This window comes from Sphingobacterium siyangense, assembly GCF_007830445.1.
Taxonomy (GTDB): domain Bacteria; phylum Bacteroidota; class Bacteroidia; order Sphingobacteriales; family Sphingobacteriaceae; genus Sphingobacterium; species Sphingobacterium siyangense.
This window is the reverse complement of record NZ_VLKR01000006.1, coordinates 1-57,671: the sequence shown is the minus strand read 5'-3', so window position 1 is coordinate 57,671 and position 57,671 is coordinate 1. Positions and strand designations below refer to the sequence as shown.

Here is a 57,671-nt window from a genome sequence, read left to right as displayed (position 1 = left end):
TTAATTATACATTTTAGTAGTAATATAAACTTAATATTACTTTAAATGTAAAGACATACTTAAAGTGTTTTTTTGTATCAAGATTTTAAAGCTTAAAAAATGAAAAAAAGATTTTTATTCTTCTCACTAGCAGCGTTATTATTTGCTGGAGCATGTAAGGAAACAACAATTACGGATGAAGGTGGCGGTACTGAAACTCCAACAAATCCTGAAAATCAAAATGTCGTAGAAATCTCTGGAGAGATTACAAGTAATACAACTTGGACATCAGATAAAATCTATGTTTTAAAAGGATTCGTATACGTAAGTAATGGTGCCACTTTAACAATCGAACCTGGAACCATTATTAAAGGTGATAAAGCTTCAAAAGCTACATTAACAATTACAAGAGGCGCTAAAATTAATGCAACAGGAACAGCAGACAAACCAATTGTATTTACATCAAATTTGGCGGCTGGAGCTCGTTCCCAGGGTGACTGGGGTGGAGTAATCCTTTTGGGTAAGGCTCCTGTTAACCAAGGTACAGATGTTAAGATCGAAGGTGGTCTTGCTGGACCAACAGGTAAGGATGAAAAAAATTATATTTATTATGGAGGAACTGATGCTGCAGACAACTCAGGAACTTTAAAATATGTTCGTATTGAGTTTGCTGGAATTGCATATTCAGTTGATAATGAAATTAACGGTTTAACATTGGGAGGTGTAGGAAACGGTACAACATTAGAATATATCCAAGTCTACCGTTCAGGTGATGATGCATTTGAATGGTTCGGTGGTACAGTAAATGCGAAACATCTTCTAGCTGTAGGAACTTGGGATGATGATTTTGATACAGATTTTGGGTATTCTGGCAATGTCCAATTTGCATTAGCACAACGTGTACCTACAGTTGCAGATCAGTCGGGTTCGAATGGATATGAATCTGATAATAATGCTACAGGAACAGTTCAAACGCCAAAAACGTCAGCAGTATTTTCTAATGTAACTGTTCTTGGTCCTATTCAAAAAGCAGGTGGATCTTTTAATGCAAATTATCAACATGGTGCACAAATTCGTAGAAATTCCTCTATTAGCATCTTAAATTCTGTTATTTCAGGTTTCCCGTTAGCAGGTCTGTATATCGATGATACGAAGGTTGCTGTAGCTAATTCAACTTCAAATAATTTCCTAACTGGTTCTGCTGTGTTTGAAAATAACTTGGTATACGGTTCTAAAGATGCAGATTTGAAAGTTAGTTCAACGGATAACGCTGCCGCTATATCAACACTTATAAGGGCGAAGAATGTTTTCGATAATAGTAAATATGCTTCTGAGCTGTTTGTCGCACCATATAATTTCGGTTCTGATTTTTCAAATACAGGTGCTACTCCAGATTTTAAAGTTTTATCAGGATCTGCAGCTGCTAGTGGTGCGATTTTTACCAACGCTAAGGTTTCGGGAAGTTTCTTCGAGAAAGTGGCTTATAAAGGTGCTTTTGGTACGACAGATTGGACAAGTGGTTGGGCTCATTATGATCCACAGAACTTGGCATATACAACTCCTGGACAAGTAAAATAATTATAGTTTAGTTAAATAAATAGAAAATCCTGCCTCGTGCAGGATTTTTTTTGTAGCATATATGTTAAATAATTCGTTATTGAAAATAATAAACTAAACTTTAAAATATGAAAAGAACGATCTATCTAGTGGTACTAAGTGTTACCTTACTATTTGTTGCCTGTAAGAAATCAGATGATAAAACTGATTCAGAAACTAAAGGTCTTCATGTAGAAATAAAAGGAATTTCTGGCTGGTGGGGTGAATTTGTAAATATCAGTGTAGATCAAAATAAGACAGAAGTAAAATATGCTCCGGGAACTACTGGTGATACTCAAACTGTAAAAGATAAAAGTTATAAGACAAGTGAAGACACGTTTAGAAAGTTGTCCTCTTATGTCGAAACCTATAACTTAATGGAGGCTAAAATTCAGGAATGCGCACGTTGTGCAGATGGAACAGATTATGTGATCACAATAAAATCTAGTGGGAAGGCAAATACGGTAACCATTGCAGCATACCGAACCGATGGTAAATACGCCGATGTGCTTGATTTTATAAACAAGCTTTAGATCAAACAAAAGCTCTGTGGAGGATTAATTCTTCTTCTGCAAAATGACGATTTTCACCTAGATTCTGTGATATAAAGCGAATGTGAAACCTCGATATAATGTGATACTATCTCGGCTCGTAGTGATAAACAATCTGGTAGGACTGATTTTTAAGCTCCTCAGACAATTGACCTATATCTAGCGTTTGCGCTTGTGGTGTAGGTTCACAGACAGAATAATATTTTCCATTGTACAAAATAGCATCACCGATAGGATGTTCAAATTGGACGGCCATCGTTACATGAGTGGGATAGAGCAGGGTGATCATAGGAAGATTGTAGATTTCCTTTACCAGATAAAAAAACAGGGCAACACGGTCATCACAGTCACTGTATTTATTCAATAGCGTTTGTTCTGCAGAAAGGCGCTTTTCGGATCCGAAATTCTCTTCGTCATTTTCGTATAAGAATGCATATCGCGTAAACCGCATTAAATAATCGACACCTTCCTGCTGATTTTTTCCTTTTAAATTTTCCTTGAGCGCAGGAATCAGTGATTGATAAGTCTCTTTGCTAAGTGGAATATTGAAATAAGTTTCAAAATCTACGCCAGGATAGTTTTTAAAAAGATCACTGATATCTTCATTCAACTTGACATTAAAATGGTAGGCTTTATGTCCATAATTGAACTCAATTTGCTTCTCCTTATAATTTGCGGGTACAAAATCAGGTAATTTTGTGATTTTGTAACTGAAATCTTCGATAGCTTCTGGTACTTTAATTTTAACAGGAATATAGGTGTCTGCGCGTTGAAAGAGCTTTCCATAGTCATGGAAGTTTAAACAGGTGTATTTCTTGCCATCAATTTCAAAAAAAGGAATATCAGAGATATCTTCTTTGTTCTGAATGAAAAATATGATCTGATTATTACCCACAGCCAAGCGGGCATCATAACCAGATTTACACATTAAAAACCATTTATATAAAGTATAGCGTGTATAATTTTCAGCTTTCGGGGCAATCTGCTGTGCGGTGCGGCGAATCAGCTGATAATAGACCCAATCATTCAAATGATGTTCATCTTTGTATTCGAGCAAACTGTTTACAAGTTGTATGTAATCGGTTTGATCAGCTATTTGATAGAATTTTTGTACATGAGCTATCGTTAAGCTGTCTTTGAATGGAATATTAAAGGAGGGGGGGACATCAATAGACACTTTCCCATCATAAAAATCGAAATCATGATGTTGCGCCCAGAGCTGCTGTGAAGCACAGGTTAACCAAATGAGTATGGTCAAAAACATTCGATATATTTCCCTTAATTTCAATTCTTAACAATTTGATAACATTGTAGTAATATAAAATTAATGATAAAATTTGCTTTTTTTGTGCATTGAAGGAATTATTATTAAAAAATTACAATCTATTTTTAGGTTTTAGATTCTCCTTTTTCATTTTTAAAATCCGTATCTTCGTGCAATGGATAATTTTATTGTTTCTGCACGTAAATACCGCCCGATTACCTTTGATTCGGTTGTAGGTCAGCAACACATTACTGGTACCTTAAAGAATGCGATACACAACAATCAGTTGGCGCAGGCATTTTTGTTTTGTGGTCCCCGCGGTGTGGGGAAAACTACCTGTGCACGTATTTTAGCTAAAACAATAAATTGTGAAAATATCTTAGCAGGCACCGAACCTTGTGGCACATGTGATAGCTGTAAGTCTTTCCAAAATGGAAATTCTTTCAGTATTCATGAACTGGATGCTGCATCCAATAATTCCGTAGATGATATCCGCAACCTGATTGATCAAGTACGCATACCACCACAGGCTGGAAAATATAAAATCTATATCATAGATGAGGTGCATATGCTTTCTCAAGCGGCTTTCAATGCTTTTTTGAAGACATTGGAGGAACCTCCTTCCTATGCTATCTTTATCCTGGCGACCACTGAAAAACATAAGATTTTACCAACGATTCTTTCGCGCTGTCAGATTTTTGATTTTAACCGGATCAAAGTGGAAGATATGGCCAGTCATTTGGCCCGTATCGCTGACAGGGAAGGTATTGCTTATGATCAGGACGGATTACATATCATTGCCCAAAAGGCCGATGGTGGCCTTCGGGATGCCTTGTCGATGTTCGATCAGATCGTCAGTTTTTCCAATAAAAATGTCACCTATCAAGCTGTAATCGATAATTTGAATATCTTGGATTACGATTATTATTTTAAGCTAACGGATGCTATTTTAACGGAGGATGCAGCACAAACTTTATTGATTTTCAATGAGATTTTAAATCACGGGTTTGATGGCAGTCATTTCATAGCCGGTCTGTCTGCGCATTTTAGAAATTTGCTGGTTGCTAAAGAGCCAACTACGCTAAAATTATTGGAAGTCAGTGATAGTATTCGTCAAAAGTATCTGCAGCAGTCCCAAAAAGCTTCTCCAGGATTTTTGTTATCTGCATTGAATATTTCCAATCAATGTGAGATCAACTATAAAACAAGTAAAAATCAACGCCTGCAAGTTGAACTTTCACTCCTCAAGACATGTCATATCGCAAGTGCGATTAAATTGAGCCAGCTTGGATCCGTACAGATTCCTTCGGCAACCGAGGGCGTAAAAAAAAAACTTCCTGAGCCAGTAGTTGGACAAGCGCAACAAACCTCGGTAGTCCCTACTCCGCAAGCGACTTCTCCAGCGAATGCTCCTGTCGTTGAAAATCCTGTGACACCGCGTTCGCAAGCTAACCCCGTAAATTATCAGGCTTCCGAGACTAAGGAAGAGGTGAAAAAAGATCCTATTTCCAACGTGCCTCCTAAAGTAAAAAAAGGCGGATGGGGAGCATCTACTGCAGCAATTATTCCGTCTTTGCCGGATTTGAATACCATATACGATAACAATGCGGTTGCCAAAGAAGGTGATGAGCCAGAATTAATACGTGGAAGCGAACAACGTGATGTTTCATTCGGTCAATTTATTGCTGTTTGGAACAGTTATGCTGAACAGCTGAAAGCGGAAAACAAGATTAACTTGTATACCATGATGACGGCTATGCAACCGCGGTTAAATGGGGTATTGATTGAAATTGATGTCGAAAATGGTGTTCAGATGGATGTATTGCAAAGTGCAAAGGTTGATGTGCTGAACTACTTACGTGTGAAACTCCAGAATTTTTCGCTGGATCTGCAGGGGGTGATGATGGAACATACGATTTCACGCAAACCCTATACTTCCCAGGAGAAGTATCAAGCAATGGTCAACAAAAACCCGCTTTTAGATACTTTGCGGAAGGAGTTTAACTTGGGGCTAAGCTAATTCAAACACGCTAGTTGTTTTTTATTTTTGTACATTTGCAAACTCTTCCATGAAGAGGGAAATATTTAGTATTTATTATGCAAGGAAATTTTCAGAGACGTGATCGCGACCACGGGGAAAGACGTGAAGTGAATCAGATGGTATTTGGTATTCGTGCTGTCATCGAAGCAATCGATAGTGGTAAAGAGATCGAGTCATTATTTATACAACGCGGTTTGAGCGGCAGTTTGATTCTAGAATTGAAAGCCTTGTTAAAGGAACATAATATCGCTTCTCAACAGGTGCCAATTGAAAAATTAAACCGCATAACACGTAAAAATCATCAAGGTGTAATTGCGGTTATTTCTCCAATTACCTATCATGATATAGAAGAACTTCTCCCTCAGATTTATGAAAAAGGTGAAACTCCTTTACTTCTGATGTTGGATGGAGTGACCGATGTGCGCAATTTGGGTGCTATTGCACGTACAGCGGAATGTTCTGGAGTACATGCCATCATTGTCCCTAAAAAGGGCTCAGCTGAGGTTAACCCTGATGCCATTAAAACATCTGCTGGAGCACTTTATAAAATCCCTGTCTGTCGCCATGATAGCTTGTCCAAAGTTGGTAAATTTTTGATTGATTCAGGTGTGCAGTTAGTTGCCAGTACAGAAAAAACAACCTCGAGCATTTACGATGTGGATTATACAGCTCCAACCTGTGTAATTATGGGTGCAGAGGACGTTGGTGTTTCCAATGACCTAATTCGTATTGCCGACCACCTGGCCAAGATACCAATGTACGGTGAAATAGGTTCGTTAAATGTATCTGTGTCGGCCGCAGTAGTGATCTATGAAGCGATTCGTCAACGGATTGTTAAAAAATAAAGAATATAATTTAGTTGATTACAAAAAGCCTTTGTTTTTGACAAAGGCTTTTTTGTAGACTAGTTTTGATAAATATCTTCAATCTCTTGTTCGTATTTTTGCAAGATAACTTTTCTTTTCATTTTTAACGTCGGTGTCAATTCACCGGTTTCAACGGTCATTTCGTCGGGAACTATGATGAACTTCTTGATCTGTTCCCAGCTGCCAAAATTTTGATTAATACGGTTGAGTTCCGATCCCATTTTCTGTTTCAGTTCTGGGCTATTTAGAAAATCTAGTCTAGAAAGATTGGCAAGGGCGGGAAAAGCACTTCTTGACCATTCTAGAAGATTATTATAGTTGGGAACAATCAACGCCGCAGGAAATTTGCGGCCTTCTCCAAGTACCATAGCCTGTTCGATAAATGAAGATTCGACCAGTTTAGATTCGATCTGCTGCGGAACGATATATTTTCCTCCAGAAGTCTTGAACATCTCTTTCTTTCGGTCTATAATTTTAAGAAATTTACCGTCTACCCATTGGCCAATGTCCCCAGTATAAAGCCAGCCATCCTTGATCGCTTCTGCTGTTGCCTCTGGATTTTTATAATAGCCAATCATATTATTCTCGCCTTTAGTCAATATTTCTCCATCGTTAGCAAGCTTTATTTCGATATTAATTAACGGTAAGCCTACAGTACCAATTTTCATACCTCGTTTATAGCAGTTTACAGCGATACATGGTCCCGCCTCAGTGAGGCCATAACCTTCATATATTGGAATCCCTGCTGCCATATACAGACGGATTAATCTTTCCTGTAAAGCAGCACTCCCGGAGGCAATCCCTTTGATGTCACCACCTAATGCTTCGCGCCATTTTGAAAAAACTAATTTACGGGCAATGTTCAGTTGAAAGTCATACCACCATGTACGTCCCTCCAGTTTGTATTGTTCGCCGACGCTCAAGGACCAGAAGAATAGCTTACGCTTGACTCCTGTTAATTGCTCTCCTGTAGCCATAATCTTCTCATAAACTTTCTCCAATACACGAGGTACAGCGGAAAAAATATGTGGTTTAACGGATTTAAAATCTTCACCTATCGTATCCATCGATTGAGCAAAGAAGATTGTCAAACCTTTGTACATATATACATATTGGAATACGCGTTCATAGGCATGACAAACTGGAAGAAAGGAGAGGGCACGATCACCTCGTTCGACAGGAAAGGAATATTCACTACTCAACGTATCTGCCAATAAATTTTTATGAGACAACATAACACCTTTGGGATTTCCTGTTGTGCCAGAGGTGTAAATGATGGACGCCAATGTATCGGTTTTTATACCATCACGTAGTTGGTTTAGCGTTTCATCTGTAATGATCTCGCCCTTGGAAACGAAGTCATGCCAATGGTTTAGACCATCCTCTTTGTCTAGACTGTAAATAGCATTTAGTTGCGGACAATTATCTTGTATCGTTAATATCTTTGTGTATAGTGTCTTTGAACTAACAATACACTTCCTGATTTCGGCATGATTGAAGATATACGTGTAATCTAAGGTTGAAATATTAGGGTAGATGGCGACTACTACAGCTCCAATTTGTTGAATGGCAAAATCAAGGATATTCCACTCGATGCGGTTCTCACTAATTAATGCTACTTTCTCTCCAGGCTGAACGCCTAATGCGATCAAACCTTTAGATGTCTCGTTGATCTGTTCAATAAATTGAGTATTGCTTACTTGTACCCATTCGTTATCTTTTCTGAAAGAAAACATTGGGAAATCCGGGGCAATACTATATTGCAGGTATGCTAAATCAAATAATCTTGTTGCTACTATTGGCATGTTAGAAGTCCAGTTCGTATAATACAGCTAATTTACGCTTTTTTATAGAGACTATTATATTGGCAGGAGATATTAGTGCCTGTACTGTTAGGAGGGGAAATAAAAGAAAAGACTCTGGCATCTCAAGCTGATCGCTTTTGTACCAGAGTCTTTAACTCTTATGCTAAGTACTAATGATTAGTATTTGCTTTTTGATTCTTTACGTTTTCCAGAGAAATCACGGAAGCCGCCGCCATTGCTGCTACGCTCGCCACGATCACGACGCTCACCACTGAATCCGCCTTCACGTCTTCCGCTGCGTTCGCCGCCACCATATCCACCTTCACGTCTTCCACCGCGATCACCACCACGGTATCCACCTTCACGTCTTCCGCCACGATCACCACCACGGCTTCTTCCGCCACGGTCGCTACGACCTTCACCTCTTGCTTCACCAGATACTTCGATACGTACTTGACGACCGTTGTAATCTACACCTTGGAATCCTTGGAATACTTTTTCTACTTCTGCATCTTGAACTTCGAAGAATGTGAACACGCCTTTCAAATCAATTTTACCGATTGATTTTCCTGAAATATTCGCATTGTTACAGATGAAGCCCAACATATCTCCACGAGAGAATTCATCTACTGAACCTAAATTCATAAATAAACGCGTGTAGCCTTTTGAACCTTCACGTGAACGACCATCACGTCTATCACCGCGGTCTTCACGACCACCGTCACGCGCTTCGATATTTAAATCAGGTGCATTTTTGTAATAATCCAAGAAACGGTTGAACTCAAGAGAAGCGAATCTTTTGATGATATCTTCTTTTGAAAGTGACTCCAAATTTTCCATAATTGCAGGCAAGAATGGGCTGATTTGTTCGTCGTTTACTTCAACATTTTCAATCTTTTTAACGATAGAAAATAATTGTTTTTCGCAAACTTCAGCACCTTGAGGTACTTGTTTTTTCTCAAAAGGCTTACCGATGATCTTTTCAAGATGACGGATTTTGCTTAGTTCTTTTACGTTTACCAAAGAAAGTGAAATACCAGTTTTACCTGCACGGGCTGTACGGCCTGAACGGTGTGTATAGTTTTCTGTTTCATCAGGTAAAGAGAAGTTAATAACGTGAGTTACATCACTTACATCAATACCACGAGCAGCTACGTCTGTTGCGATCAACAATTGTAAACTACGGTCACGGTAACGTTTCATAACTTTATCACGTTGTTGTTGTGATAAGTCACCATGCAATGAATCTGCATTGTAACCATCTTTGATCAACGCTTCAGCGATATCCTGTGTTTCGATTTTTGTACGACAAAATACGATACCAAAGATATCAGGGTTTGAATCCACAATACGTTTGAACGCAGCATATTTATCTTTTGCTTTGATCAAATAATAGTGGTGTTCAATGTTGGCATTACCGGTGTTTTTTGTACCTACAGTAAGCTCAACTGGATCGGTCATATAATTCTTTGCGATACGACGTACCTCAGAAGGCATTGTCGCCGAAAATAACCAAGTTTTTTTCTCGTCAGGAGTTTCTGACAAAATGTTGTTGATGTCTTCTTTGAAGCCCATATTGAGCATCTCATCCGCTTCATCCAATACAACATATTTTACATTTGAAAAATCAATCGCATTTCTGCCGATGATATCCAACATACGACCTGGGGTCGCTACTACAATTTGCACTCCACGTCTAATTTGACGTAGCTGGTCTGAGATATTTGCACCTCCATATACAGCAACAACATGTACGTTGTCAACGTATTTAGCAAATTTTTCTAAATCTTTTGAGATTTGTAAACATAATTCCCGAGTAGGGCAAAGAATTAATGCCTGTGGGTGTTTTTGAGAAAAGTCTAATTGCTCTAATAATGGAAGACCAAATGCCGCGGTCTTTCCTGTGCCAGTTTGGGCTAATCCGACAAAATCGTCGTTACCAGTCAATAAAACAGGAATGGCTTTTTCCTGAATTTCAGAAGGTTTTTCGAAACCTAATTCTGAGATGGCATTAACAACTTCCTCACGGATTCCCAGTTCTAAAAATGGGTTCATGAAATATTTTATACAATAGGCACTATTGCCTAAGGCGTTGCAAAGGTAAGAATAATATTGGAATAAACAAATAATTTAAATAATTGATTTTTAAGGGAATCTGATTCTTTTATACCAGGTGATAATAAATTGAGCGCTGTTATATAGATTTAGCTCACTTTGAAAAGTATTATTTCGAATGTGAAACTATTTTATATACCTACAGTTTCTTTATTCATTTATTAATAGAAACTTAATATCTCAACCTTAATTTTGGTATTAGCATGAATCAAGGACCAGTTGTACATCAGCGTTGGCTACAAGCTATTAAAGAGTTTAACGATACTTCTGCTTATGAGGAATTGTATCGCTATTGCTGGAAAGATCTTTATCAGCACGCTGCCCGTCGGATCCTAGACCGACAGGATGTGGAGGATATTCTACAGGAGCTGTTTGTCCAATTTTGGGAAAGGCGGCATACAATCGACATCCAAATGAATCTTCCAGCCTATTTGAAAGGGATGCTCAAATATAAAATTATAGATTTCTTTAATTCCAATAAAGCCAAAGACAGATTGTTGGAGCACTGGAGTAAACATATATTCGACTATGTGCAGCAGCATCCAGAGGATCTCAATACGTATTTAGCCCTTGAGAAGTTGTTGGAGGAAGAGCTGGAAATTATGCCACAGAATATGCGGCAAGCGCTTTTATTGAAATGGGAACATTTATCCATTCGAGAGATAGCCATGCGTATGGGGCTGTCTGAGCAAACGGTCAAAAATAATCTTACGGAAGCATCCAAACGATTACGGAAAGCTATTTTGGGCTATCAACATGTTCAAAACGGTAGTTTTAGCCTTCTTTTGGTCTTTATTATAGACGAGCTCGCTAAGTAGCTTACCCACCTTGCCATATTCCTATTTTCTGAACTTTGATCCTTTAACAATTCTTTCATACAACATTAACTATTTCTTGAAGTACTTTGAGGCTTTTTTGCGGACTTGTATATAAACAGCAGGCATAAAAAGTGAAAAGAAGAATTTTTGAATCCTTAATCTATAGATACCAGCATAATAATGCGAACAAGGCTGAGAGGTCCCTGATTGATCGCTGGTATGATACGCTTGATCGGGAAGAACTTTCTGAAGGAGAGGTAGATGAGGTTCGATTATGGAATAATATACAGCAACGTATTGGAAGTACTGCGTCTAAAAAATCAGTGGGTCGGAGCATAATCTACTGGAGCGGAACGGTTGCAGCAAGTCTACTGTTATGTGTTAGCGTTTTATTTTGGACAAAACAGCATGATCTGAATTTCTCCCAAAGAGAAGCGAATTTAAAACCCGGTTACCGGATTTTTGAAACAGGGGCCTCACAACGTAAGCGGATATTTTTGGCCGACGGATCAACCGTTATAATGAACGCATATTCCAAAATTAAATTGGATACCGTCTCTTACAATAGGCGTGATCGAGTTGTGGAGCTTATGGCTGGAGAGGCCTATTTTGAGATCAAGAAAGATTCCTCAAAAGCTTTTGTGGTGAATGCCCGACAAATACAGACAAGGGTGCTGGGGACCTCCTTTACCGTGAAAAACTATGCGGAATTGGATGAGATATCGGTGTCCGTATTTACAGGTAAAGTGCAGGTTACTGCCAATAGCAATCCGCTGGGTGTGCTGACCCGCGGCGAACAGATCCGTTATACCAAAAATAACCACAATAGCCAGCAGGAGACTTTTGATCTGACGACACGGAATAGCTGGATTGAGGGAAGAGTTTATCTTAAGCAAAGCAGTTTTGCAGAATTGGCACTGGCGGTCAAAAGTATCTATGATGTGGATATTAAAACTGACGATCAGCGGATTGCCCAACAACGGTATAGTATGCCGATATCAAAGCAGCTGTCCTGGACGGCAACCCTGGAAAGTATCAAAGCAATTCATCACAACAAATCAAGGAAGGAGGGCAGGATAGTGCATATTTACTAATTCGGGAATAAAAAAAGAGAGCTGACGACGGCCATCGTCAACTCTGCATCATGTACCATTTGGAGATGGTATAAATAACATATACAACAACTTAAGAGATATTATATACGCATACAAATTTATGAAATTTAAGCAATACGTTACGCAAAACGATATTAAGTTTATGATAAGGACATCGTTGGTAGGTCTATTTCTTTCGATCGTGTCGGCCGAAATGCTCTTAGCTTCGGGCGCATACGGGCAGTTACTCAATAAAAAGATTACAGTTTCTTTTAGTGAATCTAATATTCCGGCGGCTTTCGAGCGTTTGGAATCCGAAAATATACATATCGCTTTCGATGCAGCGAAATATAATCTGGCAAAGAAAAAGGTAAATGCCAAAATTTTTAAAAGTAGTAGTGTCCGCGATGTCATGCGTTATCTGCTCAGGGAGACTGACCTAATGGCTCAAGACAACAGTGTCTATATTACATTAGTCGAAAAACCGGTACAGCAGAATGGGTATATTTCAGGTAAAGTTATTGATGATCGCGGTCAGCCTTTGGCTAATGCCAGCATCAAACTGATCGGTACCAATAAATCAACACAGAGCGGTATCGATGGGAGCTATCTTTTGAATGCTGAACCGGGAACCTACATATTGGAAGTCAGTTACCTCTCTTACCAGACCCAACGTATTGAAGGGGTCAAAATACAGTCCGGACAACGGACAGGGTTAAACATTGCCATGAAGACGCAGGTAAATGCGCTAGAGACGGCAGTTGTCAATGTATCGTTTAAAAAAGCTTCCGTAGCCGGTCTTTATGCGGCGCAAAAAAACGCAGCGTCGGTGACGGACGGAATATCCGCCGAACAGATCGCACGTACACCGGACAATGATATGGGGCAGGTTTTAAAACGTGTTACCGGATTGACCACTGTTAATAACCGGAACGTCATTGTGCGGGGGATGTCCGACCGCTACAATCAGGCCATGTTGGACGGTGTGGTGATTCCGAGTACTTCGCAGAATAGACGGGATTTTTCCTTTGATATTATACCGACAGAAATGGTGAGCTCGGTGGTGGTCAATAAAACGGCAACACCGGATGTATCCGCTGAATTTTCTGGCGGACAGGTTTCGGTAAATACATTGGATATTCCGGAGAAGAATTTTACGACAATACAATATGGGATAGGTGGTAATTCCCGCACAACTGGCAAAGACTTTTATCGGCTGGGGGAGCGGAAAGCATCGGAATTTTTTGGTTTTAATCATTCTTCTTCAAAACAACCTGAGGGGATATTGCCTTGGTATTGGAATGGTGAAGCCCGACGTCTGGATGCCCCCCCTGGGTATGTACTGGACGATCCAAAGTTAAATGAAGAATTTTTAATGCCGGGTTCAGATGTCAAGTATAATGACATTGATGCAATATCCCAATCTAAACAGGTCAATGCAGACGCTATGAAACTATATCGTTATAAAGCCAATCCCAACCAAAATTTTCGGTTTGCATTGGGGCGACGATATAATCTTTCAAATGGATTATTGTTTGGTTTCTCTGCTTCTGCGAATATTCGAAATGAACAAAATATTGTAGCCTTCAATAATGTGAGAGGATCCGCTATTAATGGAGCACACTATATTGACAGTACAGGAGTCGGTTTAAATGGAGCGGGTACTTCTTATCGTTTTAATAGTAGTAGTGGGTTAGTTGCGAATTTTGGGTTACAAGGGCAGGATTTTAAGCTCGCATTCAAAAATATATATGCCCGTACTTATAACAACTCCTATAATGAAAATATTCGAGCGGCCTTTGCAGACCTAAGTAATGCTCCAACAAAAAATCAGTATCAGCTGCCTGAAGCAATGTCTTTACAACAGCATCAATTAAGCGGCGAATATAAATTGCCTTGGAAAATTAAAGCGGAAGGCATGTTTGCCTATAATAAAATCAAACAACAGATTTTAGATGAGCGGAAATTGAGATATAGATTGACTACTGTATTCGATGATCAACATCTATTTCAGACTCCAAATTTGTTAAATCTTTCAGGATGGTCAAATTCATCTGTGCTGGGAAAAGATTCCCGTATGTGGACACAGATCAATGAGGATGATTATAATTGGGCAATGGCATTTTCCCGCATTTTTGGAGAAGGACGATCTGTCAGTACTTTGGTTAAAGTTGGTTATCAGGGCTGGTCTAAGAAGCGAGATTTATCCATATTTCGTTTGTTGCCCTTTACGCGTTCCTATATGCCTAATGATCCGTCAACCGCAGCACCTGCTATCGAAGCGCCTTATGATGTGTTGTTTTCGTCGGAAAATATTGGCAACGGCATTGGTCAGGCTTATTATTATCCCGAGCTTATTGGCGGAAATGTATATGACGGAAGTATGCAATCGCACGCAGGATATTTTATGTTGGATCAGAAATTATGGAATAAATTGCGCTTGGTGTATGGTGTTCGTGCTGAATATTATAACCTAAAAAATCGTCAGGACGAAATGTTTAGAAAACAGAATGGTGATCCGAATGATGACAAAAATAAATTTATAGCATATAAATTGCTTGTGCGTGAAAATAATTGGAAATTTTTACCATCCATTAATGCCACTTATAGTGTTACTAATACCTTTAATGTTCGAGGTAGCTATTCAAAAACTGCAATCCGTCCAGATTTTCGAGAAACAGGTTTTTTTGGATTTTATGACTTTGAACTGGATGCGATTATTTCAGGGGATAATGTGGAATCGACCTTTATTGATAATGTAGATCTGCGGTTGGAATGGTACCCAAGTCCGGGAGAAATTATATCATTAACGGGATTTTATAAATATCTGGATAAACCCATTGAACTGGTCGAAGATGAATCATTTACGGGTGGGGCCTATTATGTCTTTAATAATATGGAATCTGCTAAAAATAATGGGTTAGAATTTGAAATTCGTAAAAATTTAAGTTTTATAGGTGATAAAGATTGGTTAACAAATTTTTTTATCTCAGCGAATGCAACGCTTTTAAGCTCCAAAGTAAATGTATTGAGTTCGTGGAAGTATAAGATTGTTGACGGAAAGGAGTTGCCTGAGCGGATTAAAGATCGTTCTCCCGGTCAGGATCGTCCTTTGATCGGTCAATCACCATGGTTGTTGAATTTGGGAATTGGCTATTGGGGAAATTCATTCGGAACGACGGTTAGTTATAACCATAGAGGATACAGAACGAATATTACTTCCATTGATCCCAATAGAGTGGAATATGAATTAGCGCCTAAGCAACTGGACCTGCAGATATATAAACGTTTTCTCAACAATAAATTAGAAGCTAAGTTGAATATGGCGAACCTATTAGATGATTGGACTCGCTATTATCAGAATACAGAGGGATACAGTGTCGGAAATGAAAATGGAATTTATACAATCAAAAAATTTAAAGGGGACAATAGATACAATAAAGCTGATGGGGATATTATAACCTATCGAAAAAAAGAAGGGAGAAGATTTAATCTTTCATTGACATACAATTTTTAATAAGATAAAACTATCTGCGCGAGGCAGTTTCATATCACTCCTCAATAATGTACATAAGTTCCGGGTTTGTCCAAGTCGCACAACAGGGAAGTAAAATAGAAAAATACAGAAAACGGGTGATTGAAAACAACTATGCAACCTTATGAAATGCTATCCCATAGGGATGCATAGTCTAAAAAATGATCTTGTGATGGCAAAGCTAGTAATTATTTAACACAAAATGAAAAAAATCTTAACAGTAGCAAGCGTATGCGCAATCGCATTAGCTTCTTGTAACAAAGACAACGTAGGACCTAATTCAGATTTGAATGCTGGTTTGCCAAACAAACCTCAGGCAACGATCCCAACAGATGCTGCCGGTATTATTACTAAAACTACGCTTTCTGCAGATACCGTATGGAAAATTGATGGAGTTGCTTTCGTAAAACCGGGTGCGACATTGACAATTCAAGCGGGTACTTACATTACTTCTGGTAATACTAAAGCCTACACTGATAATGTCTCTGGAAAAACACACGATATTAAGGGAGTATTAGTTGTTCCAAAAACAGCGAAATTGATCGCTAATGGTACTGCTGCATCGCCTATCGTGTTTACTTCTCCGAATGCATCTGGATCCCGCAATCCTGGCGATTTCGGTGGATTGATCATATTGGGATCAGCAACAACAAACCAGCCTGCGACAACAAAAATCGAAGGATTACCGCAACCAATAGGAACAGATGTATCTTATGGTGGTTCTAGTCCAGCAGACAATTCAGGTTCATTGAAATATGTGCGTATTGAATTTGCCGGTTACAACTTGAACGATAACAATGAAATCAATGGATTAACGCTAGGTGGTGTTGGTAGCGGAACTACCCTAGAAAACATTCAAGTATCCTGGGGTAAAGATGATGGCTTCGAATTCTTCGGAGGTACTGTAAATGCGAAGTACTTGGTTGCATTATCGAATGACGATGATGACTTTGATTTCGATCATGGATACACTGGAACAATTCAATATGCCTTATCATTAAAGGATCCTAATTCAACAAATAGCACATCAAGCGGTAGCTCGGATTCAAACGGTTTGGAGTCGGATAACGAAGGTACAGCACCATATGCAGCGACACCTAAGACTCGTCCGGTATTGAAAAATTTCACATTCTTGGGTATTAAAGATGCTAGTGTAGCTACGACTAAGCTGAAATTTGGTAACCGTTGGAGAAGAGCTTCACAGTATGATATTCAAAATTCGATTATCGCAGGTTATGCCACAGGTGCTGCATTTCAGGATGGTGCAACAGGTACTTTTACAGGTAATGTTGTACATGCGTATACAGCAGCATTCAGTGGTGCAACACCAGCTGGAAATCAAACAAATGTTTCAACGGATGCTGCTGCTTATTTAAAGCTAGCAGGTGGTGTTAATATTTTTTATCCAACAACATCTACATTTAATCCTGCTTTTTTAAGACCATTGTCAACTTCACCTGCATATGGTGATGGAAGTACAACTTATAAAGGTGCATTCCATCCGACAACTGCTCCTTGGACTGCAAACTGGACTCAATTTGCTCCAAAAACTTATTAATATTGATTATTTAATTGAGTGAGCCATGCAATGGCTCACTTCTTTATCCTTTATAGATGATTAAAAATTTATTTCTCTGTTTTATAGCCCTTTGGATTGGATCCCTATTGTCTTCCTGTCAAAAAGGTGAACCTATTGTAGAAACTGAAGAATTGGCCCGGATTGCTTTTAGATCCTATAGCACTGCGTCGGTGGATGTAAAAAGAGTAACGATAGATGGAAAAGTTGCTAATCCAAACGATGCTAATTTTATTTTTATACGAAATAAAGATGCCGATTCTTCATCGGTCGTTGCATATAATAGTAATGATCAGGTCGTCCTAGAGCAACGGCTTCCGCTCAAATCAGGATTAAATACCTTTGGTGTACATAGTAAAAGTCCCATTGATCCGTCACTCGTTGTTGGGCCAAATCCCTTGGGAGATGATGTTGAATCGATTCCGGGTGTGAGGCAAGTAAAGATCTTAAATTATAATAAAACAATTTCACCTAATGGTGAGCCAATTCGATTGGCGGTTTATCAAGGTAAGCCTGTCTATGATGAAAGTTGGGGAATGGATATGGTCAAGTATGACGAAAATCCAATCCTGATTACCGACTTGATATCAGATAAAATTCCCGAAGAATTTATCAAAATACCGATTGACGCTACTTTTGTGCCAAAGGCGCAAGTATTAGATAAGGATTTAAAACCGATCCTTATAGATGGACAAAAAGTCTTTTTGTTTTTTAATTTTTCGGTAGATATCGGTATTGTATATCTCCCTCAAAAAGAATCCGATGCATATTTTGATGTTGATGCATTCTCAGAAATTGGAGGGATAGGCTATGGTTTGGATAATATCTGGCTACAGAAATAAAACTCATTACAAAACAAACACAGATACCCGTCAACACTTACATCAATGGTAAACCATTAATTCAAAAAAATAGTCATTATGAAAGGCATCAATGCTATAAAACATCGTAATTTATTTGCTATCTCCCTGAAAATTCAGGGAGATGTAGATCAGTCCGTTGATGCGGCTGCGCTGCTATCCTTAAGGAATGAAATGGCGGAGCTGAATGAACTTTATCGGCAATATTTGGAACAGTTGCAGCAGCTGGAAGACATCGTACAGGACTATGAATCGAAGGAGCGAACCATTCGTTCGAAAATCTTGTCTCCTTCTCTTCGCAAATTAGCCAAAAATGGACAGACTGGAGCCGATCTACGTATGATCATCACCTCATTAAATTCTTGTGCACACTGATAAAATTATTTTTCGGTCTTATCCTCTGTACTCACTTCGATAGGTATTACCTGATAAGTACTTCCTCTATATTTGGGGGATAAAATGTTCGTCTTTTCTGTTGTATTGATAGTGCCCTTGACTCTGGTGTTTTTATCACGAATTGTTCGTAACACTTCCCGGATCAATGGATCTCTGGTGTCACCTATTGGGGGTAAAGGTAAAAAGGCAAATTCGTCGATCTTGATAGAAGGAGTAATTCCGTTGCTATAATCTCCTTGTCCCATTTTATTGTATATTTTATAGATCATGGGAATCAAATGCCAAGCACGTTCAGTGCCATGAATTTCCTCAGGTGTAGATAGTGTGGTCGATGCCATATCTTTTCCATAGGTTTTATCGCCAACCTGTACAACCTGTACATAGGGATGTAATCCATTAATTAACATTTCGGACGCAGATGCCGTGTTTGGCCCTGTGAGTATAAAAATTCTTTTTAAATGTAAACCTTGTTTTAGAACATCTTTTGCTGAAAATGAATAGCCATCGGGCTGACCTTGCAGTGCTGCTGCGAAGCTGTCTTCTCTATTTTTGATATTTTTGTTGCCTTGGTATTTGGCAAAAATGTCGTTTTCCTTGATGTCTGCCAATAAGAGTGCGCAAAATGAGGCGAAAGCAACCTGTCCACCGGGGTTATAACGTAAATCGACAATAAGTTCTTGTACCTGTTGGGACTTGAAATTTTGGACCGCTTCCAATAATGAATATGCCCCACTAAAGTCAAATTGACTTAAAAATATATAGCCTACCGTGGGGGAGGAGGAGATGAGTTTAGCGGTATAGAGGACAGGCTGGGAAATATAGGAAGAAGGCAGATGAAAGATTTTGCCATCGTTTCGCGTCAAATGCATTGCCGGTAAAATCAAGGATTTGCTTAGTAGCGATTTCAGGTTGCTCTGGTCGATAGGCTCGTTGTTGATGTGGCTTATGCTGTCTCCCCTTTTGAGTCCTATTAAATCTCCTTCGCTGAAGGGAACAATCTGGGTGATCAGTTGGATGGTTTTACCTGTTGTTTGGAGTTGTACCATATCGAACCCAAAAGTATTTGTTAGCGTATTTCCATAGGTATCACTATTTAGGGTTTGTAAGATAGTGGAAAAATGATCTTCGGGGTATAGGATATGTTTGAAAAATAAATCTGGACTTTGTTGGTAATCTTGGGTTGATCCAATTTTATAATTCCAGTAGTAGTAGCGTTTCATTTGGTCTAATGTCCACTGGTTGATGGTTTCATTTGAGCCGGGTTCGTGAAGTGGTGGATCCTTTTCACAAGAGGAAAAGATCAACGAAAAGAAAGCCAACACAAGAGCATGGGGTCTACGCATTTTTTAAATTTTGCTTTATTAAAAATACGTGTTATGCTGTTTGTTTGGAAGTTATCTTTTTGTTGCTCAAATGTTTATTTACTTTAAATAGGGGGATCTTTTTACGTTTACCTTATCAAAGAATAAGATTTCGATAAGAAAAGGAGTAATAAAAAAGGCATCACTTCACGTGATGCCTTTGGCTTGTATAAATCAAAGAATATCGATTAATAAAGCGTGAACTCTACGCGACGGTTTTGTTGACGACCATCAGCGGTTTTGTTTGATGCGATCGGTTGGTCAGGGCCATAACCTGTCGCTTCAATACGTGATGCATTAGCACCTTGAGATACTAAATAAGCTTTTACCGATTCAGCGCGTTCTTTTGATAAACGCATGTTCAATTCACGGGAACCTGTATTATCGGTGTGACCAGCTAGTTTTAAGCTAAAATTTTTCTCGATTAACAGTTCGGCTACTTTATTTAATGTCGCGTATGACGTAGGACGTATGGTTGCTTTTCCTAAATCGAATTCCAGGTTTTTGATTGCGTCAGCAACAACTTTTCGGTCAGCCTCTGTTACAACAACCTTCTCAACCACTCTTGTTTCGTTTTTAACAACAATTGGACATCCTGCACCGTCTACCTGAACACCTGAAGGTGTGCCTGGGCATTTGTCATATTTGTTAGCTACACCATCACCATCATCATCTTTCAGGTCATTGTTTAGGCCATCCAATTGATTTTGTAGTGCTTGGTTTTTAGCATTTAAAGCATCATTTTGTGCTTTAAGATCATCATATTTCAATGTGTAGTCGTTAACTAAGGTCGCTACTGGATTTGAATTGTTCAAAGCCGGTTTGCTACCATTACCCAATGCAAATTCTAAACCACCATGGATGTAAGTAAACAAGTCATTCTTATATTGACCACCTTGAATACCGTCAAAGTTTTGGTTAACCCAATTTAACTGATAACCCAACTCGAAGTTGATCCCTTTGGCAACAGCAAATTTAAGTCCCATGTCCAATGGTACGTAAATTTTGGAAATGCCATCCGATTCTTGGGAAGTTGTTCCTGTCGTCAACGTAGTTTTGCTGTTCATCACACCAACACCTATTGATGCATAAGGTTTGATGAAACTGTTAAAGAATCTCCAATTGGTATTTGCTGCTTGGAACTCTCCAGATAATGCAGCGGACCAAGGTGTTTTAGCTTCAAAAGATTGCGTTCCATCTTTAAATGCGCCACCTGTTTTACCGCCAAAGTAGCTTGCTTTAATGCCAAAAGAAGGAGATATTTGTTTCTTGATATAAGCACTGTAACCCAGGTTCCATGCCAAATCCTCATAATCTGCACGGTTAAAACCAGCAATATTGGTTTGGTTAGTCACCCCTGCACCGATACCAATAGACCATGTTCTGTATTGCGTAACCGGACCAAATGGTGTTGTTCCTTCAATGGATGATCCCTTCGCATTTTGGGCAATTGCATTATTGGTAAATAAGCCCGCTGATGCTAGAGCAAGTACTAATTGTAATTTTAGTTTCATATAATTTGTGTTTGTATAAACTGATGTAAAAGTAATAAGTTAAAAATTAAATTCACTATAGGTTTGTAGTTGAAATATGATATTTGGTAAATAAAAAGGTGTTTCTGTTAAAAACACCTTTTTATTAGTGTAATTTGTTAGTTATTAATAAAGTGTAAATTCAACACGGCGATTCTGTTGACGACCCGCTGCGTTTTTATTGGATGCAATCGGTTGGTCTGGACCATATCCAGTTGCTTCGATGCGCGACGCGTTAGCACCCTGAGATACTAAATATGCTTTTACAGACTCTGCACGCTCTTTAGATAAACGCATATTTAATTCACGTGAACCTGTATTGTCGGTGTGACCTGCGAGATTTAAACTAAAATTCTTCTCGATCAATAATGCAGCAACTTTATTCAATGTTGCATACGAAGTGGAGCGAATCGTTGCTTTACCTAAATCGAATTCTAAGTTTTTGATCGCTTCAGCAACAACTTTTCGATCGGCTTCGGTAACGACTACTTTTTCAACAACTTTGGTTTCGTTTTTCACAACAATTGGACAACCTGATCCGTCAACCTGAACACCTGAAGGTGTGCCCGGACATTTATCATATTTGTTGGCAACACCGTCACCGTCGTCATCTTTTAGATCATTGTTTAGACCGTCCAATTGACCTTGCAAAGCTTGGTTTTTAGCATTCAATGCATCATTTTGAGCTTTTAGATCATCGTATTTTACTGTATAGTCATTCACAAGGGTTGCGACAGGATTTGAATTATTCAATGCAGGTTTGCTGCTGCTGCCCAATGCGAATTCTAAGCCGGCATGTGCGTAAGTAAATAAGTCATTTTTATATTGTTGATCAACTGTTCTGTTGTCAAATCTTTGGTTTGCCCAATTCAATTGGTATCCCAATTCAAAGTTAATACCTTTGGCAACAGCGAATTTCAAACCAAAATCTGCGGGAACATAGATCTTAGAATAAGAATCTCCATATTCACCTTTGTTACCACCAGCGATTGCAGCAGTTTCAGCATTCATTACCCCAACACCAATCGATGCATAAGGTTTAATAAAACTGTTGAAAAATCTCCAATTCGTGTTGGCTGCTAAAAACTCACCAGATAAGGCAACTGACCAAGGAGTTTTGGTTTCGAATCCAGTTTGCTTGTCGCTGTTATCATAACCAGCTGACTTTCCGCCAAAATAAGTTGCTTTTAATCCGAATGATGGCGAGATTTGTTTCTTGATATAAGCACTATATCCTAAATTCCAGTCTAGTTTGTCATAACCACCATTGTTAAACTTGGCGATATTCTGCAAGCTTGTTACACCGGCTCCTACACCGATAGACCAGGTTCTATATTGTGTTGCCGAACCTAATGGAGTTGTGCCTTCGATTGATGCTTCTTTTGTGCTTTGCGCAAAGGATGCGGTGGATAAAATTCCTGCCGCAACAAGTAATCCTGATTTTTTAAGGCTAATTTTCATAATGCGTGTTTGTAAAATTATCTACTATAATACTGTTGTTAAATTAACTCACTGAACACTCTTGCAATAAATTTGCCAAAAATTATTTGGTTACTCTACACGCCCAAAAAAGTTTGGCACCTCAATTTCAAAAGCCAGATGCTTAACAATATTTTCTGTAAAAATGTTTTGGAAAAAAGTTTTTCTGCTTTTTGTGATCAAAATAACATCGATATCTTCATCCCGGATAATGGTATGGATACCGTTAGCAATATTCTCTCGTGAACCTGCAAAATAACTTGGCGACTTGATGATATAGGAAATATCCTCGATACCAGTTTCAGCAATGATCTGTTCAATCCAATTTTTAAGTTTTTCTCCTAATATATTGATATCTAGGTTGTTTTTGTTGATGTGGATAAGCTGTAAATGGAAATTTTTTCCATACAATGGTATCGCTTGTTTAAGCACTTCAAGTTCACCGGGTTTGAAATTTGTCAATAGAGCGATGTTGTCATTTTTGAATTTTGTCACGTTTTTCGGGATGGCTAGAACAGGGATCTTCGACTCTTTAATGACATCATATGTATTGCTTCCAATCAATACAGATTCAAGTCCGGTCACTCCTTTTGTACCCATAATCACCGTTTGATAGACCTCTTTTATCTCTTGTTTATCCAGTGTTTCAGCCAAAATACCGTTGGCAAATAAGGTAGAAATTTTAAGCGAAGGATATTCCTGTAGAAGTTCGGCTACAAGTTTTTCCATCTGATGGCGAGCTTCTCCCTCGGTGGGGTCTACTAAATGCTTCGCATTTGCAAATTTGTTGATATGCGAAGTGAACGAATGAAAGAGTGTAATCTCATCATTTGTTGTCGTCGCGATTTGAGCTGCATAAAATGCGGCAACTCGTGCGTTTTCGGAATAATCTACTGGTATTAATAGTTTAGACATGGCTATAAGGTTATGCTTTAGTAAAAAATATTGGAACTAAGGGATGACTAAATAATGCTTTTGCAACGGAACGCGTAAAAACACGTTCAAAGAACGATTTCCTCGATCGTGTCACCAGTAATATTTTGATCTTTTCCTCATGGATCATCTCATTAATCACTTCCGGAACCGTATCTAAGTCCTCAATGTCGCCTTGTATTGAATCCACTTCTATAGCAATATTGGTCACACCAATATATTTTTTGATCTTATATTTCCATACTTCAAGCTTGTCTTCGATTCTGTTTTCTGATGAATGATCGTAGTGAACATGCATAAGTTTTAGTTCAAAGTCTTTGCCGATAATGTTGACAAAATCCTGCACGGTCTGTACCTCTTCTTCTTTAAAATTAGACAGTAAGCCAACTTTGTCAATAGGTGTAAAGGACGCTTCAGTTGGGATGGCCAAGACAGGTATTTTGGCTTTTTTGCTAATGACATAGGTCGTGCTGCCAATAAGTTGGCTGTCGTCATTGGTGATGCCTTTAGTCCCCATGATGACAAAATCGAATCGACTAGGAGTGGCGAGCTCCGGTAGTGTTTCAGTAATCATACCGCGCTCACATTGGGTGGTTATTTCAAGCGTAGGATGCTTTAATTTTATTGATTCTGCCAGATTTTTAATAAGGATATCAGCTTTGAATGTTTGGGAAGTTGCCTCGTTACGGCTATTTTCTTCCTCAAATACAGCAGAAGCCGAAGTATAATTGTGGTAAAGATGGATAGAATACCCCTTTTCGAGGGCAAGGTCCACTGCGTAATTTACAGCATTATTAGAATGAGCCGAAAAATCTACCGGTAGTAGAATGTTTTTTTTCATTAGAAGGAATTTAATCTACAAAATCTAATCTTATTTATTTTGCATTTAGGGAATGTGCGTGAAAGTGTACTGGATTCCCTATTTTACTATCAAATGTAATAAAACAAATGTAATTGTGAATGACCTTAAGTCAAATAGTTTTTGTTGTTTTACGTATTGAATTTGACGCGCTTTAGACAAATATGAATAACGAATAACAGTTTTAAAATGTTGTATTTAATATCAGTTTGTGATTTCTGTCATATCTAAAATAAGTGTACCCTAATTGTCTGTATGTTATCTCCTGATTTTTTTGTTTGAAAAGTCAATATTGAAGTTTTGGTCGTTTAGAGAAAACAGTCGTTTCAAGGTCAATATATGGAATTCTACATTGCATAACCTACCAATTTTGAGTAAGTTTGCACATATTTTTAGATAATTAAATGACAAGTAGAGAAATTCGTCAAGCCTTTCTGGACTTTTTTAAAAGTAAAGGGCATCAGATAGTACCTTCAGCACCAGTAGTGGTAAAAAATGACCCGACATTAATGTTTACCAATGCGGGGATGAATCAATTCAAAGATTTGTTTCTTGGTGAAGCACCCATCAAATTCCCGCGTGTTGCCGATACGCAACGTTGTTTGCGTGTTTCCGGAAAGCACAATGATTTGGAAGAAGTAGGGATCGATACCTACCACCATACGTTGTTTGAGATGTTGGGAAATTGGAGCTTTGGTGATTACTTTAAGAAAGAAGCTATTGCTTGGGCTTGGGAGCTGTTGACAGAAGTATATAAATTAGACAAAGATCGTTTATATGTAACTATTTTTGAGGGGGATGCAAAAGAAGGCTTAGAACGTGATATGGAAGCTTTCGATTTCTGGAAAGAATGGATTGGTGAAGATAGAATTCTCCTTGGTAACAAAAAAGATAATTTCTGGGAAATGGGCGAGACAGGGCCTTGTGGACCTTGTTCCGAAATCCATTTCGATATGCGTAGTCCGGAAGAGCGCGTACAGACTTCAGGGCAGAGTTTGGTCAACGCAGACCACCCTCAAGTAATTGAGATCTGGAACCTTGTCTTCATGCAATTTAATCGGTTGAAAGATGGTTCACTTCAGTCGTTACCAGCTAAACATGTGGATACGGGAATGGGCTTTGAGCGTTTGGTGCGATGTATACAGGGGAAGACCTCCAATTATGATACAGATGTATTTACGCCTACCATTGATTTTATTGCTGAGAAGTCAGGTATAAAATACGGTATAGATGAAAAGTCTGATATTGCCATGCGGGTAGTGTCTGATCATATTCGTGCGGTTAGTTTTGCAATTTCCGATGGTCAACTGCCATCCAACAATAAAGCTGGCTACGTGATCCGTCGTATTTTACGTCGTGCAGTACGTTATGCGTATACATTTTTAGGCTTTAAGACTCCTTTTATCAATGAACTTGTACCTGTATTGGCAGCTCAGTTCGCCGGAGTATTTGACGAATTGATCCAGCAGCAGGATTTTGTACAGAAAGTAATCTTGGAAGAAGAGGTTTCATTCTTAAGAACGTTGTCTACGGGCGTCCAACGTTTTGAAAATTATGTGGAGGACCACACCGTAATTAATGGGGATTTTGCTTTTGAATTATACGATACTTATGGATTCCCGATCGATTTGACGGAATTGCTAGCGCGCGAAAAAGGTTTAACAGTTGATATGGAAGGTTTCAACCAGGCACTTCAAATTCAGAAAGATCGTTCTCGTGCTGCCACTGCTATAGATACGGGTGATTGGGTTGTGGTAAATGATGATGATGGATTTGAATTTGTAGGCTATGATACGTTAACTGCCGTTACTGAAGTTATTAAATACCGTAAAGTTGTTGCGAAAAATAAAGAGCAATTCCAATTGGTGCTTTCTGTTAGTCCTTTTTATGCCGAAGGTGGTGGCCAAGTAGGCGACTCTGGAGAATTGGTTTCCGAAGAAACTGGAGAAAAGATTTATATCACAGATACGAAAAAGGAAAACGGTCTATTTGTACATTTTACAAACAAATTGCCGCTGGAATTGAAAGGAACATTTGTTGCGCAGGTCGATAAAACCAAAAGAATCGATACTGAAAACAATCACTCCGCAACACATTTGCTGCATGCTGCCCTGAAGCAGGTGTTGGGAAGTCACGTGAATCAAAAGGGATCATTGGTCAACGCAGATATTTTGCGCTTTGATATCTCTCATTTTGCAAAAATGACTGAAGAAGAGGTCAAACAGGTGGAAGATATTGTCAATGCCAAAATTCGTGAAAATATTCCATTGAAGGAGGAACGAAATGTACCTTATCAACAAGCATTGGATTCGGGCGTAACAGCACTATTTGGTGAGAAGTATGGCGATTTTGTTCGTGTAATCACCTTCGAAGATCAATATTCTAAAGAATTGTGCGGTGGTACACATGTTAAAGCAACGGGGCAAATAGGTTTTTTCAAAATTGTTTCTGAATCTGCTGTAGCAGCTGGTGTACGTCGTATAGAAGCGATCACTGGAACTCGCTCTGCAGCTGTTATCCGCGAGCATTTCGAATTGGTTCACCACCTGAAAGAGCTCATGAATAATCCGAAAGATTTTGTTTCTGCACTGGGTAAAATCATCGATGAGAATGGTGCTTTGAAAAAAGAGGTAGAGAAAAGTATTACAGAAAAATCCTTAGCGTTAAAGTCAGATCTGGAAGCAAAGATCCAGCAGGTCGGCGAGATTAATTTCTTGTCCACAATCGTCGATCTACCGAGTGCAGAGGCGGTGAAAACCTTGGCTTATGCGGTAAAGGGGGCTGTTAATAACTTGTTCCTGGTGATCGGTGCTGAATTTGATGGTAAGCCAAGTTTGACCGTTGTCATATCAGACGAATTGGCCAAAGAAAAAGGGTTGAACGCAAGTAATATTGTGCGTGATTTGGCTAAGGATATCCAAGGTGGCGGCGGTGGTCAGCCGTTCTTCGCAACAGCTGGAGGTAAGAACCCAGCCGGATTAAAAGGTGCAATTGAGCGAGCAATAGATTTCTTGAAATAAATTTTAGGGGTAGTTGAACAGGCTACTTAGCTGAACTAGGATGTAAATAGATGATTTTATTTCCTAAATATACAATACGAAACCATCAGATTTATTCGACTTCTTCCTTGGAAGATCCGAATAAATCTGATCGTTTTCACGATTCTTTAAGCTGCGACATGTAGCGTGAATCAAACAGAGCAAAGCCATTTGCGTAATTGGGAATAGGTACTTAACAAATAAAAATAAACGGATGAAAAAGGCAGTTTTTTTAGCAGTAGTAGGGATCGTTGGTTTGATGATGGGTTGCCAAAATAAAGAACAGTTTACCATCGCTGGAAATGTCGAAAATCCTGGCAATATCAAAGTTATTTCATTGTATGAAGGTGATACCAAGCTGGATTCTATGTTTTTTGGCGATAATAACAAATTTCAGTTTGTACGACCTGCTAGCCAATCCAGATTGTTGTCCTTGCGTGTCGGTAAAAATCGGTACGATTTAATTGCTTCTCGGGGGGAGACAATTACATTTAAGACAGATTTGCATAAAGATGTAAATGATTACCAGGTTGATGGTTCTGAATTGTCAAAGACTATACAGCCTTTTGCCAAAGAGCGAAATTATCGCGATTATCTACAGGACTCATTGCAGACGGTGTTTTCAAAGCTAACGGCCAATTCCACAGCAGCTGAGATCGAAAAGATTCGTGCTGAATATAAATCAAAGTTTGCAGAAGAATTGCGTGCATATACAAAAAAAGCAGTCGATTTCTCGAATAAGCACAATGATCTTGCAGGTTTTTATGCAATCTCTACCTTAGATCCTGAAGTAGCCGAAAATGAAATCATTACCTATGCAGATAAAATAAAAAATGAATTTACGGAGAACAGATATGTAACACAGTTTAAAGAGGAGACCCAAAAACTGAAAAAAATGGCAATTGGGCAACCTGCTCCTGAGTTGACTTCTTTTACACCTTCAAACAAAGAAGTTAAATTATCGAGTTTTAAAGGGAAATATACTTTGGTGGATTTTTGGGCTTCATGGTGTATGCCCTGTCGCCAGGAAAACCCTAATCTCGTTAGGTTGTACAATACCTATCATGGTAAAGGCTTTGATATACTCTCCGTTTCATTTGATGATAATCCTGGTTCCTGGATGCGTGCTATCGAAGATGACAAGTTAACTTGGACACATGTGTCAGATTTGAAGGCTTGGAGCTCACCGGTTGTCATTGATTACCGTGTTAAAGCCTTGCCTACCTCATACATTCTCGATCCGAACGGCATTATTATAGCAAAGAACTTGCGTGGAGAGGAACTGGAGGCATTTTTGAAGAAAACAATTAAGTAATCAATGTGTTATTGTTAAATATTATATTACTTAATAATTTGGTAACATTAGATTAACTGATTGTTATCATTTTGTTTATAATTTAGCAAAAAAAATAAGACAAATGAGTTCTTCGAAACAAAAGATTTTAATTGTTGATGACGAAAAAGATATCTTGGATTTAATTGCATTCAACTTAAATCGTGAAGGTTATCAGGTCTCTACAGCGCAAAATGGAGAAGAGGCAATCAACGTTGCTAAACAAGTAAATCCGGACCTTATCATTTTGGATGTGATGATGCCAAAGATGGACGGAATTGAAGCTTGTCGCATCATGCGCGCAATGCCTGAATTCAAAAGTACATTCATGGTATTTTTGACTGCAAGAAGTGAAGAGTATTCGGAGATCGCAGGATTTCATGTCGGTGCAGACGACTATATAGCAAAGCCAATTAAGCCGCGTGCTTTAATGAGTCGTATAAACGCTATTTTAAGAAGAAATACTTCTGAAGAGTCAGATGCCACTGTTCAAGATAAGATTGAAATTGCCGATTTGGTCATTGATCGAGATTCTTTCTTAGTTTACAAAGGGGAACAAAAGATTGTTCTTGCAAAGAAAGAGTTTGAGTTATTGTATCTATTGGCTTCAAAACCAAACAAGGTGTTTACGCGTGAGCAGATCTTAAAGAGCATTTGGGAAGATTCTGTTGTTGTAACCAATCGAACAATTGATGTTCACATTCGCAAGTTGCGCGAAAAGATAGGTGATGATTATGTAACCACCGTAAAAGGAGTAGGATACAAATTCGATAAAGAATAAAAAGAGAGGCTAGGGCCTCTTTTTTTTTGCGATTAACTTTCCGGAGTTTAGATTTAATGCGATTCGTCTTGCGCCAAATCTCGACAAATACGAGTAGGATATTTCAAATTTGACATAGGAGGAAGGAGAGAATTTAAGGAGAAATTTGTCCTCCATATAGGCAACTCTTTATCGAGATAACTTGATATCACCACAACAAATCTTTACTTTTGACCTAAAGCAAAGTAAAAATTTCAACATGTCATCTATTCTTATAAAATCTGCGCAACTTGTCAATGAAGGTAAAGTTGAGGTTGCTGACGTATATATCAGCAATGGTCGAATCGAAATGATTGCTCAGGAAATTAATCATCCTGCTGATCAGGAAATAAATGCTGAGGGGCTACACTTGCTACCTGGACTTATTGATGACCAGGTTCACTTTAGAGAACCCGGTTTAACTTATAAAGCGGATATATGGCATGAGAGCCGTGCCGCAGTTGCCGGTGGGACAACCTCCTTTATGGAAATGCCTAACACTGTTCCTAATACGTTGACCCAACAATTGCTTCAAGATAAATATGATATTGCAGCAAAAAATGCGCTGGCCAATTATTCATTCTTTATGGGGGCAGCTAATGATAATCTTGAGGAGGTACTTAAAACGAATCCAAGAAATGTCTGTGGTATAAAAGTTTTTATGGGCTCCTCTACTGGCAATATGCTGGTTGATAATGAAAAAGCGTTGGAAGGTATTTTTGCGAATGCTCCGACCTTGGTGGCTACGCACTGTGAAGATGAGGCAACGATAAAGGCGAATTTGGCCCTATTTAAGGAAAAATATGGTGAGGATGGATTAAAAATTGAGATGCATCCATTGATTCGTTCTGAGGAAGCTTGTTATTTGTCTTCGTCGAAAGCTGTCGAACTGGCAAAAAAGCACAATACACGCTTGCATATCCTTCATATTTCAACCGCCAAAGAAATTGCATTATTTAATAATGATATTCCGCTAAAGGATAAAAAAATAACGGCTGAAGCCTGTATTCATCACCTTTGGTTTTCGGATCAGGATTATGCCTCAAAAGGTAATTTTATCAAATGGAACCCAGCGGTAAAAACTGCCAATGATCGCGATCAGATTTTAAAAGCTGTACTGGATGGACATATCGATCTGATAGCGACTGATCACGCTCCGCATACAATTGAGGAGAAATCTCAACCCTATACTTCAGCACCAAGTGGAGGGCCTCTTGTACAACATGCGTTGCAAGCCTTGTTAGATATGGTCAAAGCAGGAAAAATGACCCTGGAACAATTAGTGCAAAAATCTGCACACAATACGGCTACATTGTTTCAAATCGAAGATAGAGGATACATTCGTGAGGGATATTGGGCGGATCTTGTGTTGGTCGATCTCAATAAACCTTATACGGTATCGAAAGCGAATATCCTGTCGAAATGTGGCTGGTCACCATTTGAGGGGCACACGTTTAGTTCAACGATTGAACATACTCTCGTATCAGGTAAACTTGCTTTCTCCAACGGACAACTTATTGAAAGGGGTGTTGGTGAACGTCTGTTGTTCAACCGATAGTATTTAGCAATGGAAAAAAGAGCCTTTCTAAAATCGATTGCTTTAAGCGTGTTGTCTATTCCTGTACTGGGAATGGGGCAGCCAACCAGAGATAGAGACGAATTGTACGGTCAGGCTGTTTTGCTTGCAACGAGGTTAAAATTGGGGGATACCATAGGTTTAATAACGCCCGCAGGTGTATTGGATGATGAAGAATCAATTAGTATTGCACGTGAGATATTTGAGACCTTAGGTTTTAAAGTAAAAGAAGGTAAACATATACGCAGCCGCTACGGTAATTTGGCCGGTACAGATCAGGAGCGTATTGCAGACATTCATGATATGTTTGCAGACAAGACCGTCAAAGCGATTGTTTGCATCAGAGGAGGTTCGGGTACATCACGTCTTTTAGATCGATTAGATTACAGACTGATCGCCAATAACCCCAAAATTTTATTGGGATATTCAGATATAACAGCATTAATTTTGGCATTATATGCCAAGACAGGGCTTGTAACGTTTCATGGTGCAGTGGGTATCAGTACCTGGACTAAGAAACTTGCAGAGGCTTTCAATGCTCAGTTTGTAGCCAATCAGCCAGCAATATTTGAAAACCCCAAGTCTAAAGGTGATAGCATTGTACAGACCAAAGACCGAATTGCCACAATTCATCCGGGTGTAGTAGATGGGGTATTGCTTGGTGGAAATATGACCGTATTGACCGGCTTATGTGGTTCACCTTATCTGCCAGATTTTAACGATAAAATTCTTTTTCTCGAAGAGGTCGACGAAGATATGGAGCGTGTTGACCGTATGTTCTGTCAATTGAAAAATACTGGTGTACTGGGTGCGATTAAGGGTTTTATTTTTGGCAAGTGCACCAATTGTAAACCATCTGGTGGCTATGGATCCGTAACACTTGACCAATTGTTCAATGATTATATCAAACCGTTAAAAATACCCGCTTATACAGGGGCTGTCGTTGGGCATATTGCCGAACAGTTTATTTTGCCCGTAGGAGCAAAAGTCCGTGTAGATGCTTCGCAAGGAACGATTGCTTTAATGGAGCCTGCATTAAAAGATTAATATGAAATTAGTAAAAGTTGATTTCATCAAAGCCTTTTCTTTATATGAAGAAAAGGCTTTGATGCATAGAAGATTTAAACATGCTGATATTTTACCATTATTAGAAAATATCAGGAGCACTGGACGTTTTGCTGTATCGGAAATTGGGAAGTCCACTGAAGATCGTTCGATCTTTCGACTACAATACGGACAAGGGCCAATCAAGATACTTTTATGGTCACAAATGCATGGTGATGAACCTACGGCGACAATGGCCTTGTTTGATCTATTTAATTTTTTCAACGGAAAAGATGATGGTTTAGATGCCTTTAGAGATCACATAGCATCAAAAGTGACCTTGTATTTTATTCCGATGCTAAATCCTGATGGAACCGAACGGTTTCAGCGTAGGACAGCCATGGATGTGGATATGAACAGAGATGCAAGGGCAACAGCAACAGTGGAAGGGGCCTTATTGAAGGCGCAAGCCATGTTGCTAAAACCTGATTTTGCCTTTAACCTGCATAACCAAAACAATTACTACAACATTCCTGGAACAAATATGCCAGTGACAATTTCCCTATTGGCACCTGCCTATGACTATGCGCGGAGTATCAATGAAACTCGGGGAGATGCGATGCGGGTGATTGTCGGAATAAATAAAGTCCTTCAGGAATTTGTTCCAAAGGCGGTTGCAAGGTATGACGATGAGCATACACCGCGCGGTTTCGGTGATAATTTTCAAAAATGGGGCGCCAGGACGATTTTAATTGAATCAGGAGCTTATGTTGGTGATACCGAAAAAATGATGGTCCGAAAATGTAATTTCGTGGCTTTGTTAAAAGCATTTGAGGAAATTGCTGATCAATCCTTTAAACAGCATTCGGTTACCGATTATGATACAATTCCCTTCAATGATGAAAAGCTCCATGATGTGTTGCTGAGAAATTTGACCATTGAGCGAAGTGGTAAACCATTGCTTGTCGATGTTGCCATTCGGCAGAATGAAAAGACGATAGGCTCTGACTACTACGTAGAGGGTATTGTTGAAGATATTGGCGATTTGCAGGATTTTTATGGTTATGTAGATATTGATGTTGCAGGAACGGAGTTTGCTCCAGCCAAGATGTATATGGAGCCATTTGCTTCCCTGACCGATTTAGATGATACCATCGTGATGGGATTACTTGAAAAAGGCTATGCCGCTGTTATTATTGAAAATGTGATCCCGGGAGAATTTTTGCATAACCTTCCAATTCGTGTATTAACTAAAAAAGCTATAGAATTTTCACAACAATTAGCTCTCGGAGCTCAAGCGGATTTTTTTCTTCGTAAAGAAGGCAAGAACATTTACGCCGTAGTTAATGGTTATGCGATCGATTTGAAAAAAACAATGCAACAGCAGTATAAAAATCAGATAAGTTAGGAATGCTTAATATAGCTCAAAAAAGAAAAAGGTCACAGCCTGTGCTGTGACCTTTTTCTTTTTGAAACTACTAGTAGCCGGTATTCTGTTGATTTGCTATAGCTGGGTTTGCATTCATCTCATCCAGTGAAATAGGAAGAATGGTTTTAAAGAAGGTTCTATCGATCGTTTTTTGTCTATTTGTTGTGCTTATATTTCCTAAATCATCATCAAAAGTTATCGATTTGTTCCAGCGCATCATATCAAAGAAGCGGTGACCTTCTCCAAGGAGCTCTTTGCTTCTCTCATCGGCAATCATATCTAAAGTAATCGTGCCTGAGGTCGCAACATCTAATTTGGGAGAGCGTTGGCGTATTGCATTCAGGTAATTTGCTGCAAGGGCCTTGTCAGGAGATGATTTTAGTAGAGCAGCTTCAGCAGCGATAAGATATACTTCGGACAAACGGATGACCTTAATATTGACAGCGGTACTATTTGCTGTTGAATTTTTATCGCCAGCAAGCGTTGTGCTACCGCTATATTTATAGACCGCTCCTAAATGGGTGGTGCCGACTTCATCGTACGCCATAACACCCCATCTGACATCTGTCTCGTCTTTCTTAAGTTTGGCCAAGAATGGATCTGCGGCTATAAAGTTTCCCAATATGGCTGTACTGCCATGTCCTTTTCTGCGGAACATCGCACCCAGTGAACTAGTCCCTGCGTCAGCTTCATTCGGATAGACACCCAATTCTAGAATAGATTCAGTTCCAAACATACCTGTCCAGGATTTTACCCAGTTTTCATTGCTATACAATGTGTAGACTTTGGAGTCTATGACCTCCTGCGCTGATTTTAACGAATTATCATAATCATTCATATAGAGATACACACGAGCTTGCAGTGCTTTATTGGCGAAAAAATTGAAATATCCATCCGATTTGGATTTTGGCAATAAGCTCTCTGCATCCTTTAGATCCTGTACTATTTGTTTGTAGTTTTCCTCCACGGAGATACGTTTTTCCTGCGCGCTATATTCGAGTACTTTCGTTACATTAGGGATACCAAGGGCAGATTTATCCATATTGTAGGGTTTTCCATATAGCCTCACAAGATCAAAATTGATGAGGGCTCTTGCGGTCAATGCTTGTCCTTTGTAGGTATTAAAATTTTCGGTTGAACCGGCAGCGACTAGTTTATCGATATTCGTCAAAAGATTATTAATCTGCACAAGTGCATGAAATCCTTGTGTCCAGATACCTGAGTAAGGATTAGAAGAGGCTGAATGATTAAAAACATAAAGATAATCATAACCGCGACCCTGAGATGCTATCGTAAAGTCTCCTCCTTTAGCATCAGCATAGAGCGGGAAATTTCGTCCATAGTAGGCGACATTTGCCATTTTACTCATTAATCCATTCATAATAACCTTTGCGTCAGCAGCAGTTTGTATGGAGGTATTGGAGTCCCCCATATTGGTCGGTGTGACATCCAAAAAATTGCTACATGAGCTGATTGCTAATGATATTGTTATGCACGAGGCAATAAAAAGCTTTTTCATAATACTGTTTTTTTTCGTTAAAAACTAAATTCAACACCGAAAGTGTACGTTTTTGCCAATGGTGTTTCCCAGCCCCGCGTACCAAATTGGTTAACTTCCGGATCCATATACTTGTATTTCGAAACGGTCAACAAATTGCTTCCATTGAAAAATACCCTTGCATTGGAGATACCAGCTCGTTTTAAAAAATCATTTGGTAATCTATAGCTCAACGAAATGTTTTTTAATCTAAGATATGACGCGTCAAACAGTTGTCTACTGCTGATCTGGTTCACATCTTCCAGATCTCTTCCGGTAACCATTGGGTAAGTTCCATCCGTATTTGAAGGTGACCAGCTATTTTCTGTAAAATAAGCGGCATGAATTCGTTCCCAATAATAGCCGTCATCGGCAACATCTTTGGATGTAGCATCATAAAGTTTGCCGCCAATTTTATAAGCAAAGTTCAATCCCAATGAAAAGTTTTTATAATCGATGTCAGAATTTATACCGCCATATAGTTTAGGATTAGCATTTCCGATGATGGTTTGTTTAGCTTTTTTGTAATCATAACTTGCCGCTTTTCCGTTAAAGATAAAATCGCCATCAGTGCCATCGTTTGTATACCAGACGTTTTTGCCATTGGTTTGATCTGTACCTGCCCATTCTAGACCAAAGAATGATAAGGACGATTCTCCTTCGCGATAAATAAATCGAGCTCTATCGTCTCCACCAGTGGGATCATACCAGACGATATCTCGTCCACCATATAATTTTGTAATCTTGGATCTGATGATTGCGGCATTTGCACTTAATGTCCATTTCCAATTTTCATTTTTAATGATATCTGAACCTAATTCAATCTCTATACCTTTATTGTTCATTTCGCCAACATTTCGCAATATGGAGCCGAAACCAGTAATTGTGGAGATCGGAACATTCTGTAAGAGATCCTTCGAGTCTCTGTTAAAATATTCAATTGTACCAAATAGTTTATTGTGGAATAGGCCAAATTCTAATGCGACGTTTGTGGAGTAATTTTTCTCCCAAGCTACGTCCGGATTGCCTAAATTATTTAGCCCACCACCTGGCTGTGTCATATATTTGTTGGAATAACTTGTTAAATTGCGCCAGGCAAAAAGATCCGTAGGTAATGTTCCATTTACCCCATAGGAACCTCTAATTCTTAGGTTATTGATTTCCTCAATCTGTTTAATAAAAGATTCCTTGGCCAAATTCCAGGAAGCAGCTAAAGACCAAAAGTTGCCCCAACGAGGACCTGGTGCCAAGCGGGATGAACCGTCCCTTCTAAATGATGCCGAGGCAAAATAGCGTTCATCGTAGTTATATTCCGCCCGCGATAGTACAGACATCATATTATTGCCCCAAGAATAGGCGGACGCATCCAATATACCTGCAGTGGCGACTGTATGAAGTGATGAGGATGGTAAATCTTTACCTGTAGCACGGATAAAATCAGTCGTGTTTTTTTCAGCTTCGAAACCAGCTAATAACCCAATATTATGCAAGCCAAGGCTTTTGTTGTAATTGGCGGTTGTGGATGATACCAATTTTTCAATAGACGTAGACACCTCTGTGACCCGGCCATTGTCTGCCATACCGTTATAATGTTTAGCGCTATAATAGATGTGATCTTTGACCTCGGTTCTGTCATAGGAGAAAATGGTCTTCAATGTAAGTTCAGGTAACAGCTTTAATGATAAAGATTCTATAGCTGATAATTTACTTGTTTTCGAAGAGTTTTCCCATTCCTTGTTGTAATACAACGGATTATAAGCGAGACTACCATAGCGTGCTGTATATTCGTTACCTGTTTTATAATCAGTTGGCCAATACATCTGCCATAATAAATTACTCGCTTGATACAGGTAATTTGTTCCTGTATTCCTGGTGTCATTCATCCCAATAAGCTTGTTTTTAGCGTAGTTGACGTTTGAACCAAATTCGAGATATTTCCCAATCTTTTGCGTTAAATTAATCCGACCATTGATTCTGTCGAAGTTATTCTCAATAATCCTGCTTTTGTCTTGCGTGTATCCTAAAGACGCATAGTAATTGGTTTTTTCTGTTGCTCCGCTTACCGAGATATCGTTGCTGTTGAATATCCCGGTTCTAAACAATGCTTTGTTCCAGTCATAATATTGACCATCTCGATTCTCTACACCATCTGTTTTTCCTGAGATATGTACATTTTCCCATTGTGAGGTTCCATCTGTGCTGAATTGATAGCCATGAATACCAAAACCATAAGAAGAAGTTGGTTTACCGTAATTTGCCGAATTTGGATTCCAGTCCAAAGAATTTAAGCGAAATAAGGTGTTTTTATTCGCCTGTTCAGCCGTTTGACCAGCTGCTATTCTAGAGTCGTATAAAACACTATAGAGCATATTGATTTGATCCTGTACCGAAGCAGGTTCATTATTTTTGGTTGCCCAGGAAGGACTAATGCCGATAGAGGACTTGACATTGATCTTTGGATCTCCGTTTTTCCCCTTTTTTGTGGTGATGATGATGACACCGTTTGCCGCGCGGGAACCATAAAGGGATGATGCGGCAGCATCCTTAAGCACAGAAATAGATTCGATATCGCTGGGATTTAATGTGCTCATAACGTTGTTAGTATTGACAATATAGTCGCCCATCTGTCCGACACTACCCGAAATGACTGGAACACCGTCAATGACATAGAGTGGCTCGTTCGACGCGTTCATAGAGCCTATGCCTCGAATGCGTATAGCTGAAGTTGCACCTGCCTGACCAGATCCATTTGACATTTGCAGACCTGCAACACGGCCAGTAAGAGCTTTTTCAAAAGAAGTGACAGGTTGTTTATCAATGGCATCTGATTTTACTTGTGCTGCCGAACCTGTATAGGTACTCTTTTTAGTCGTTCCGTAGGCAATGACAATGACTTCGTCCAATGCCTGTTCATCACTGCTGAGTGAAATACTAATGGTTTTTCGGCCATTGACCTGAATTTCTTGTGGACTATAACCTACTGCAGAGATACTTAATATCGCGTTGGTGTTTGCGTTTAGCGTAAACAGGCCATTTTCGCTTGTTGAGGTTCCTTGGTTAGCGCCTTTTACATTAATTGTAACTCCGCTAATTGGTTTTCCGTTGCTGTCTGTTATTTTACCAGCAATTTGGATCTGTTGCGCATATAAAGACTGCATCGAACTACAGGCTATGAGACACAACGTTGTGAGCACATGTTGTTTCATAAAAGTGTGAATTGATTAATTTAGTTTGTTAATATTTTGGTGCTGTCGGATGTTGGTCAAACTTGCGATAGCAATTCAGTGCAATCTTTTCTTTAAGAAAAAAACATTGCACTGAATATAGGGTTATTTTCTTACAATTCCAATCCCCGGACGGTCGGGGAGAAGGCAACTGCCATTTACCACGGTCATACCGTCGTATATATCATTTCCAATTAATAAAGCACCGTCTAGATCTGCCCAGTCTGTTAATGGTGCAAGTTGTGCAGCTGCACTGATCGCGCAGGAAGTTTCGGTCATACAGCCGATCATAACTTTCATTTCCAGAGAACGCGCAAGCTCAGCCATGCGTTTGGCTTCCCGCATGCCAGTACATTTCATCAATTTAATGTTGATACCCGAATACACACCCTTTAATGCGGGGACATCCACAAGACGTTGACATCCTTCGTCGGCAATAGTTGGGATAGGGCTATGCTCAGTAAGCCATGCATTGTCGTCTATCTGCTCCTTAGGCATTGGCTGTTCCAAGAAAGAAACATTTCTTTCTGCAAGCCAATGTGCCATTTCGAGAGCCTCTTCACGTGTTTTCCAACCTTGATTGACATCGGCACACAATGGTCGATCGGTAACCTGACGGATAGTATCGATGATCATTTTATCCGTATCGAGACCCAGCTTTACTTTCAAAATTTTAAATTGATCCGCTTCCGCTACCTTTTTACGGATCATTTCTTCCGTATCAATCCCAATAGTATAGGATGTCGGAGGGATAAGATCCGGATTTAATCCCCATATTTTATAATAAGGTTGATTCATTATCTTCCCTAATATATCATGTAATGCAATATCAATAGCGGCTTTTGCTGCGGTATTTTTCAATGCAAGCTGATCGATATAATGGAGAATCTCCTCAGTTTGAAAAGGAGAGTTGAAGCCTGTCAGATCGATCTGATTAAGGAATGATAAGACACTTTCCTGCGATTCGCCTAGATAGGGTGGCATACTCGCTTCACCATAACCCACAATGCCGTCATACTCTAGCTCGGTCAATACAACCGGTGTTGTGCTTCGACTAAATGAAGCTACAGTGAAGACATGGCGCAAAGTTAGCGTGTAAGGTCTAAACCTCAATTTAAAGGTTCCAAAATCTTTACTAATCCATTCAGATTGATTGCTCATCACTATGTTTATTTATTGTTGTAATAATTGCTTTCAACGACCTTCTGTATTGCGCTATCCCGTGCGCCAAGGTAACGACGGGCAGCAACTACAGTCCGCGTTTGGAAATCATCGTAGTTTGCAGCGTCCTTAAGCATACTGTTGATCCGGACCAATCCGGCAGCGTGAATAAAAGTTCCATTGCCGATATAGAGTGCAACATGTGTTACACGTGCATTAGGATTGCTATTTTTGCCTGCCGCAAAGAATAATAAGTCTGCCGGTTTCAGATTTTTAAGTGCTTTCTCAGGGTCGAAATGCCCTTCTTGATCTAAAATGTCGATTTTTTCACCTGCAAGTACTTGTTGCGATGCATCTCGCGGAATTACGAAGCCGTTCATAAAGAAACTTGTTTTAGTAAAACCGCTGCAATCTACGCCTTTTACTGATGTCCCACCCCATAAATAGGGTAGACCCAACATTGTTTTTGCACTGGCAATAATATTTTCCGCCGTAGGTTGGCGTGTTTCAAACCAATTTTTTAAGGTTAGACTTTCTGATTTTTTAATATAACCTAAACGTCCATCCGGATAGGCAATTTCATAAAAATTGCCTTTCTGTCCTTTCAATTGAAGGATGTCACCATAAACGAGATCAGATACCCGCTGGCTTTTTTCATTGGGTTCAGAATATGATTTTCCAAATTCAGCTGTATAAATCACTTTTTCCGCTTGTCGCCAATTGGCCAGCATGGTTTTGTCCATGGCTTCAATAGACGAACTAGGAACCCATGCGATATAGCCGTCGGGTGTACGGACACGGTAGTCACCGCTCTTTTTTTGAAGAAGGTCAACTTGCGTTCCTAATAAAACCTGGCTAGTCAGCTCGGCAGCATTATCTGGAAATGTGCGCATATTTGCGACGGAGAGTCTGATTACTCCAGTCGTTTTTTCGCCTACACTTGCATCGGGCAAGAGCTGTACTTGAATATTGGCTGATATATCTTTTGCCTTTTGCTCTAAAACGAATTTAGCATCTTTTTCAGTTGTTTCGAGCACATATTGGTTCTGTGCTATATCCGCTTTCTGGATGGCCACGATCTTGGTTCTTTTATCGGGAGCAAATTCACGTTTTACGTTTTCTTGCAACTCTTTGATCGTGAAATAAGTCGTGGAATCTAGCTGCTGCGCCTGACTGCTTTCAACCCCTATAAGGCTTGCATAAGCTAAAATAGCGAATTTAAGAGTGTTTTTCATGCGAATTAGTTTGTTTCTAAAGATAGGATTAATTCATAATATAAGTCAATTTTTATTGTCGATTTTTAAGTGATTTTGATGTTATGTTGCTAAAAAACGAATTTTTAGGTTTAATTTTAATTAAATCATCTATTTGCTAAAACCATTTTGTAATATTGCTTATTGATTGTGACGGCAACATTCTTCTTCCGTTTACGGCGAAGCTGTAAAAATGTAGCATAACATTTTACAGCGGATATTGACGAAGTAGGTTTGGGGGAGATCTGATGCAAGATAGTGTAATATGCTAGAAAAGAAAGTGATGCTCTTGTACAGTCAATGATGAAAATTTCTTGTATTCGGTAGACTGAAAGCAGTTTTAATGATTGTTTTTTGCCGGATTAATAAATAGCGATAGTTTTATAAAGTAGTAATAAGGAAATGAGTTCAAGACGTGATTTTATTCGGCAAGGTTTGATTGCTGCGACGACAATGGGGACATTAACCGCATTTGATGCGAAAGGATTGACGATTGCAGCAAAAGGCAGTGTTAAAAAATACCCTATTGTAATTTCAACTTGGGACTTTGGGATCGCAGCAAATAAAGCCGCTTGGGAAATATTGTCCAAAGGAGGCAAGGCATTGGATGCGGTAGAACAAGGTGTGCGTGTACCCGAGGCTGATCTCAAGAATATGACAGTGGGTAAAGGTGGTTATCCCGATCGCGACGGTCACGTCACACTTGATGCTTGTATCATGGATGCGGATGGTAACTGCGGTGCTGTTGCCGGAATGGAAAAAATTGGACATCCAATATCTGTAGCACGGCTGGTTATGGAAAAAACACCCCATGTCATGCTAGTAGGCGAAGGCGCATTGCAATTTGCGTTAGAAAATGGTTTTAAGGAAGAAAATCTACTGACCCCGGAAGGTGAAAAGGCCTGGAAGGAATGGTTGAAAGAGAAAAAATACAAACCTGTAGCCAATGTTGAAAACCAATCTTTTGCCGCAGAACGTTTGCCGGGAAATCAATACAACCACGATACGATCGGTATGTTGGCGTTGGATGCCAATGGAAATATTTCTGGAGCCTGCACCACGAGTGGTATGGCTTTCAAGATGCATGGTCGGGTAGGAGATAGCCCTATTATTGGAGCCGGACTTTATGTCGATAATGAAGTTGGGGGTGCTACTTCGACCGGAGTTGGTGAAGAAGTTATCCGAAATGTAGGTAGTTTTTTGGTAGTCGAATTGATGCGTCAGGGTTATTCTCCCGAAGATGCCTGTAAGGAAGCTGTTATGCGTATCGTGAAGAAGAAGCCTGCAATTGCAAAGGAAATCCAAGTTGGATTCTTAGCAATTAATAAAAAAGGGGAATATGGTGCCTATGCGCTACAACAAGGTTTTTCCTATGCGGTTTGTGACAGTAAACAACAAGATTTATTGATTAAAGGAAAGCACTACTATAAATAGTAAAAATAGGGGCTTACGGGTTCGAGGAGCGATGATAGCAAGGTATATCATTGCCGATTAATCATTATATTTGTCTAAACTTATAGCCGCAGCTGATGCATCGGCTATAGGTTTATAAAAGTAAGAGTAAAATACGCAAGGTTATAAAAGTATGAAAGCAACATTTGGAGGAGGATGTTTTTGGTGTACAGAAGTTATTTTCCAAAACACTGAAGGGGTAACATCGGTATTACCTGGTTATATGGGGGGACATGTAGATAAGCCGACTTATGAGCAGGTCTGTACGGGGACAACTGATCATGTTGAGGTTGTCGAGTTAGAATATGACGAAGAGCTGGTGAATTACGAAGATCTCTTGAAAATCTTCTTTAAGACCCATAACCCGACAACATTAAACCGTCAAGGTAACGATGTGGGTACGCAGTATCGATCAGTTGTTTTTTATCATAATGAAGAACAGGAGATCTTAGCACAGAATTTTATCGATGAATTGGAAAATGAGGATGTTTACGAGGACCCTATTGTCACAGCGGTAGAACCTGCGTCTACATTTTGGTTGGCAGAAGATTATCATCATAATTATTTCAATGATCATCCTGAAAATCCATTTTGTTCAGTAGTCATTGCTCCAAAACTTCAAAAATTCCTAAAAGAATTTAAAGCTTAAAAAGACAATATTTTTAAAAAGACAATATTTAAGGTGTTGTATCCCAAAAAAAAGCTCGAATATTTATTCGAGCTTTTTTTGTGTATTTAATATGAGTTAGAACATTTCCATCTGTCCTTTATCATCGATTTGAATATCATTTGGATTGGTGATCTCCAATTTGATGTCGTCATTTTTTTCGGTTGACTCGACCTCTTTTTCGTTCACGGAACTGTCAACTTCTGTCGTCGTACTATCAACTGTTGGTTCTGTGGTATCAGTACTTGATTCGGCTGCCTTTTCTTTACTTTTTTGACTTAAATCTTCATCCGCTGTCAATAGTGTAACCGATTTTACGGTATGGAAAGATAGGCGGTTTCCTTGCGCTTTTATTCCTTTTACGTCAATAATTTCAGTCAAAGGCTGATCAAGCGTTTCTTCGGTTTGGGATTTGCCTTTTAAAATCTCCAATTTGACCATCGGTTCAGCCGCATTACTCATCAGGATTAGCTTAGACCCCGCATCTTCATTAATAAAGGAAATGCGTTTTCCAATAGGCTGATCATCAAATTTAAAACGTTTGACAAAGTACGTTCCGCTCTTGCCGTCCTTATGCACGACTGTATAGATATGGTCTGGATAATATTTTTCGATCCGGATCATTTTCTCGTCGAAGTGGTTGCTTAGATCAAAGTTTGCTAATTCGTAGCTACCATCCGAAAGGACTACTAATATCTTGTCGTCGCCGTCAAACTCGCCAAGGTATTGTCCACGCTCATCTGCGTTTAGACGTTTCATGATGGTATCGTACCATATTTTTCGTCCTGCTAGTGTGGAGACTCCAGAGCTTTTAAAGCTGATTTTTTTGACAGGATATTTTGATACAATGTTTCCTTGTGAAGCACGGCCCTTGATTGCAATCTCGGCAAAGTCCATGTCAAAATTCAACTTACGCAATTTTGTGTGCGGCTTAAGCTGTATATTAACAACTTCCGCTTCACCATTGGGATTGGCTGTGAAATACAGGATTTTTGAGCCCTTGGATCCCTTGGACACATCATATTCCTTATCTCGCGTAACTCCTACTACCGAGAAACGTTTGATAAAACTGGTTCCAGTTTCACCTTCTTTATAGATGGCGTTATAGATTGTCCGTTCATCACCTTTTTTGAAAACAGCAACGTGGATAATTCCTTTTCCAACAAATACTTTATCCTGAATTTTACTGACAACATATTTGCCATCTTCGCGGAATACAATAATATCGTCGATATCCGAACAGTCGCATACAAACTCATCTTTCTTCATTCCCGAACCAATAAATCCTTCTTCGCGATTGACATATAGTTTGGTATTTGCTAGCGCAACTTGGGTCGCTTCTACTTTGTCGAATACCCGCAGTTCAGTTTTACGCTCGCGGTCTTTACTATATTTATCACGCAATTTCTCAAACCATGCAATGGCATATTCCGTCAATTGCCGTAGATGACGCTTGACTTCCTTGATCTCATTTTCGAGTGTTTTCATCATTTCGTCCGCTTTTTTAACGTCGAAACGTGTAATACTACTCATTGGTTTATCGATCAATTTTTTGTAATCTTCTGGTCGTATCTCACGATAAAATTGATCGAAGAAAGGCTCAAATAAGCGATTCAGAACTTGCACAACAACCTCAAAGTCACCTGCATTTTCATAATCCGGATGCTTGTACATCCCCTCTTGAATAAATATTTTTAATAAACTACTGAAGAAGATTTTTTCTTGAAGATCGTTTAAACGAATCTCCAATTCTCGTTTCAATAAATTTTTGGTGTTTATTGTGTTTTCAGTCAGAATGTCGTTGACACTCATAAAGTGAGGTTTCTCATCCTTGATAACACAGGTGTTAGGAGAGATAGAGACTTCACAGGCGGTAAAGGCATATAATGCATCGATCGTTACATCGGGAGAAATTCCAGGAGCCAAATGTACAATGATCTCTACATTTCCCGCTGTATTGTCCTCGATTTTTTTGATCTTAATTTTTCCCTTATCGTTTGCGGTAACCACGCTTTCAATCAGACCGCCGGTTGTCGTTCCAAATGGAATTTCTGTAATTGCGAGCGTCTTTTTGTCGCGTTCTTCAATTTTTGCACGTACACGGATTTTACCACCACGTTGCCCCTCATTATAATTTGAAACGTCGGCCATACCACCCGTAGGGAAGTCTGGGAAGATATTCGGACGTTCACCGTGTAATACCTGAATTGATCCGTCAATTAGCTCAATGAAATTGTGGGGCATAATCTTGGTCGCTAAACCAACAGCAATCCCTTCGGCACCTTGAGCCAATAATAACGGGAATTTTACAGGAAGGGTGACAGGTTCGCGATTCCGTCCATCGTAACTTAATTGCCACTCAGTCGTTTCGGGATTGAAGACAACGTCATTTGCAAATTTGGATAATCTTCCCTCGATGTACCGTGGAGCAGCAGCAGAGTCACCCGTAATTGGGAAACCCCAGTTACCTTGACAGTCAATCAAGAGATCTTTTTGGCCCAATTGTACCATGGCATCACCGATAGAAGCATCACCATGTGGGTGATATTTCATCGTGTTACCAATGACGTTGGCAGCTTTATTATATCTTCCATCATCCATTTCCTTTAAGGAATGGAGGATACGACGTTGTACGGGTTTCAAACCGTCATTGATATGTGGTACGGCTCTGTCCAAGATAACATAGGATGCATAGTCCAAAAACCAGTTTTCGTATAGTCCTGATAAAGGTATCGTCTGACTTCCGCTCTCTGTTTTTCCTGATCCCAGTTCTTCTTGATTATCTTCCGTTGGGAAGTTCGTTTCGTCACTCATTTACTCAGCAATAGATTAAATTGTACAATACAGAAATGTTCGAAATAGTATTTTATTCGAACGTGTAAAAATACAAAACCATTTTGTTTTATCCCAGCGAAACTATGAAAAGTTAAAAAAATTAGTTTTTAAAACTAATATAATTAGCTTGTTTCGTTGTCAGTGGCCAAATCATACCAATAACAGGGAATATCCCATAGATCGAAATGAAATTCTTCAGTCACCTGAAATCCTACTTTTTCCAAGACATGTCTTGAACCCAGATTTCCCGTATGTGTGATGGCATGTACTTCAAAATGGGTCAGCTGTTCGCTGTAATATTGCATGCAGGCTTGTGCAGCTTCTGTCGCATAGCCTTTTCCCCAAGATTCCGTTCTGAAACGGTAACCAAGGTCTAAAAAACCGATACGTCCGTTCTCCAATTCGTCAATATATTTAAATCCCGTCCAGCCTATCCATTGATTGCTTGATTTCTCAACGACCCCTAGACGGCCTATACCGTATTTTTCATATTGTTGTTGAATAGGCGCGATGGCTTTTTTCATTTCTTCAATGGATTGAACAGGCTCCTTATTCAGAAAGGTATGAACCTCCGGCTGTGAATCCATCGCGAAAAAATAAGCGGCATCATCCATCTCTATTGGACGGATAATTAAACGTTCAGTTTCCAGTATAGGTAAGTGTTTTTCCATATTGTTTATCTCAAGTGTTAGGCATGCTAAAGCCACAATTTGTCGATATCTTTTTGTAGTATTTTTTCTTTCATTTCCTCCTCAAAGTCTCCGAACAGTTCTTTGTTAACAGATTTACTGATTCTGCCATTTTCGAGTACCAAGATTTCATCGCAGGTATCTTTTAGTGTGGAAAAGATATGCGACGAAATTAGGATCGTTTTACCCATCGCTTTTAAGCGTAATATAATCTCCGTAAGAATAATGCTGCTTTGTAGATCAATGCCATTAAAAGGTTCGTCAAGGATATAATAATTATTGTCCTGAAGTAAAGTAGCTGTCAGGGCTAGTTTTTTTTTCATACCCGTGGAATAGTCGCTCGCATACTCTTTTAAGGGCAACTCGAAAATATTTCTTTCACTGAGGTTTTTGATCTGTTTACCACGCGCATCTGTCAGCAGATAAATATACTCTTCACCTGTGAGCTTAGAGAGGAAATATGGATCGGAGGTCAGGTAACCTAAATTGTTTTTGAGCGGCGCCAAATCAGATTTTATACTTCCCGAGGCGGTTTCCAGTCCAGCAATACATCGAAACAGCGTTGTCTTTCCGGCGCCATTTTCACCGACGATACCATATACTTTTCCGCTTTCAAAAGTGTAAGTAATCTCGTGGAGCACTTGATGCCGTCCAAAGGACTTGCTGATATTCGTAAGCTCGATCATAAGTGGTTTTTTAGATTGTTGATTGCTTTGATATAATAGAAGGGCAAGAGCGCGAGGATCAAGGGGAAAAAGCTAAAACAAAGTGCCAATGCAAAACCTTCGGGGAAATTGATCTCCCGTGGATAAGCGACGTATTTTAAGGTGATTGCAAAAGGAAGCAAAAGTAATATTCCGCCCAATACAATACAGACATTAAATAAATCCGATGGAAAGATTATAACATACAGAAAAAGAAGGGGCAGTACCAAGAGTAGACATTGTAAAATTCCTCTTTTAAACTTTCGCATCAGAAAGACTGTTGGTGTATAATGGTTATTCCAAAGGTAAAAAATAGGTTCCGGTAATTGATAATAGAAAACACAGGCGAGCGCAATGCAAACCACACAAAATAAAACAAGATTGGAATTGGCCACATAAAAGCCGATTCCGGCCAAGAGATACAATACAAGCAAGAGCAGGTAGCTCCGTCGGAATCCGATGATAAATTCAAAAGGTTTTTTTGCGAAAGGTGTCGGAATAGATTTTCCGAAAGCCTTAAATGTCAAAAATGCAAAGATAATAGCCAAAATAGCTAATAACACTGCATAGCCCCATTGGTTGTGGAGGAAAAGAATGATGAAGGACGGCAGCGTTAACAAGCCATTTTCCAATATTCTGATTTTGTGGAAATCGTATTTACTGTATGTATTTTTGAGAAAGTCATTTCTGTTTTTTTCTGTGAGCAGAAACAGTGCTTGGAAATTGCCAAGCAGTAGGGCATAACAACCAAAAAGCGGATATTGAACCAATGCATAATAAGCAAAATAACATAATCCAAACAACAGGAGAAAGGCGAGCCAAACCGGCAGTCCTGTAGCGCGAATATGCCGAGACAGTAAAGTATATTGAAGCTTTAAATAATTGCTAACCATGATACGATCAAAAGTAAAAAATCGAAGTTAAAAACAAGGGACTGTTCCCTTATTTTTATTTCGGCCTTGCAACGATCGATTGTTGGTCGTTTTGACGCTTGAATTTCTTTATTTTACGGCCCTGTGTCTTTTCTGCCAGCTCAGCATATAGGTCAGAGCAAGTAGCAAAACTACTGCATTGGCATACATAATGACTGGAATTCGTAGGATAACATCACTATAGTACAATCCAGCAAGCAGTGCGCCAAGTCCTATTCCGGCTTCAAGGGAGATATACATGGTTGCAACCGCCTTGCCGCGATGTTCGGGTAAACTAAGGTCAATCGTCCAGGCATTCACAGCAGGGGAGAGTATACCCGTGCCTACACCATAGATGCTTGCGCCGATCATCATGCCAATGAAACTATTTCCAATGCCAATAGCAACGAGTGCAATCGCGATAATAACTATTCCGACAACAATAACCTTAGGTCTTCCATAACGGTCCGAAACTTTGCCGGAAACAAAACGTATCAATACTGACGCAATGGTGAAGGCTAGGAAAAATAGCCCTTTATTTTTGAGTCCAAGGTATTCACTCCAGTCGGGAATTAGGGTTAAAATGACTCCATAAGCGGTGTAAGATAAAAACGTGACGATTCCCGCAGGTAGTGCACGCCATTCAATGATATCTTTTCGGTTTATTTTGAGCATGGAGAGATTGAATTTCTCTTTTTTCGCCAGTGTTTCCTTCATGTTAATGACGATAAGGATGGAGAGAAGTGCCATGAAAGAAGAGCAATAAAACATCACATTGATACCAAAGGCCTCGAAAATAGCGCTGCCAATTGCTGGGCCGACAGCTGTACCGACGCTAAAGGCCAATCCATGCATCCCAAGCGCCTCACCCCATCTTTTTTGTGGAACCAGATCGGCGACATAAGCAGAAGTTGAGGTAGGTTTAAAACCAGTGGAAAAACCATGTATCAATCGTAAGAATAGAAAGCCCGCGACTGATGTTAAAATGGGATAAAGAAAACCACAGATGAAACAGACAATGGATCCAATGGCCATGACTGGTACACGTCCCCAGCGATCGGTCAATTTACCACTAAAAGGCCGCGAAATTCCGGCAGTCAATGTAAACAGCGCTATGATCAACCCTTTGTATTCTGCTCCGCCCAAACTGCTCAGATAATTGGGTAGTTCGGGGATGATCATATTGAAGCTAGAAGAAAATAGGAGTGAGCTTAAGCAAAGTAAAATAAATTGAAGCGTATAGATGGATTTCTGTTCAGCTGGCATGGCGCTATTTTTATCGTGTGTGAGTATTCAAAAAAGAATAATGGATTGTGGCGATTATCCATCCTTCTAGGGAATGGAGCAAATGTACAGTTTTTGGAACGATTAAGCGGTTTCTTTTGGTGGAAAAATAATAGAATTCTTTATATAAGATAGAAAATACGAAGGCGAGGACGTTAGTGCCTAAAAAAAGATTATTTTTGGGAAGACCCTTTATTTAGAACATGCAAGAACTTAGAAATCCTGGTGTTTATTTTGAAATTCCGGTATCGGATTTGAATCGCGCAATCGCGTTTTATAGCCAGTTATTCAATTTTACCTTTGAACAGGAAGATTTTGACGATAACCACATGGCTTACTTTCCATTTCAAGAAACCTTATCTGGGATTACTGGCGCCCTGGCGAAAGGCGAAATTTATAAACCTACACGCGAGGGAGTACTCCTTTATTTACATGTAGAAAACATATCTACTACGTTGGAAAGGGCCATGAGCTTGGGTGGAAAAGAGCTATATCCCGCCACTTTTCATGCCGATCTGGGATTTGCTGTTGCGGAGATTGAAGATTCTGAAGGAAATAGGATCGGGCTACATCAAAAGTTATAAGCGGCAATTCAGATCATATAGCTTACTAGATCAACTGTTGCCGGACTATTTCGCTGCAGAAGATGGTCGTTGCAACGGCTACGTTGAGTGATTCGGCTTGGCCTATGCGCGGAATAGTGATAGCTTGATCGATCAACGCTATTATTTCATCACTGATGCCATTTCCCTCGTTCCCCATAACAATTAGCCCCTCATTAGCCCACACAGTCTGATAAATGGATTGACCATTAAGTAGGGCGCCATACACTTTTAATCCAGTAGCCATAATAAAATCCGTTAAATCAGTATAGTGGATTTGCAGTCTAGCCAGTGAGCCCATGGTTGCTTGCACTACTTTAGGGTTGTAGGCGTCTACAGTTCCAATGGAACAGATAATATGTTCGATTCCAAACCACTCCGCCGTGCGGATAATTGTACCCAGATTGCCTGGATCCTGCACATCATCGAGTACAAGGCTAAACTTGTTTTTTAAATTACTTGGTACAATTTTCTGCTGTAAAGGAAGTTTGACCAAAGCGAGGATACCTTGTGGCGATTTCAGTGTACTAATCTTTTGGAATTCAGTATCCGTTAGTTCATAGGATTTTATATTATGCGAGATTTTACCCACTTTTGTGTTTGCGTCGCCCGTGTAGAAAATAGACTCAACCTCATAGCTTGATGAAATAAATTCCATCACGGATTTTATACCCTCAACGATAAACAGGCCGTGTTGTTTTCTATACTTTTTATTTTGTAGAGACGTTATTAGACTGATTTGCGCTTTTGACAACATTTTTATTGATGATTAAGTATCCTCGTTTTATCGGATTTGCAAGTATAACGCTTTTAGTGTTATTTTTTGCATCATGCCGTTCTTCAAAATATCTTGACGATGACCAAGCTCTGGTTACAAAAGTACAGATTTCTGGTGTCACCCCTGCATTGAAAGAATCATCCGAAACGTATATTTCCAATCAAATAAGACCTAATTCAAGGGTAAATCTATTTATTTACAATACGTTCAATACTAAAAACGGGCGTTATAAAACCAAGAAAATTCGGAATGTTGGCGAACCACCTCATTTGTTGGATTCGGCAATGGTCGATTTATCCGCCAATCAAATCCGACGCTTTCTATTTTCAAAAGGTTATTTCAAAGCTAAGGTCGAACCAACAATTTCAGTTTCCAAAAAGCGAGCACATATCGATTTTAAAGTGGATGAAGGTGTCCCATATCAAGTTAGAAATATAGATCGAAAATTTGAGGATGAAGATATTAAGGCAATATTTGAACGGGAGGTACTCCCCAAAACTGCTGTAAAATCCAATACCCAGTACGATGCCGCAAAGTTGCTCGATGAGCGGGAGAAACTTTATATTTCGATGCGTAACAATGGGTATTACGATTATGTAAGGCAATATATGCGTGCTGGGGTAGATTCAACGATCGATGGACCTTTGATCGACTTGAAAATTAATGTCGAAAATCCGTCTGACTCAACGATACATAAAAAGTATCAAATAGATAGTGTTTATATGACGATAAGGAATTATGGAACAATGTCGAAGAAGGAGCCTCGTCGTATAGTAGATTCTGCAAAACGTCTTTTATTTGTTGATGAAACAAATAGTTTCAGGTGGAAACCTTTGGAACGCTATATGTATCTACGCTCAGGTCAGTACTATTCCTTGCGGGAGGAAAATAAGTCATATGACCGATTGTATGAGATGAATGGTTTTCGTTCTGTCAAGATGCAGTTTGTCAAAAAAGATTCCAATAAACTCGATGTGCACTATGATTTCGTTCCAAGACCGCGGATGGGAAACCAGATAGAGGGCGAGTATACCTTTAGTTCGGGTATGAGCGGATTTAATATTGGAAATACATTCTCTCAACGTAATATCTTTGGTGGTTCGGAGCAATTGGAAGTGAAATTACGTTATGGTGTATTGTTTGATCCGCGCCTCGCAGGTGGGCTTTCCAGCAAAATATTCAATAACGATTTTCAAGCGGGCGTAAATTTGGTCATTCCTCGTCTGATGGTTCCCTTTCATATTAATCCAGGTGGAAAGTTTGGTTTGCCCAAAACGACCTACTCGATGACATTGCAGTTGTTCGATCAAGATAAAACCTATTCAAACCGCTATTTCATCACGTCGCTGAATTACTCATGGTATGAAACAGAAAATAAGTACCATAGTTTTACGCCTATTGTGTTGGAGTATCGGGATGGACGCTTGGATTCCAATTTTCGGAACAAGCTTGTACAGGAAGGTTATCAGCTGTATGTACGTAGCAACGACCGTCAGTATTTTGGTTTAGGGACACAATATACCTTTATCCTGAATGGTAAAAAATTGAATAGCAAGGAGGACTTTCAATATTTCAGAGGAACATTGGACGTGAGTGGAAACGTATTGGATCTTATTAGCTCCTTGGCAAAATTGCCTAAGAATGCCGATGGTGAGAAAAAAATATTCGGTGTGCCCTTTCTTCAATACGCCAAGACAGAATTCGATTATCGTTTATACCGAAATCTCGGTGGAAATAGGCAGTTTGTCTTCCGTTTTAATCCGGGGATAGCGATTCCTTATGGTAATAACTCTAAACTGTTGATTTTTGAAAAGAGCTTTTATAGCGGCGGGATGAATGGCATACGCGCATGGCAGGCACGTACCTTGGGGCCAGGTGCCTATAACCGGCAGAGTCTTAGTGAGGATTTGCGTTTAAACCTGCGTAATTTGGATCAACTGGGGGAGATTAAACTGGAAGCAAATGCCGAATATCGATTCAGGTTACTCAATAACTTCCTGGGCGCAAAGATGAATGGAGCAACATTTTTGGATATGGGAAATGTTTGGCGACTGAAGAAGGATGAAGAACTAAATCCGGGGGGGGAGTTTAAATTCAATAAATTTCTTGGGCAGGTCGCCATTGGTACCGGCTTCGGACTTCGTTTCGATTCGGACTATTTTGTCATTCGCTTAGATGCCGGGCTTAAACTAAAAGATCCGCAATTCTCAGGTGCTGATCAATGGGTTATCAAGCATTTCTTTGATTCCAAAGAATTTAAGGCCCAATATTATGAAACCCATAGGCCCGACAGGTACAATTTTATTCAATACAATTTTGGAATCGGTATGCCGTTCTAATGTCTAACTGTTTCGTTATGATTTACGTTGATCCCACCAGTTGATGGGACATTCAGACAAACCGCTTTGTTAACCGATGAGATTTTTGAGACTTGAAAATATTGATTCAAAAATTTTACTCAAATCCAAACCTTGGGAATGGTTGAATAAAAAGAAAACTATAGCCAGCGCGATGGCCGTCATAATCACTTTTTTAAACATGTAAGCTATTCCTAACACAATGGCCGGGATAATCAAAAACATCAATCCGCTAATGGCAAAAGGAGAGAGTCCGCTATCGCTCTTATAGATATAGAATAAACGTCCCTTGGAAGTTTGTTGATTCTTATGGCTAAAGAAAACAAAGGTTGATGACTCAATTTTCTGATTAGGGACAGCAACACCCTCATGAAATTGTAGTGGTTGCGAGAAACCATTGATGGTAAATAGGTAATTGCCATTAATGGTCTCATTGGTGTTTCCCAATGAATCCAATGCAACTACAGCCAGTTTTCCATTTTTGGAAAGGTTTTCTTTTACGATAAAGTTTTGGATATTTTGTTCTTGAGCAGCTGCCCAAAAAGGTATCAGTAACAGAAAAAATATAATCTTTTTCATCGTTTTATTTTTATTCAACTCGCTTATTTCCCTTTTTAGGGCCTATTTCCGTAGCGTCAATATCGTTTGGAAGATCAGTAGCATTAATATACTGAATCCGATTTCCTTGAAATGAGACTGCAATTTTAGGGATTTTAATTTTCTTTTGAAAATCTTTAACTATACGAATGTTGAAACCTTTGTAAATAGGCTCGAGGGTTTTTCATTATTCATCAGAAGAAGGTACGATCTCCTGCTTCAGTTAATCCTCCTTTTATTTTCTTCTATGGGTAAATTGTAAGTGTTATCCTCGTTGGGTAAAGCATACGAATTGCTTTTATCTGTGTCTTTTGCTAGTTCATCTATAATTAAATCGATAATATTTTGGTCCATCGTAACGTTGGATTATTCACTTATAAAATAGACTAATTTCTAGAAAAATTTAGTTCTTTGAAAGTTCTTGGATCAATTGCAATTTCACTGCGTCATTTAGAATACCTTTTGGATCATCAATGATTACCGTTCCAAAGATATCCTTTTTAATCGACGCCCGGTTTCCATTGTTATCGCTGGCTTCATAATTTCCAAATATATCCTTTCTAACTGAAACTCGATTTCCGCTATTGTCTTCTATCGTTTTACCACCTAGAATATCAGTTCTCACTGTGGTACGTTGACCATTACTATTTTCGATAGTGAGATTATCAAGAATATCTTTTGTTATCCGGCTTGAATTACCTTTGTTGTCTCGAATTTCCAGATTGCCGAAGATATCTTTGGATATCGTTGAGCTATTGCCTTGATTATCTCGGATGTCGAGACCTCCAGAAATATTTTTTGATACAGTTTTTACATTTCCTTTTTCATCACGTATTTCTAAATTGCCGTGTATATTTTTAAAAACTGTGGACGGACTTCTGTCTAGATTAGGAAGATCGAAATCGCCGCTACTGTTTTTTCTGACAGTAGTTTCACCTCCATCCTCATCTTTTACGACAATATTTCCTGAAAAGTCTTCTTTTATAGTCAGTTTAATACCACTCTTATTTACGGTTGTATATTCACCCAGGCTACCTCGTCTAAATTTAATGGTATTTCTCCACATATCTGAAAGAATAACTTCTCCCCAGCTATCGGTTTCTATTTTTATGGATTTTTTATCTAAGCCTTCTGAAATAGCCATTTTAATCATGTACTTTTTCATATTGTCAGAAGGGGGATCGGACCATATTCGGGTATACTCTTCCACTGTTGAAATTTTGGCTTCTGAAGTTAATGTAACTAATAGCAGTGAAAAACTGAATAAGAAATATATACGCATGATCTGTCTGTGATTTAATGTCAATATACGTTTTTTTGCGCTACTTTCATTATATTTAAACAGTAAGCGAATTAATTGATGTCAACTACGGACGAAACGGAACGGCTGGGCAAAGTAAAACCTTTGATTCTGAGGAAGCCCGTCTAAAGGATGCTGAAAAACTAATTGCGGAGAAGACTAAAAAAGGCTATTCTGAGAATGGTGCTGTAGATGCAGATAGCAAGGAAAGAGGATCCGCTGTTCGACAGTCAACGGCTGCCAGCCAGTTATTGAATTAGTCTAAGATCTCTTCGTATGTCAATGTGTTTTTACTCTTTGATACGCGAATAGTTATAAATGTCGGAACGATACCTTTGCCATTCGGACGTTACATGGAATAAATATAGGAATCTTTGTCGTGATAATTAGCGCGTAGTGTGTCACCTTCATATCTGTCTACTGCAGTGGTATGAACTTCTATTCTTTCATCCATTTTGTCACTCCAGCTTCGTTGATCAATAAAAGATTGTTTGTCTTTTTCGGAGATAGATAGTTCAAATTGATGTGTGTAATCTCTTAAGCCGCCACTTTGATTGGAAATAATTTTAAAATCATCTTTTAGCGTGATATGGTGTTCGCTGAGTAGTTTTCTTGCATCAGATTTAGAGAATAATAGATCATCAAATAGCAAGTATAGCGTGAATATAAGAAAATGCAAGATTAAAATAATCGAGACGATAGTTCCCAACTTTTTACGGCCAGACTTTTTTAGGATCCAGTACGTGAAATAGATGAATAGGCCTGGGATGCCAAACCATATCAAAAAAATCAGCGTGTATAGTGTATACATTTGTTAATAGTTATAATCCTAAAGCTCCTAATCCACGAATAATGTCTAAATAGATTTGCGGTATATCCACATCCCCAATATTTTTACGGATGACATCGGTAATACCAGCATGTGAGATACCCTGAGAAGCATGAATATGTTTAAAGTTTGCTCCCCAAACTGCACTTTCTAATGGGACCATCCCATCATTTTCACCTACCAGTCGCCTCAGGTATTTAAAACTCAAAGCATAGAACAAATCATCTTGTGGCTTAGTCATTGTCGAAGCAAAGCTCTGATAAAATACATTGTCCATATTGGGGTTGAGCTGGTTGAAAACACGCATTTCTTTTACACTGAGATCTCGAATTAGTTCGATTGGTGCGGGAGATTGCCCTCCAAATAAGAAAGAAAGACGTTGGATCAGTTTTTTTGTAACACAATCTCTGGATAGATGTTTTTCCATTAGATAGTCTGCTATTGGTGTTCCTAAGTGTGGTGTGGATATTGTGCTTAAGGAGGCTACCATTTGATGTCCCTTTAGCGTTGAAATAAAATAGCGGGTGTCGATCCCTCCTTTAGAATGCGCGATGAGATTAAATTTAGTGGCACCTGTTTTTTCTGCAAGATCTGACAGATTTCTTTTCAGCATCTGTGCATTGTTAGCCACGCTGCCCCAACCATCGGTCTTGCCATAAAAAAATGAGATATTGTTTTTTTTGAAAGTCTTGGGGATCCTGCCCCAAAATAAACTGTTATCCCCAGCAGCCGTGCCGTGGATCAGCTTTATCTTGCTATTTTTTGATCTGGATTGATTATATGAACAGGTTCTATAATTAAGCTATTCGACTCATTTTCATTAAAGGGCTAGTCTATTGTCAGGTCCGCCAATAAGTCCCGTCGACATATTCGAGCAAATCTACCAGTCCCTGAGGGATTGCCGGAAATGCTTCCTGGAGTTTCGCTAGATCTATTTTGCTTGCACCATGTTTAATCCGTTCAAAATGATCCCAGGTTTCTTCACCACCATTACTATAGTATGCTTTCTTTAAACCAGATAAATAATTGTCAGCTATTTTCATTTGCTTTTCTTCTTGTCAGTGAAGTTAGTCAAACTTGATGATAGATTAAAAGTAAATTGTCGTGTATCTCTTTTTCTGTTGATTTTTATAACGAACCTAAAATTTTAAAATATCGGAAGAAAAGTAGATAAAGATTGTTGTATAAAAGTTAGAAAGTTTTTGTTAATAATTCATTAAATGGTTAATTTAATGGAAATTTTCAATTATGAAATCTAATAGCCTCACATGTGTCCTAAATAAATTTTAGGATTGGATTTCTGTGGTACAGGCATAGCTTTTTTCATCATTTCGATATTGACCCCTATTTTTCAATCTGCGAAGATCTTTAGCTGTCCCTTTTTTCCTTTTATAGGCGGCCTGAAAAAGGGATCATCTATCCATTGCCAGATGTTTATTTTCACGAAGATATTCATTCTGATGAATGCGACCAGATTGGACAGGTTCCAGTCATATTTGGCCTTTTTTTGCAAGTATTTTAACAGTAATATGCCAATGAGTGAAGTCCAGATCTGGATCATCACTGCATTTTCAGAAGTCCCTATGAATGTCGATACTTTTAAGCGCTGCTT

General features: G+C 39.1%; 45 protein-coding genes and 1 pseudogene (1 of these 46 running past the window's edge). 22 read left to right on the top strand and 24 right to left on the bottom strand.

Annotated features, from left to right (window positions below):
• From IQ31_RS07325 to IQ31_RS07315, 3 genes are all read left to right on the top strand, one after another.
• A protein-coding gene (locus IQ31_RS07325) for a TonB-dependent receptor (RefSeq protein WP_244294401.1) crosses the window boundary here: on the top strand, positions 1–17 show its 3' end. It extends 2,752 nt beyond the left edge of the window; only the last 17 of its 2,769 coding nucleotides appear in the window; its start codon lies beyond the left edge, outside the window; the stop codon is at positions 15–17.
• A gap of 82 nt (positions 18–99) precedes the next feature.
• Positions 100–1,557, top strand: coding sequence for a hypothetical protein (locus tag IQ31_RS07320; RefSeq protein WP_145327591.1), 1,458 nt, complete (start codon positions 100–102; stop codon positions 1,555–1,557).
• Positions 1,558–1,664: 107 nt separating this feature from the next.
• Positions 1,665–2,108: a hypothetical protein gene (locus IQ31_RS07315; RefSeq protein WP_075991670.1), complete on the top strand. Its 444-nt coding sequence runs from the start codon at positions 1,665–1,667 to the stop codon at positions 2,106–2,108.
• Positions 2,109–2,214: 106 nt separating this feature from the next.
• On the opposite strand, the gene IQ31_RS07310 is transcribed toward IQ31_RS07315, so the two are convergent.
• Positions 2,215–3,390: a hypothetical protein gene (locus IQ31_RS07310; RefSeq protein WP_145327590.1), complete on the bottom strand. Its 1,176-nt coding sequence runs from the start codon at positions 3,388–3,390 to the stop codon at positions 2,215–2,217.
• A gap of 175 nt (positions 3,391–3,565) precedes the next feature.
• Between IQ31_RS07310 and IQ31_RS07305 the strand changes: the two genes are divergently transcribed.
• Together IQ31_RS07305 and rlmB are read left to right on the top strand one after the other, a co-directional pair.
• On the top strand, positions 3,566–5,410 hold the full coding sequence (locus IQ31_RS07305) for a DNA polymerase III subunit gamma/tau (protein ID WP_145327589.1): 1,845 nt from the start codon (positions 3,566–3,568) through the stop codon (positions 5,408–5,410).
• Positions 5,411–5,487: 77 nt separating this feature from the next.
• Complete coding sequence (gene rlmB, locus IQ31_RS07300; protein ID WP_046672182.1) at positions 5,488–6,276, top strand: 23S rRNA (guanosine(2251)-2'-O)-methyltransferase RlmB; 789 nt, start codon at positions 5,488–5,490, stop codon at positions 6,274–6,276.
• A 59-nt stretch (positions 6,277–6,335) separates the two neighbouring features.
• Here rlmB and IQ31_RS07295 read toward each other — a convergent pair whose 3' ends face one another.
• Together IQ31_RS07295 and IQ31_RS07290 are read right to left on the bottom strand one after the other, a co-directional pair.
• Complete coding sequence (locus IQ31_RS07295) at positions 6,336–8,102, bottom strand: AMP-dependent synthetase/ligase (RefSeq protein ID WP_088160692.1); 1,767 nt, start codon at positions 8,100–8,102, stop codon at positions 6,336–6,338.
• A 177-nt stretch (positions 8,103–8,279) separates the two neighbouring features.
• Positions 8,280–10,157, bottom strand: a complete 1,878-nt coding sequence (locus IQ31_RS07290; RefSeq protein ID WP_075991675.1) for a DEAD/DEAH box helicase — start codon at positions 10,155–10,157, stop codon at positions 8,280–8,282.
• Positions 10,158–10,420: 263 nt separating this feature from the next.
• Between IQ31_RS07290 and IQ31_RS07285 the strand changes: the two genes are divergently transcribed.
• From IQ31_RS07285 to IQ31_RS07260, 6 genes are all read left to right on the top strand, one after another.
• Positions 10,421–11,035: an RNA polymerase sigma factor gene (locus IQ31_RS07285; RefSeq protein WP_088160693.1), complete on the top strand. Its 615-nt coding sequence runs from the start codon at positions 10,421–10,423 to the stop codon at positions 11,033–11,035.
• 131 nt (positions 11,036–11,166) lie between these two features.
• A complete protein-coding gene (locus tag IQ31_RS07280) occupies positions 11,167–12,129 on the top strand; it encodes a FecR family protein (protein WP_088160694.1) in 963 nt (320 codons plus the stop codon).
• Between the two features lie 163 nt (positions 12,130–12,292).
• On the top strand, positions 12,293–15,646 hold the full coding sequence (locus IQ31_RS07275; RefSeq protein ID WP_232475714.1) for a TonB-dependent receptor: 3,354 nt from the start codon (positions 12,293–12,295) through the stop codon (positions 15,644–15,646).
• 220 nt (positions 15,647–15,866) lie between these two features.
• Positions 15,867–17,222, top strand: coding sequence for a hypothetical protein (locus IQ31_RS07270; protein ID WP_088160696.1), 1,356 nt, complete (start codon positions 15,867–15,869; stop codon positions 17,220–17,222).
• 56 nt (positions 17,223–17,278) lie between these two features.
• Positions 17,279–18,082, top strand: a complete 804-nt coding sequence (locus IQ31_RS07265; RefSeq protein WP_088160697.1) for a hypothetical protein — start codon at positions 17,279–17,281, stop codon at positions 18,080–18,082.
• 78 nt (positions 18,083–18,160) lie between these two features.
• Positions 18,161–18,475 (top strand): hypothetical protein, encoded by a 315-nt coding sequence (locus IQ31_RS07260; protein ID WP_145327588.1) that lies wholly within the window; start codon positions 18,161–18,163, stop codon positions 18,473–18,475.
• A 5-nt stretch (positions 18,476–18,480) separates the two neighbouring features.
• Here the strand turns inward: IQ31_RS07260 and IQ31_RS07255 are convergent, their stop codons facing one another.
• From IQ31_RS07255 to IQ31_RS07235, 5 genes are all read right to left on the bottom strand, one after another.
• The gene (locus IQ31_RS07255) at positions 18,481–19,839 is read right to left on the bottom strand and encodes a S41 family peptidase (RefSeq protein WP_088160699.1); all 1,359 of its coding nucleotides are present in this window, start codon (positions 19,837–19,839) and stop codon (positions 18,481–18,483) included.
• 206 nt (positions 19,840–20,045) lie between these two features.
• Positions 20,046–21,371 carry an OmpA family protein gene (locus IQ31_RS07250; RefSeq protein ID WP_145327587.1) on the bottom strand — a complete coding sequence of 442 codons (1,326 nt, stop codon included), beginning with the start codon at positions 21,369–21,371 and terminating at the stop codon, positions 20,046–20,048.
• Between the two features lie 144 nt (positions 21,372–21,515).
• Positions 21,516–22,850, bottom strand: coding sequence for an OmpA family protein (locus IQ31_RS07245; protein WP_145327586.1), 1,335 nt, complete (start codon positions 22,848–22,850; stop codon positions 21,516–21,518).
• A 90-nt stretch (positions 22,851–22,940) separates the two neighbouring features.
• On the bottom strand, positions 22,941–23,783 hold the full coding sequence (locus IQ31_RS07240) for a universal stress protein (protein ID WP_088160701.1): 843 nt from the start codon (positions 23,781–23,783) through the stop codon (positions 22,941–22,943).
• A 10-nt stretch (positions 23,784–23,793) separates the two neighbouring features.
• The gene (locus IQ31_RS07235) at positions 23,794–24,642 is read right to left on the bottom strand and encodes a universal stress protein (RefSeq protein WP_088160702.1); all 849 of its coding nucleotides are present in this window, start codon (positions 24,640–24,642) and stop codon (positions 23,794–23,796) included.
• A 422-nt stretch (positions 24,643–25,064) separates the two neighbouring features.
• On the opposite strand from IQ31_RS07235, the gene alaS reads away from it, so the two are divergent.
• The 6 genes from alaS to IQ31_RS07205 all read left to right on the top strand — a co-directional run bounded on the left by alaS (position 25,065) and on the right by IQ31_RS07205 (position 33,858).
• On the top strand, positions 25,065–27,680 hold the full coding sequence (gene alaS, locus IQ31_RS07230) for an alanine--tRNA ligase (protein WP_088160703.1): 2,616 nt from the start codon (positions 25,065–25,067) through the stop codon (positions 27,678–27,680).
• 232 nt (positions 27,681–27,912) lie between these two features.
• On the top strand, positions 27,913–29,013 hold the full coding sequence (locus tag IQ31_RS07225) for a TlpA family protein disulfide reductase (RefSeq protein WP_145327585.1): 1,101 nt from the start codon (positions 27,913–27,915) through the stop codon (positions 29,011–29,013).
• A 103-nt stretch (positions 29,014–29,116) separates the two neighbouring features.
• A complete protein-coding gene (locus IQ31_RS07220; protein ID WP_088160705.1) occupies positions 29,117–29,812 on the top strand; it encodes a response regulator transcription factor in 696 nt (231 codons plus the stop codon).
• Between the two features lie 238 nt (positions 29,813–30,050).
• Positions 30,051–31,388 carry a dihydroorotase gene (locus IQ31_RS07215; RefSeq protein WP_145327584.1) on the top strand — a complete coding sequence of 446 codons (1,338 nt, stop codon included), beginning with the start codon at positions 30,051–30,053 and terminating at the stop codon, positions 31,386–31,388.
• 9 nt (positions 31,389–31,397) lie between these two features.
• On the top strand, positions 31,398–32,453 hold the full coding sequence (locus IQ31_RS07210) for a S66 peptidase family protein (RefSeq protein ID WP_145327583.1): 1,056 nt from the start codon (positions 31,398–31,400) through the stop codon (positions 32,451–32,453).
• Position 32,454: 1 nt separating this feature from the next.
• On the top strand, positions 32,455–33,858 hold the full coding sequence (locus tag IQ31_RS07205; protein WP_145327582.1) for a M14 family zinc carboxypeptidase: 1,404 nt from the start codon (positions 32,455–32,457) through the stop codon (positions 33,856–33,858).
• A 70-nt stretch (positions 33,859–33,928) separates the two neighbouring features.
• Here IQ31_RS07205 and IQ31_RS07200 read toward each other — a convergent pair whose 3' ends face one another.
• The 4 genes from IQ31_RS07200 to IQ31_RS07185 form a co-directional block, all read right to left on the bottom strand.
• A complete protein-coding gene (locus IQ31_RS07200; protein ID WP_145327581.1) occupies positions 33,929–35,398 on the bottom strand; it encodes a RagB/SusD family nutrient uptake outer membrane protein in 1,470 nt (489 codons plus the stop codon).
• Positions 35,399–35,415: 17 nt separating this feature from the next.
• Positions 35,416–38,622 carry a SusC/RagA family TonB-linked outer membrane protein gene (locus IQ31_RS07195; protein ID WP_145327580.1) on the bottom strand — a complete coding sequence of 1,069 codons (3,207 nt, stop codon included), beginning with the start codon at positions 38,620–38,622 and terminating at the stop codon, positions 35,416–35,418.
• Between the two features lie 123 nt (positions 38,623–38,745).
• Positions 38,746–39,801: a dipeptide epimerase gene (locus IQ31_RS07190; RefSeq protein WP_145327579.1), complete on the bottom strand. Its 1,056-nt coding sequence runs from the start codon at positions 39,799–39,801 to the stop codon at positions 38,746–38,748.
• An 8-nt stretch (positions 39,802–39,809) separates the two neighbouring features.
• Complete coding sequence (locus IQ31_RS07185) at positions 39,810–41,036, bottom strand: C40 family peptidase (RefSeq protein WP_145327578.1); 1,227 nt, start codon at positions 41,034–41,036, stop codon at positions 39,810–39,812.
• Between the two features lie 420 nt (positions 41,037–41,456).
• On the opposite strand from IQ31_RS07185, the gene IQ31_RS07180 reads away from it, so the two are divergent.
• Both IQ31_RS07180 and msrA read left to right on the top strand, forming a co-directional pair.
• The gene (locus IQ31_RS07180) at positions 41,457–42,488 is read left to right on the top strand and encodes a glycosylasparaginase (RefSeq protein WP_145327577.1); all 1,032 of its coding nucleotides are present in this window, start codon (positions 41,457–41,459) and stop codon (positions 42,486–42,488) included.
• A gap of 151 nt (positions 42,489–42,639) precedes the next feature.
• Positions 42,640–43,155, top strand: coding sequence for a peptide-methionine (S)-S-oxide reductase MsrA (gene msrA, locus IQ31_RS07175; protein ID WP_070567226.1), 516 nt, complete (start codon positions 42,640–42,642; stop codon positions 43,153–43,155).
• A gap of 96 nt (positions 43,156–43,251) precedes the next feature.
• Here the strand turns inward: msrA and IQ31_RS07170 are convergent, their stop codons facing one another.
• The 5 genes from IQ31_RS07170 to IQ31_RS07150 all read right to left on the bottom strand — a co-directional run bounded on the left by IQ31_RS07170 (position 43,252) and on the right by IQ31_RS07150 (position 49,578).
• Positions 43,252–45,987, bottom strand: coding sequence for a DNA gyrase/topoisomerase IV subunit A (locus IQ31_RS07170; RefSeq protein WP_115047656.1), 2,736 nt, complete (start codon positions 45,985–45,987; stop codon positions 43,252–43,254).
• Positions 45,988–46,130: 143 nt separating this feature from the next.
• The gene (locus tag IQ31_RS07165; RefSeq protein WP_145327576.1) at positions 46,131–46,679 is read right to left on the bottom strand and encodes a GNAT family N-acetyltransferase; all 549 of its coding nucleotides are present in this window, start codon (positions 46,677–46,679) and stop codon (positions 46,131–46,133) included.
• Between the two features lie 26 nt (positions 46,680–46,705).
• On the bottom strand, positions 46,706–47,383 hold the full coding sequence (locus IQ31_RS07160; RefSeq protein ID WP_112374219.1) for an ABC transporter ATP-binding protein: 678 nt from the start codon (positions 47,381–47,383) through the stop codon (positions 46,706–46,708).
• Complete coding sequence (locus IQ31_RS07155) at positions 47,380–48,294, bottom strand: hypothetical protein (protein ID WP_145327575.1); 915 nt, start codon at positions 48,292–48,294, stop codon at positions 47,380–47,382. The genes IQ31_RS07160 and IQ31_RS07155 overlap by 4 nt, the downstream gene beginning before the upstream one ends.
• Positions 48,295–48,402: 108 nt before the next feature.
• Positions 48,403–49,578, bottom strand: a complete 1,176-nt coding sequence (locus IQ31_RS07150; protein WP_070567216.1) for an MFS transporter — start codon at positions 49,576–49,578, stop codon at positions 48,403–48,405.
• A gap of 221 nt (positions 49,579–49,799) precedes the next feature.
• Between IQ31_RS07150 and IQ31_RS07145 the strand changes: the two genes are divergently transcribed.
• On the top strand, positions 49,800–50,180 hold the full coding sequence (locus IQ31_RS07145) for a VOC family protein (RefSeq protein ID WP_112374217.1): 381 nt from the start codon (positions 49,800–49,802) through the stop codon (positions 50,178–50,180).
• 25 nt (positions 50,181–50,205) lie between these two features.
• Here the strand turns inward: IQ31_RS07145 and IQ31_RS07140 are convergent, their stop codons facing one another.
• Positions 50,206–50,955 (bottom strand): TrmH family RNA methyltransferase, encoded by a 750-nt coding sequence (locus IQ31_RS07140; protein WP_145327574.1) that lies wholly within the window; start codon positions 50,953–50,955, stop codon positions 50,206–50,208.
• 8 nt (positions 50,956–50,963) lie between these two features.
• Here IQ31_RS07140 and tamL point away from each other — a divergent pair, with 8 nt between their 5' ends.
• Entirely contained in the window at positions 50,964–53,315 is a 2,352-nt protein-coding gene (gene tamL / locus IQ31_RS07135; protein ID WP_145327573.1) for a translocation and assembly module lipoprotein TamL, read from the top strand.
• Positions 53,316–53,384: 69 nt separating this feature from the next.
• Here the strand turns inward: tamL and IQ31_RS07130 are convergent, their stop codons facing one another.
• Together IQ31_RS07130 and IQ31_RS07125 are read right to left on the bottom strand one after the other, a co-directional pair.
• On the bottom strand, positions 53,385–53,912 hold the full coding sequence (locus IQ31_RS07130; protein WP_070567618.1) for a hypothetical protein: 528 nt from the start codon (positions 53,910–53,912) through the stop codon (positions 53,385–53,387).
• 421 nt (positions 53,913–54,333) lie between these two features.
• On the bottom strand, positions 54,334–55,212 hold the full coding sequence (locus IQ31_RS07125; RefSeq protein ID WP_145327572.1) for a hypothetical protein: 879 nt from the start codon (positions 55,210–55,212) through the stop codon (positions 54,334–54,336).
• Between the two features lie 74 nt (positions 55,213–55,286).
• Here IQ31_RS07125 and IQ31_RS28205 point away from each other — a divergent pair, with 74 nt between their 5' ends.
• Positions 55,287–55,490 (top strand): WGR domain-containing protein, encoded by a 204-nt coding sequence (locus IQ31_RS28205; RefSeq protein ID WP_083296024.1) that lies wholly within the window; start codon positions 55,287–55,289, stop codon positions 55,488–55,490.
• An 89-nt stretch (positions 55,491–55,579) separates the two neighbouring features.
• On the opposite strand, the gene IQ31_RS07115 is transcribed toward IQ31_RS28205, so the two are convergent.
• The 4 genes and pseudogenes from IQ31_RS07115 to IQ31_RS27275 form a co-directional block, all read right to left on the bottom strand.
• Positions 55,580–56,041: a hypothetical protein gene (locus IQ31_RS07115; RefSeq protein WP_070567207.1), complete on the bottom strand. Its 462-nt coding sequence runs from the start codon at positions 56,039–56,041 to the stop codon at positions 55,580–55,582.
• A gap of 10 nt (positions 56,042–56,051) precedes the next feature.
• Entirely contained in the window at positions 56,052–56,756 is a 705-nt protein-coding gene (locus IQ31_RS07110) for an esterase/lipase family protein (RefSeq protein WP_280176847.1), read from the bottom strand.
• A gap of 142 nt (positions 56,757–56,898) precedes the next feature.
• Positions 56,899–57,102: a hypothetical protein gene (locus IQ31_RS07105; RefSeq protein WP_145327570.1), complete on the bottom strand. Its 204-nt coding sequence runs from the start codon at positions 57,100–57,102 to the stop codon at positions 56,899–56,901.
• 308 nt (positions 57,103–57,410) lie between these two features.
• Positions 57,411–57,671: pseudogene (locus tag IQ31_RS27275) on the bottom strand (hypothetical protein); the annotation flags it as partial.

Excerpts from the sequence above, each read along its gene's own strand:
- IQ31_RS07275 (WP_232475714.1), top strand. The coding sequence starts at position 12,293 with ATGATAAGGACATCGTTGGTAGGTCTATTTCTTTCGATCGTGTCGGCC.
- IQ31_RS07180 (WP_145327577.1), top strand. The coding sequence starts at position 41,457 with ATGAGTTCAAGACGTGATTTTATTCGGCAAGGTTTGATTGCTGCGACG.
- IQ31_RS07165 (WP_145327576.1), bottom strand. The coding sequence starts at position 46,679 with ATGGAAAAACACTTACCTATACTGGAAACTGAACGTTTAATTATCCGT.
- tamL (WP_145327573.1), top strand. The coding sequence starts at position 50,964 with ATGATTAAGTATCCTCGTTTTATCGGATTTGCAAGTATAACGCTTTTA.
- IQ31_RS07225 (WP_145327585.1), top strand. The coding sequence starts at position 27,913 with ATGAAAAAGGCAGTTTTTTTAGCAGTAGTAGGGATCGTTGGTTTGATG.
- IQ31_RS07240 (WP_088160701.1), bottom strand. The coding sequence starts at position 23,783 with ATGTCTAAACTATTAATACCAGTAGATTATTCCGAAAACGCACGAGTT.
- IQ31_RS07205 (WP_145327582.1), top strand. The coding sequence starts at position 32,455 with ATGAAATTAGTAAAAGTTGATTTCATCAAAGCCTTTTCTTTATATGAA.
- IQ31_RS07185 (WP_145327578.1), bottom strand. The coding sequence starts at position 41,036 with ATGAAAAACACTCTTAAATTCGCTATTTTAGCTTATGCAAGCCTTATA.
- alaS (WP_088160703.1), top strand. The coding sequence starts at position 25,065 with ATGACAAGTAGAGAAATTCGTCAAGCCTTTCTGGACTTTTTTAAAAGT.
- IQ31_RS07170 (WP_115047656.1), bottom strand. The coding sequence starts at position 45,987 with ATGAGTGACGAAACGAACTTCCCAACGGAAGATAATCAAGAAGAACTG.
- IQ31_RS07265 (WP_088160697.1), top strand. The coding sequence starts at position 17,279 with ATGATTAAAAATTTATTTCTCTGTTTTATAGCCCTTTGGATTGGATCC.
- IQ31_RS07270 (WP_088160696.1), top strand. The coding sequence starts at position 15,867 with ATGAAAAAAATCTTAACAGTAGCAAGCGTATGCGCAATCGCATTAGCT.
- IQ31_RS07220 (WP_088160705.1), top strand. The coding sequence starts at position 29,117 with ATGAGTTCTTCGAAACAAAAGATTTTAATTGTTGATGACGAAAAAGAT.
- msrA (WP_070567226.1), top strand. The coding sequence starts at position 42,640 with ATGAAAGCAACATTTGGAGGAGGATGTTTTTGGTGTACAGAAGTTATT.
- IQ31_RS07235 (WP_088160702.1), bottom strand. The coding sequence starts at position 24,642 with ATGAAAAAAAACATTCTACTACCGGTAGATTTTTCGGCTCATTCTAAT.
- IQ31_RS07145 (WP_112374217.1), top strand. The coding sequence starts at position 49,800 with ATGCAAGAACTTAGAAATCCTGGTGTTTATTTTGAAATTCCGGTATCG.
- IQ31_RS07195 (WP_145327580.1), bottom strand. The coding sequence starts at position 38,622 with ATGAAACAACATGTGCTCACAACGTTGTGTCTCATAGCCTGTAGTTCG.
- IQ31_RS07250 (WP_145327587.1), bottom strand. The coding sequence starts at position 21,371 with ATGAAACTAAAATTACAATTAGTACTTGCTCTAGCATCAGCGGGCTTA.
- IQ31_RS07295 (WP_088160692.1), bottom strand. The coding sequence starts at position 8,102 with ATGCCAATAGTAGCAACAAGATTATTTGATTTAGCATACCTGCAATAT.
- IQ31_RS07150 (WP_070567216.1), bottom strand. The coding sequence starts at position 49,578 with ATGCCAGCTGAACAGAAATCCATCTATACGCTTCAATTTATTTTACTT.
- IQ31_RS07210 (WP_145327583.1), top strand. The coding sequence starts at position 31,398 with ATGGAAAAAAGAGCCTTTCTAAAATCGATTGCTTTAAGCGTGTTGTCT.
- IQ31_RS07140 (WP_145327574.1), bottom strand. The coding sequence starts at position 50,955 with ATGTTGTCAAAAGCGCAAATCAGTCTAATAACGTCTCTACAAAATAAA.
- IQ31_RS07305 (WP_145327589.1), top strand. The coding sequence starts at position 3,566 with ATGGATAATTTTATTGTTTCTGCACGTAAATACCGCCCGATTACCTTT.
- IQ31_RS07155 (WP_145327575.1), bottom strand. The coding sequence starts at position 48,294 with ATGGTTAGCAATTATTTAAAGCTTCAATATACTTTACTGTCTCGGCAT.
- IQ31_RS07255 (WP_088160699.1), bottom strand. The coding sequence starts at position 19,839 with ATGCGTAGACCCCATGCTCTTGTGTTGGCTTTCTTTTCGTTGATCTTT.
- IQ31_RS07190 (WP_145327579.1), bottom strand. The coding sequence starts at position 39,801 with ATGAGCAATCAATCTGAATGGATTAGTAAAGATTTTGGAACCTTTAAA.
- IQ31_RS07285 (WP_088160693.1), top strand. The coding sequence starts at position 10,421 with ATGAATCAAGGACCAGTTGTACATCAGCGTTGGCTACAAGCTATTAAA.
- IQ31_RS07115 (WP_070567207.1), bottom strand. The coding sequence starts at position 56,041 with ATGTATACACTATACACGCTGATTTTTTTGATATGGTTTGGCATCCCA.
- IQ31_RS07315 (WP_075991670.1), top strand. The coding sequence starts at position 1,665 with ATGAAAAGAACGATCTATCTAGTGGTACTAAGTGTTACCTTACTATTT.
- IQ31_RS07125 (WP_145327572.1), bottom strand. The coding sequence starts at position 55,212 with ATGCGTATATATTTCTTATTCAGTTTTTCACTGCTATTAGTTACATTA.
- IQ31_RS07160 (WP_112374219.1), bottom strand. The coding sequence starts at position 47,383 with ATGATCGAGCTTACGAATATCAGCAAGTCCTTTGGACGGCATCAAGTG.
- IQ31_RS07215 (WP_145327584.1), top strand. The coding sequence starts at position 30,051 with ATGTCATCTATTCTTATAAAATCTGCGCAACTTGTCAATGAAGGTAAA.
- IQ31_RS07310 (WP_145327590.1), bottom strand. The coding sequence starts at position 3,390 with ATGTTTTTGACCATACTCATTTGGTTAACCTGTGCTTCACAGCAGCTC.
- IQ31_RS07290 (WP_075991675.1), bottom strand. The coding sequence starts at position 10,157 with ATGAACCCATTTTTAGAACTGGGAATCCGTGAGGAAGTTGTTAATGCC.
- IQ31_RS07245 (WP_145327586.1), bottom strand. The coding sequence starts at position 22,850 with ATGAAAATTAGCCTTAAAAAATCAGGATTACTTGTTGCGGCAGGAATT.
- IQ31_RS07105 (WP_145327570.1), bottom strand. The coding sequence starts at position 57,102 with ATGAAAATAGCTGACAATTATTTATCTGGTTTAAAGAAAGCATACTAT.
- IQ31_RS07260 (WP_145327588.1), top strand. The coding sequence starts at position 18,161 with ATGAAAGGCATCAATGCTATAAAACATCGTAATTTATTTGCTATCTCC.
- IQ31_RS07200 (WP_145327581.1), bottom strand. The coding sequence starts at position 35,398 with ATGAAAAAGCTTTTTATTGCCTCGTGCATAACAATATCATTAGCAATC.
- IQ31_RS07320 (WP_145327591.1), top strand. The coding sequence starts at position 100 with ATGAAAAAAAGATTTTTATTCTTCTCACTAGCAGCGTTATTATTTGCT.
- rlmB (WP_046672182.1), top strand. The coding sequence starts at position 5,488 with ATGCAAGGAAATTTTCAGAGACGTGATCGCGACCACGGGGAAAGACGT.
- IQ31_RS07130 (WP_070567618.1), bottom strand. The coding sequence starts at position 53,912 with ATGAAAAAGATTATATTTTTTCTGTTACTGATACCTTTTTGGGCAGCT.